This window comes from Flavobacteriales bacterium, from assembly GCA_016699575.1.
GTDB lineage: Bacteria > Bacteroidota > Bacteroidia > Flavobacteriales_F > PHOS-HE28 > PHOS-HE28.
The window spans coordinates 691,061-748,731 of record CP064979.1; the positions used below are offsets into that span (position 1 = coordinate 691,061).

39 protein-coding genes are annotated in these 57,671 nt (G+C 60.5%); 18 read left to right on the forward strand and 21 right to left on the reverse strand.

Going from position 1 to position 57,671, the window contains the following annotated elements:
* Positions 1-1,105: 1,105 nt before the first annotated feature.
* The 17 genes from IPJ76_03045 to IPJ76_03125 form a co-directional block, all read right to left on the reverse strand.
* Entirely contained in the window at positions 1,106-2,293 is a 1,188-nt protein-coding gene (locus IPJ76_03045) for a DUF2062 domain-containing protein (protein ID QQR87214.1), read from the reverse strand.
* Positions 2,290-2,679 (reverse strand): hypothetical protein, encoded by a 390-nt coding sequence (locus tag IPJ76_03050; protein ID QQR87215.1) that lies wholly within the window; start codon positions 2,677-2,679, stop codon positions 2,290-2,292. The genes IPJ76_03045 and IPJ76_03050 overlap by 4 nt, the downstream gene beginning before the upstream one ends.
* A 4-nt stretch (positions 2,680-2,683) precedes the next feature.
* Positions 2,684-3,328, reverse strand: a complete 645-nt coding sequence (locus tag IPJ76_03055; protein ID QQR87216.1) for an outer membrane lipoprotein carrier protein LolA — start codon at positions 3,326-3,328, stop codon at positions 2,684-2,686.
* Positions 3,325-4,083 carry a polysaccharide deacetylase family protein gene (locus IPJ76_03060; protein ID QQR87217.1) on the reverse strand — a complete coding sequence of 253 codons (759 nt, stop codon included), beginning with the start codon at positions 4,081-4,083 and terminating at the stop codon, positions 3,325-3,327. The genes IPJ76_03055 and IPJ76_03060 overlap by 4 nt, the downstream gene beginning before the upstream one ends.
* Positions 4,080-4,973, reverse strand: coding sequence for a beta-ketoacyl synthase chain length factor (locus tag IPJ76_03065; protein ID QQR87218.1), 894 nt, complete (start codon positions 4,971-4,973; stop codon positions 4,080-4,082). Before IPJ76_03065 ends, IPJ76_03060 begins: the two co-directional genes overlap by 4 nt.
* Positions 4,973-6,160 (reverse strand): beta-ketoacyl-[acyl-carrier-protein] synthase family protein, encoded by a 1,188-nt coding sequence (locus IPJ76_03070; GenBank protein ID QQR87219.1) that lies wholly within the window; start codon positions 6,158-6,160, stop codon positions 4,973-4,975. Before IPJ76_03070 ends, IPJ76_03065 begins: the two co-directional genes overlap by 1 nt.
* 14 nt (positions 6,161-6,174) lie before the next feature.
* Positions 6,175-6,444: an acyl carrier protein gene (locus tag IPJ76_03075; GenBank protein QQR87220.1), complete on the reverse strand. Its 270-nt coding sequence runs from the start codon at positions 6,442-6,444 to the stop codon at positions 6,175-6,177.
* The gene (locus IPJ76_03080; GenBank protein QQR87221.1) at positions 6,426-7,046 is read right to left on the reverse strand and encodes a hypothetical protein; all 621 of its coding nucleotides are present in this window, start codon (positions 7,044-7,046) and stop codon (positions 6,426-6,428) included. The genes IPJ76_03075 and IPJ76_03080 overlap by 19 nt, the downstream gene beginning before the upstream one ends.
* A complete protein-coding gene (locus tag IPJ76_03085; GenBank protein ID QQR87222.1) occupies positions 7,040-8,122 on the reverse strand; it encodes a beta-ketoacyl synthase in 1,083 nt (360 codons plus the stop codon). Before IPJ76_03085 ends, IPJ76_03080 begins: the two co-directional genes overlap by 7 nt.
* The gene (locus tag IPJ76_03090; GenBank protein QQR87223.1) at positions 8,122-8,544 is read right to left on the reverse strand and encodes an acyl-CoA thioesterase; all 423 of its coding nucleotides are present in this window, start codon (positions 8,542-8,544) and stop codon (positions 8,122-8,124) included. The genes IPJ76_03085 and IPJ76_03090 overlap by 1 nt, the downstream gene beginning before the upstream one ends.
* Complete coding sequence (locus tag IPJ76_03095; GenBank protein QQR87224.1) at positions 8,534-8,968, reverse strand: 3-hydroxyacyl-ACP dehydratase; 435 nt, start codon at positions 8,966-8,968, stop codon at positions 8,534-8,536. Before IPJ76_03095 ends, IPJ76_03090 begins: the two co-directional genes overlap by 11 nt.
* Positions 8,874-9,872 carry a hypothetical protein gene (locus IPJ76_03100; GenBank protein QQR87225.1) on the reverse strand — a complete coding sequence of 333 codons (999 nt, stop codon included), beginning with the start codon at positions 9,870-9,872 and terminating at the stop codon, positions 8,874-8,876. Before IPJ76_03100 ends, IPJ76_03095 begins: the two co-directional genes overlap by 95 nt.
* Positions 9,844-10,107: an acyl carrier protein gene (locus IPJ76_03105; protein ID QQR87226.1), complete on the reverse strand. Its 264-nt coding sequence runs from the start codon at positions 10,105-10,107 to the stop codon at positions 9,844-9,846. Before IPJ76_03105 ends, IPJ76_03100 begins: the two co-directional genes overlap by 29 nt.
* Complete coding sequence (locus IPJ76_03110) at positions 10,107-11,339, reverse strand: beta-ketoacyl-[acyl-carrier-protein] synthase family protein (GenBank protein ID QQR87227.1); 1,233 nt, start codon at positions 11,337-11,339, stop codon at positions 10,107-10,109. Before IPJ76_03110 ends, IPJ76_03105 begins: the two co-directional genes overlap by 1 nt.
* Positions 11,336-12,079, reverse strand: coding sequence for a 3-oxoacyl-ACP reductase FabG (gene fabG / locus IPJ76_03115; GenBank protein QQR87228.1), 744 nt, complete (start codon positions 12,077-12,079; stop codon positions 11,336-11,338). The genes IPJ76_03110 and fabG overlap by 4 nt, the downstream gene beginning before the upstream one ends.
* On the reverse strand, positions 12,076-13,590 hold the full coding sequence (locus IPJ76_03120; protein ID QQR87229.1) for an aromatic amino acid lyase: 1,515 nt from the start codon (positions 13,588-13,590) through the stop codon (positions 12,076-12,078). Before IPJ76_03120 ends, fabG begins: the two co-directional genes overlap by 4 nt.
* A gap of 100 nt (positions 13,591-13,690) precedes the next feature.
* A complete protein-coding gene (locus IPJ76_03125) occupies positions 13,691-16,753 on the reverse strand; it encodes a gliding motility-associated C-terminal domain-containing protein (GenBank protein QQR87230.1) in 3,063 nt (1,020 codons plus the stop codon).
* A 178-nt stretch (positions 16,754-16,931) separates the two neighbouring features.
* Between IPJ76_03125 and pbpC the strand changes: the two genes are divergently transcribed.
* From pbpC to IPJ76_03145, 4 genes are all read left to right on the forward strand, one after another.
* Positions 16,932-19,250 (forward strand): penicillin-binding protein 1C, encoded by a 2,319-nt coding sequence (gene pbpC, locus IPJ76_03130; GenBank protein QQR87231.1) that lies wholly within the window; start codon positions 16,932-16,934, stop codon positions 19,248-19,250.
* Positions 19,247-19,768 (forward strand): hypothetical protein, encoded by a 522-nt coding sequence (locus IPJ76_03135; GenBank protein ID QQR87232.1) that lies wholly within the window; start codon positions 19,247-19,249, stop codon positions 19,766-19,768. The genes pbpC and IPJ76_03135 overlap by 4 nt, the downstream gene beginning before the upstream one ends.
* Positions 19,769-19,827: 59 nt before the next feature.
* A complete protein-coding gene (locus tag IPJ76_03140) occupies positions 19,828-21,432 on the forward strand; it encodes a PDZ domain-containing protein (GenBank protein QQR87233.1) in 1,605 nt (534 codons plus the stop codon).
* A 162-nt stretch (positions 21,433-21,594) separates the two neighbouring features.
* Complete coding sequence (locus IPJ76_03145) at positions 21,595-22,068, forward strand: DUF1573 domain-containing protein (protein ID QQR88385.1); 474 nt, start codon at positions 21,595-21,597, stop codon at positions 22,066-22,068.
* A gap of 55 nt (positions 22,069-22,123) precedes the next feature.
* Here IPJ76_03145 and IPJ76_03150 read toward each other — a convergent pair whose 3' ends face one another.
* Both IPJ76_03150 and IPJ76_03155 read right to left on the reverse strand, forming a co-directional pair.
* Entirely contained in the window at positions 22,124-22,357 is a 234-nt protein-coding gene (locus IPJ76_03150) for a 4a-hydroxytetrahydrobiopterin dehydratase (protein QQR87234.1), read from the reverse strand.
* 3 nt (positions 22,358-22,360) lie between these two features.
* On the reverse strand, positions 22,361-24,571 hold the full coding sequence (locus tag IPJ76_03155) for a S46 family peptidase (protein ID QQR87235.1): 2,211 nt from the start codon (positions 24,569-24,571) through the stop codon (positions 22,361-22,363).
* Between the two features lie 115 nt (positions 24,572-24,686).
* On the opposite strand from IPJ76_03155, the gene IPJ76_03160 reads away from it, so the two are divergent.
* Together IPJ76_03160 and IPJ76_03165 are read left to right on the forward strand one after the other, a co-directional pair.
* Positions 24,687-26,255, forward strand: a complete 1,569-nt coding sequence (locus tag IPJ76_03160; protein QQR87236.1) for a T9SS type A sorting domain-containing protein — start codon at positions 24,687-24,689, stop codon at positions 26,253-26,255.
* Between the two features lie 116 nt (positions 26,256-26,371).
* A complete protein-coding gene (locus tag IPJ76_03165) occupies positions 26,372-29,650 on the forward strand; it encodes a hypothetical protein (GenBank protein ID QQR87237.1) in 3,279 nt (1,092 codons plus the stop codon).
* Between the two features lies 1 nt (position 29,651).
* Here the strand turns inward: IPJ76_03165 and IPJ76_03170 are convergent, their stop codons facing one another.
* Together IPJ76_03170 and IPJ76_03175 are read right to left on the reverse strand one after the other, a co-directional pair.
* On the reverse strand, positions 29,652-29,909 hold the full coding sequence (locus IPJ76_03170) for a hypothetical protein (GenBank protein ID QQR87238.1): 258 nt from the start codon (positions 29,907-29,909) through the stop codon (positions 29,652-29,654).
* Between the two features lie 5 nt (positions 29,910-29,914).
* A complete protein-coding gene (locus IPJ76_03175) occupies positions 29,915-30,613 on the reverse strand; it encodes a sigma-70 family RNA polymerase sigma factor (GenBank protein ID QQR87239.1) in 699 nt (232 codons plus the stop codon).
* 17 nt (positions 30,614-30,630) lie between these two features.
* Here IPJ76_03175 and IPJ76_03180 point away from each other — a divergent pair, with 17 nt between their 5' ends.
* From IPJ76_03180 to IPJ76_03235, 12 genes are all read left to right on the forward strand, one after another.
* Positions 30,631-41,130, forward strand: a complete 10,500-nt coding sequence (locus IPJ76_03180) for a gliding motility-associated C-terminal domain-containing protein (GenBank protein ID QQR87240.1) — start codon at positions 30,631-30,633, stop codon at positions 41,128-41,130.
* A gap of 3 nt (positions 41,131-41,133) precedes the next feature.
* Complete coding sequence (locus tag IPJ76_03185; protein QQR87241.1) at positions 41,134-42,051, forward strand: type IX secretion system membrane protein PorP/SprF; 918 nt, start codon at positions 41,134-41,136, stop codon at positions 42,049-42,051.
* Positions 42,052-42,058: 7 nt separating this feature from the next.
* The gene (locus tag IPJ76_03190; GenBank protein QQR87242.1) at positions 42,059-44,242 is read left to right on the forward strand and encodes a PKD domain-containing protein; all 2,184 of its coding nucleotides are present in this window, start codon (positions 42,059-42,061) and stop codon (positions 44,240-44,242) included.
* A 100-nt stretch (positions 44,243-44,342) separates the two neighbouring features.
* On the forward strand, positions 44,343-48,110 hold the full coding sequence (locus IPJ76_03195; GenBank protein QQR87243.1) for a gliding motility-associated C-terminal domain-containing protein: 3,768 nt from the start codon (positions 44,343-44,345) through the stop codon (positions 48,108-48,110).
* 5 nt (positions 48,111-48,115) lie between these two features.
* A complete protein-coding gene (locus tag IPJ76_03200; protein ID QQR87244.1) occupies positions 48,116-49,210 on the forward strand; it encodes a PorP/SprF family type IX secretion system membrane protein in 1,095 nt (364 codons plus the stop codon).
* Positions 49,192-51,462 carry a DUF1573 domain-containing protein gene (locus tag IPJ76_03205; protein QQR87245.1) on the forward strand — a complete coding sequence of 757 codons (2,271 nt, stop codon included), beginning with the start codon at positions 49,192-49,194 and terminating at the stop codon, positions 51,460-51,462. The genes IPJ76_03200 and IPJ76_03205 overlap by 19 nt, the downstream gene beginning before the upstream one ends.
* Before the next feature lie 176 nt (positions 51,463-51,638).
* Positions 51,639-52,358 (forward strand): dipeptidase PepE, encoded by a 720-nt coding sequence (gene pepE / locus IPJ76_03210; protein ID QQR87246.1) that lies wholly within the window; start codon positions 51,639-51,641, stop codon positions 52,356-52,358.
* 49 nt (positions 52,359-52,407) lie between these two features.
* The gene (locus IPJ76_03215) at positions 52,408-53,289 is read left to right on the forward strand and encodes a mechanosensitive ion channel family protein (GenBank protein QQR87247.1); all 882 of its coding nucleotides are present in this window, start codon (positions 52,408-52,410) and stop codon (positions 53,287-53,289) included.
* On the forward strand, positions 53,286-54,347 hold the full coding sequence (corA, locus tag IPJ76_03220) for a magnesium/cobalt transporter CorA (GenBank protein ID QQR87248.1): 1,062 nt from the start codon (positions 53,286-53,288) through the stop codon (positions 54,345-54,347). The genes IPJ76_03215 and corA overlap by 4 nt, the downstream gene beginning before the upstream one ends.
* Before the next feature lie 334 nt (positions 54,348-54,681).
* On the forward strand, positions 54,682-56,097 hold the full coding sequence (locus tag IPJ76_03225; protein QQR87249.1) for an arginine decarboxylase: 1,416 nt from the start codon (positions 54,682-54,684) through the stop codon (positions 56,095-56,097).
* A 91-nt stretch (positions 56,098-56,188) separates the two neighbouring features.
* On the forward strand, positions 56,189-57,163 hold the full coding sequence (locus IPJ76_03230) for a deoxyhypusine synthase family protein (protein QQR87250.1): 975 nt from the start codon (positions 56,189-56,191) through the stop codon (positions 57,161-57,163).
* Between the two features lie 14 nt (positions 57,164-57,177).
* Positions 57,178-57,597 carry a hypothetical protein gene (locus IPJ76_03235; GenBank protein QQR87251.1) on the forward strand — a complete coding sequence of 140 codons (420 nt, stop codon included), beginning with the start codon at positions 57,178-57,180 and terminating at the stop codon, positions 57,595-57,597.
* The last annotated feature ends 74 nt before the right edge of the window (positions 57,598-57,671 follow it).

Genomic DNA, 57,671 nt, shown 5'->3' on the forward strand with positions numbered 1-57,671 from the left:
TGACACGCGGAGGTCTTCTTGGACGCCCCGAAGAGCTTTTTGGCGAGGGCGTGGTGCTTGTGGGATGAGGCAGTGACCTTCTTGGACCGCCCTGCGTACCTCTTTTATCAGGCGCAGTGCTTCTTAAACCACTCGACGTGCAAATAGTGGCGTTGGCGGTGCGCTACCGAGGGCCTTGTTCGAGAGCCCATCGCGCATTGCAGCGCTGACCAGGTGGTTGCCGTGACATTCCGAGGCGGGCGGCACGCCCTGGACCGAACCGAACTCGGCACCCGCAAGCTCACCCCTCGCACGGGCTAGAGCCGAGCGCGAGCCCACGCGCCACACCCGAGATCGTGCTGGGAACTGAAGAGCGGCCGCCTCAAGAGCCTGTCAACCACACAACCACGGGATCACACCACTCCCCCACACCAGCGCTAAGCTCTTTTGCTACGTGTAAGTGCGATGAAGTACGCGGCGCCCTCAACGTTGGCTTTGCGTGTTTCGCTCATGTGGTCAAGGTAACCCTTGGAAACCGTTGGGGCGGGCCACAGGCCCTAGACCGAAACGCACTCGGCACCCGCGAACTCAGCCCTCACACGGGCTAGAGCCGAGCGCGTGCCCATGCGAGCTACTGCTGGGCGCGTGCATCGCGTTACACCCGAGCCACTGCTGGGCTATTGCTGGGAAGACCATCCCTTCCACGGCGAGGAAGTCTCTTTCCACGCTTCCAGGGCGACACCAAACTGATTCAGGGCATAATCCTTGGCTTCCTCTAATGATGTCAGGAAGTAGTCACGTACAGATTTTCCATTCTCAATTTGGTGCAACTCACAGCTCGAATCCTTCACATACAAGAGTATCATGTATATCTCATTGTCACAATAGGCATGATATGCGACGATGTCATGATTGTTCATTCTAATACTAATTTGGTCTAGGATAAATTCGATGCGGTGCTCCGGGGGCGTCTACAAGCCTCCCATTTACGTACTCGGCTGTGCCGAGTGTCCTTCGGTCGTGGGCCTGTGGCCCCAAGTATGGCCCGCATGCCAGTTGCATCTCCTTCAAACATAGCCCATCTCTTGCTCCTCCCCACTTCAACCGGGAGAGGGTCGTGTCCCGCTTAGGACATCCGTTGCTCGGCACCGGGTGTTCTGCGCACCGCCACCAGCACACCCCACGCCAGCAGCCCACCGACAACAGCCATTGCAGCCGCCAGCACCACCGCCCCTACCACGTACTGCGCCAAGCTCTGCTTCACGGCTTCCAGGGAAATGTCCAACAGGTCGATGGGCACGCCGCCGGGCAGCAACTGTGCGCCCAGCGCATGGCTGGCCCACAGGATGAGCGGCACCATGGGCGGTATGCTGATGTGCGCCGCCGTGAGGAAGAGCACGCGGTTCAACTTGAAGAGGAAGGCGAGCGGGATGCCCAGCGCCAACTGGAAGCCCCAGATGGGTACGGTTCCCATGAAGAAGCCGAAGCCGATGCTGGCAGCCTTGCGCGCGTTGCTCTCGCCCGGGCGCACCAGTTCTGAGCGCAGCATCTTCCGCAGTTCGCCCTTCACGAAGAGCTTGCGCGGCCAGAACCACAGGCCGGCGATGATGACCAGCACCGTGTTGAGCACGCTGATGCGCGCGAAGTCGATGACGGGCCGGAAGTGGCTCACGCGCTCCGGGAAGTCGTAGCGCACGCTCACGGGCACGGTGGCGAAGGGGACATCGCGCCAGGCAAGCCGTACGATGCTCTCGATCTCGAACTCGAAGCGGTGCGTGAACGTGCGGATGCGCGTAACCTGGGCCAGGGGATAGCAGCGGTAACCGGTCTGGGTGTCGGGCAGGGTGATGCCGGTTTCCACCTTGAACCAGAAGCTGCTGAACTTGTTGCCGAAAGAACTGCGGCCGGGGATGCCGGCCTGCGCCATGTTGCGGTCGCCCATGACCATCGTGCCCGGTTGGCGCTCCATGACTTCCACGAACCGCACGATGTCTTCCGGCGCATGCTGGCCGTCGCTGTCCAAGGTGATGGCGTGCTTGTAGCCTTTGGCCAGCAGATGCGCAAAGCCGCGCCGCAGCGAGTAGCCTTTGCCTTGGTTGAGTTCGTTGCGCAACACTTCCAAGCCCGGAATACCGGCGAGCACCTGCGCAGTGCTATCGGTACTACCGTCGTCAATGACCAACAAGTGCGGACCGGTGATGGCGAGAATGCGTTGGATCACATCGGCCAGGGTGCCGCTGTTGTTGTAGGTGGGCAGCAGCACGCAGGTGCCCGTGCGCTCCAAACGCTCCTGCAGGCTGCTGGTCGCGGTCATCGCGCGAAAGTGCCCTTCATCTTCAGCAGCACCACGGGGTTGCCGTCGTAGGCATCGGTGGTGGCCTCGGCGTCGAATCCGATGTCGTCAGCCGCCTCGGTCAGGGCAATGCGCAGGTCGAAGTGCGTGCACTTCACGGGGTCGACAGGCGTGAGGAACTTGATGTGGCGCGCGGTCTTCAGGCGCAAGGTGCCGCCCTTCACTTCGCTGGAGAGGTGCTGCACCAACTGCACGAGCGCAGCACCGGGCGTTACAGGTCGCGCAGGGAAGTGCCCACCGTGCACGGGATGCGCGGCGATGGGCTCCACGCGCCAGGTCCAGGTGCCTTCCACTTCGCCGGAACGCGCCGCACCGGTGTTGAACAAGCCGCGGATGGTCGCTGTCATGGGATCAGAGCTTCGTGAAGACGTCCGTAGGAACGGGCTTGTCGAGGACGGGCGCATCGAACTTCACCACGGTACGGTCGCCGTCGCCTTCCAATGTCACCATTTCGTACAGGTGCAAATTGCTCTTGCGGAAGCGCAGTTCCATCTGCTTGAAGCGCTTGCCCACGCGCGCGCTGCTCGGCGCGATGATCACCAGCAGGTCGCCGTCCGCAATGAAGTAGCTCGGTTTCGCGCCTTTGTCCAGCGTGTGTTCGCCGTCCATGATCTTCATCACCATGTCGTTGATGCCGGCGTAGATCTTCCGGTCCACCTCGCCCAGCACCTTTTCCTTGCCGTTCTCCTTCACGCGCACATTGCCGTCCACGGTGAGGATCGTCGTGGGTTGTGCACCGTTCAGTTCCCAGCGGAACTTGCCGGGGCGCTCGTAGGCGAAGGTGCCCGGACTGATGACGGGCTCCTTGAGGTAGTGCACATGCTTCTCCTGGGTGAGCGTGCATTGGATGGTGCGAGCGCTCTTGGCCGCGGCCTTCATACGCAGCACAAGTTCGTGGTCCGCCTTGATGGGCGTGGGCTCCGTGGGGGGACTTGTCCATGCTGCCAACGCTGCGATGGTCGCGATACCAAGGACGGAGAGGAAGAACTGCTTCATGCGTTGGGGCGAAGATGGGCGTCGCACCTGACAAGTTCGATGCCGTGCTGGCGGCAATGGGCGATGATGCCCTTGACCAGTTCCAAGGTGCCCGGCTGTGTGTCGTGAAGCACGGCGATGGTGCCGGGCTTCGGCCGCGTGGAAATGCGCTTCATGACTTCCGCCGGGGAGCGGGCCGTGTCGAAGGTGCGCAGGTCCCAACCGATGGTGGTGACCCCGGTGGTCTTTACCGCAGCAGCGATGTTCGGATTAGTGACGCCGAACGGTGGGCGGAACAACGACGTGCGTTGGCCGGTGGTGCGTTGGATGGCCTCTGCACACGTGCGGATCTCCTTCTCCGCATGATCTTCTCCGATGAAACCCCAGGTCCAGTGATGATGCTGCGAGTGGATGCCGATGGCGTGGCCCTCGTCCACGATGCGCTTCGCCAGCGCGGGAAAGGCTTCCACGTATTTGCCGATGCAGAAGAAGGAAGCTTTGATGTTCTCGGCCTTGAGGTGATCCAGCAACGCGGGGGTGATCTGTGGATGCGGGCCATCGTCGAAGGTGAGCGCCATCGTTCCCTTCGGACCAGAGCAAACGGCATCCACATAGATGCGCGCGGGCAAGGTGAGTGAAGCATATGCGGTGAAGCCGAGCCATAACGCCACGAAAAGGACCAACGGCCATAACGGCCACGACCACCATGCCCAGCCTATGTACAACGAACCGGCCAACAGGATGGCCAGCCCTGATGCGATGTTCCACTTCTTCATGGCTCCATCAGCACCGCGCACGTCTCCATGCCGTGCCGGTCAACGACCAGTACACGCCCAACGGCGGCAGCGGTTCCATCCGGCAAACGGCCGTTGCGCATACAATGCAGAGCCAGGCACAGCGCCTGTGCCGGTGCGCTTCCGTGCAAGCCGGTGAAAGGACGATGATCCACGGCCGCCGAATGCGCTGGCAGCACAGGAGCTTCGCCCGTGAACGGATCGTTGCTGTACAACACCATGTCGATGGCGGAACTTGCGAAGTCGTCCTTGCCCCACCACTCCCCTTCCTCCCTTCGAACCGCAGGCCAAACACCTGTAACACGACCGATCGAACCAGGACCTTTCGTTGGAGAAGCGACCACGAAGCCGGTTCCTGCACCCGGCTTATCGCCAAGCATGGCCGCTTGTGCAAGTTCGTCCAGCAGTGGGGCGTGCTCATCCGCGGCACCAACGAGGATGTGGGCAGCGCCGTTCTCTTCCGCTTGCAACGCTGCGCTTTGCAATGCCCAAGCGAACGACGACATGCCTTGGCTGAAGGTGAGGTTCGGTCCGTCGGCACCGAGCAACAAGGCGATCGTACCACCCACAGTGTTGTGCGTGCTGCGCATGAACCCTGTTGGTGATAGGATCCCACCGGCGTTCGCCTCGATCTCGTTGAGGAAACCGATGGTGTCCTCCACCTGACCGAGACCGGTACCGAAGTGGATGCCATCCGGCTTCGCAACACCTGCATCGGCGAGGGCTTGCAACGCACAGCACACCGCACGCCGCATCGGCACCGTCATGCGCCGCGCCGCGCCTTTGTTCAGGAGTTCAGCGCCCGGTACCCCAGGGCTCTCCCGATCCCACGGCAGTGGATAGCAGGCGGCGGCGTTGATCCACAGGTCCATCACGCAGCGCGGAAAATGACGGAGGTGCCATTGCCACCGAAGCCGAACGAATTGCTGAGCACGGTGCGCACGGGCATTTCCAAGGTGGCCTTGACCGGTTCGGTGCGGCAGCCATCCACCACGGCCCCGGCGCGCGCCGTTGCGGGCACAAAACCATGCTTCATGCACAACACGCTGAACACGGCTTCCAATGCACCTGCAGCCGCCAACGTATGACCGGTCAACGATTTGGTGCTGGTGAACGGCGGCATGTTGCCGAACAAACGCTCCATGGCGATGAGCTCGGTGAGGTCGTTGTTCTCCGTTGCCGTGCCATGGGCATTGATGTGGTCGATGTCCTTCGTGGAAAGACCAGCAACCCGCAGCGCACCCTCCATGGCCTTTTGCGGGCCGATGCCTTCGGGCGAGGTAGCCGTCTGATGGTAAGCATCGTTCGCGTTGGCGCAACCAGCCACGAAGGCAAGCGGCTTGCGACCGGCCTTGTGCGCGTCGTCCTCGCGTTCCAAAAGGAGGTATGCTGCACCCTCACCGAGGTTCATGCCGGCACGCCCCGCGGTGAACGGACGGCACGGCTGCGTATCCATGGCGCTCAATGCTCGGAAGCCCGCTACAGTGAAGCCGCACAAGGCGTCGGCACCACCAACGAGCACGGCATTGGCACGACCCGTCTTCAGCAACTGCGCACCGAGCATGATGGCGCTGGCACTGCTGCTGCACGCCGTGCTGATCGTAGTGGCGCTGCCCGCTTTGAAGCGTGCGGCCAGGTAGCGGGCATGGTCGCCGACCTCGTGCCCCGTGGCCGCGTTCAGCAGCGGCTTTAGGTCTTGTTGTCGCGCGGCGTACGCGCGCTCGGTACGGTCCATACCGCCAACCGTGCTCGCACTGATGATGGTGAGTTCACCCGCAGCGAATGATGCTACGGCCATCGCTTCCTGCGCAGCGCAGAGGGCGAGCAGCACAGTGCGGGCCACGCCGGTGGGCAGTTCCGCGCTGTTCAATTGGGCAAGCAATTGCGCGTCGGACATCGGCACTTCACCGAACACGAGTTCGGGGAAAGGCAGATCATGCACGCGCAACGGGCCAATGGCTGAGCGCCCGGCTTTCAATGCATCGAGCTGTGCAGCAACACCAGCGCCGAGCGCGCTGATCGCACCCATACCGGTGATGGCGATGGCGGGCGCGGCCATACGACAGGAACTGTTCAGCCAGCGATGGCCTTCTGCGCGAGGATGTGGTCGGCCATGGTGTTCACCGAAGTGAAGATGGTGCGGCCGTCCTTGGGGTCGGTGATCTTGATGCCGTAGTGGCGGTCGAGGAGCACGATGAGTTCCAGCGCGTCGATGGAGTCGAGACCGAGACCATCACCGAACAGCGGTGCATCATCCTGGATGCTGACGGGATCCACCTCTTCCAGGTTCAGTTGTTTGACGATCTGCTGCTTCAGGTTCTTCTTCAGTTCTTCTCTGTCCATGGTGCGGTGGTGAGGATGGCACGAAGGCCGTCGGGGGTAAGTGGTGTTCCGGCTCCGGTGCCGAGCAATGCAAAGCCCGCAGAATACGGGGCGGCGAAGATATCCGCACGGCCCACGATCACGTGGTGCATTCCTTCCTTGCGCAGCATGCCTTCGGCGATGGTCAGCAGCAGCTCGGCGTCCAGTGGGTCCGCCGCGAAGCAGATGCTGGGCCCGAAGACCTTGTGGCGGATGGTGATCTCCCCGGTGCTGGTGTTGGGCAGCGTGTACACGAACACCGCCGGGCTGGCGGGCTCCTTACGCGATACCGGTTCCCAGTGCTCAATGTCCGTGGCCAGGCTTGCGCTGCGGTTCACGGTGATGATGCCTAAGGTGTTCTGCACGTCGGCGCCCTCGTCCTTCAGCTTTGCGAACAGTGGTTCGACGGCCAGCAGGGCAAGCTTCCCGTAGTGGTCCATCTTGTGGAACTTCGGATAGTCGAGACCTAAGGCGTTGTAGATCCCACGGAGGTCGTCATCTCCCCCGCTGGCACGCGCCACCTCAACCCCGTTGAGCAGCAGCAGCCCATCGCTCAGCCGGGTATGTGCTTGCAGGCTCAACATGCTTCGATGAGGATGGCCGCGTTGCAGCCGCCGAAACCGGAAGAGGTCTTCAGCAGGATGTTGGATGCGGGTGCGCCGCTGCGTTGCAGCACGTTGAGCGGAGGCAGCTCGTTCAGGTCATGCGCGCCCAAGGATGCGGGAAGCTCCTTGCGCCGGACGGCTTCCAAAGCCAAGGCGGTTTCCAGCACGCCAGCGGCTCCGAGCGTGTGGCCGAAATAGCCTTTGTGGCTGTTGGTCGGCACGCCTTCGATGCCTACGCGGCCGAAGGCTACGGCTTCCATGCGATCGTTGTAGTCGCTGCCCGTGCCGTGCGCATTGATGTGCCCGATGGCAGAACGATCAATGCCGCTCTGACGCAACGCGGCTTCCACGGCGCGCACCAACCCTTCACCGGTACGACTGGGTCCGCTGATGTGGTTGGCATCGTTGCCCATGCCGCCGCCGAGATAGCGGCCCATCACATCATTGAGCACCGAACGATCATTCGTGAGCACCAGACCAGCAACAGCTTCGCCCAACGACACGCCATCGCGCGTGCGGTCGAACGGTCGGCAGGGGCCGGGGCTCAGTGCGTGCAATGCTGCGAAACCGCTCAAGGTGAACTCCGAAACGAGATCCCCCCCCAGCACAAGCACATGATCATAGCGTCCTGCACTGATGAGATCCGCAGCCAGTTTGATGGCGAGCGTTCCGCTGGCGCAAGCGTTGCTCACAACGATCGGTAGCGCAAGACCTGTTCGCTCAGCGAACCGCTTGGCGAGCAGTGGCAGTAGTGCTTCTTCGGGCCGGCCCTTCTCCAGCATGCCGATCTCTCCTTTTGTCGTGCTGAGGATGACACCGGTGCGCGCGACGTCGATGTTTGCGTTGGCCACGCACAGCTCCGCGCACTTCACCAGTTCATTCTCCAGCGATCGCTCCGCCGATCCGGTGAACGCGCGGCCTGCGAAAGCGCTTCCACCACCGGGCAGGACCACGGGCACCAAGCCGCTTTCCCCCTTCATCATGCTCTGCAGGACGGGCGCCACGCCTTTGCCAAGCGCACACGCCACATGAGCCGCACCAAGGAAGATATCCATCACGCGAAGCCCTGCCGCTTGCGCCACGCCTTGTACACCTCGGGCGGGTCCAGCAGCAGTTGTTTGCCCTTGTCCAGGAACACCTGCACGGTTTCGCCCGTGGCGGCAACGGCGTTCTTCAGCTTGCTGCTGATGGTGTAGCGAAGGACGATCTTGGCAGCAGGCGTGTACACGTATTCGGTGCGGATCAATGCCGTGTCTCCATAGCTGAGCATGGCCTTGTGCTCGATGGTGCTCTTGACGATCGGCGTGAAGACACCGTTCTCGTACATGAACATTGCATCGAGGTCATGCTTGTGGCCCCACGCTTCGCGGCCCGCTTCGAAGAACGCGAAGTAGTTGCCGTGCCAAACGATGCCCATCGGATCGAGGTCGCCGAACGTGATGGGATAGCTGCTTTCGCAGAACAGATCAGGCTGCATCGGGCACAAGGAACACCTTCATTTCCATTTCGGCCAGTTGCTCGTCGCCCACGCGCACGGTGCCGAGCAGCACTTGTACCTGGTCGAGGCGGTGCGTTACGCGCACGGTGGTGTGCAGTGTTTCCCCGATGCGCGGCAGGCGCTGCAAGCTGAGCTTGCTCACCGCACCGATGAAACCGACAGGCGGTGGGGCGCCGCTCCGGGCTGCACTGAAGCCCATGCCAAGCGCGGCCGTTTGGGCCACGTTCTCGATCACGCCGCCTTCCAACAGCACGCCATCCTCAGCGAACACGTCGGTGGGCAGCACGTCGAAGCGGCTGAGCAATTCGTCAGGGGTTGCGCTCACCAGTTCGTGCACCATCACCATGGGCGGGTGCTGCGGCAGGTAGCGTTGCACGGCGTCGCGCGCCAGCAGTGGGGTCATCGGCATCGGCCCAAAAATCGAAAAAGTTGAACCACTGATCGGGGTATGCACGTGTTGCCTCCTCCAAAGCCGTCACATAGGCGTCGATGAGCTCGTTGGGTGAGCGCCCCTGCGCCGGCACCGTAGCGGTGAAATGGTAGCCCACGTTCTGCCGTCTGACCACGAAGCAGAAGCTCACGGGTGCTCCGCTTGCGGAAGCAAGGGCGAAGGGTCCCAACGGGATGAGGGCAGGTGAGCCGAGAAAGGTGACGCGGCGCGCACGGGTGTGGGGCAAGCGGCGATCGCCGTGCAGGCAGATGAGCCGGCCCTCCGCCAACGCAGCATTGATGGCCAGCGTGGTACCCACGCCCTCATCGCTGGGGATCACATCGAAGTGCGGCTTCTCCGCGCCCCGTTCAACGGCTTTCTTGATGGCTTCGCGTTCGGCGTTCATCATCACCACGCTCACCTTGGCATTGTGGCGTTTGAGCATGTGGCCCGCGAATTCCCAGTTGCCGAGGTGTGCGCTAATGAGGATACCACCCTTACCCTCGGCAACCATTCGTTTGATGTGCTCACTCCCGTTCTGTGTGAGCTCGAATTTGGGCAGCATGCCGCTGCGCACTGCCACCCGATCGATGAGTGCCTTCCCGAACACACGGAAGATCGCGTAGGCCCGGACCCGCCAGCCCTTGTCGGTCCCGCGCAGGTGCCGCAGGTAGATGCGTACCGCCTGTCCGGCCTTCGGAGCGAAGAACACGTACCACAGCGCTACCGGCCACAGGAGTGCGTAAGCCGCTTCCAGTCCGAAGTTGCGGAGCAGGAAAATGAAAATGCGGTGCCCCAGCGGTGTGCCGAGGCTCTTGCCTTGCCATTGAGAGGACGGGGTGCCGTTCTCAGGCCTTGGGCCCGATGCGCTGCTCAATGTGGTCGTAGAAATCCTGGAAGGTGACGATCTTCTGGAAGTCCTCCGCGCCGAGCTTGATGCCGAAGTTCTCCTCGATGACCACCACGAGGTCAACGTAGTCGAGGCTGTCCAGGCCGAGCGTTTCTTTCAGGGGTGCGTCGTCCTTGATGGTACTGCCATCAACCTCGAACTCTTCCACCAGGAAGGTGCGGGTTTTGGTAACGATCTCTTCGCGAAGGGTGGTGGTGCTCATTACTGGCCGGAGTACCGTTTGATGATGAGGGCCGAGTTGGTACCGCCGAAACCGAAGGAGTTGCTCAGGAACACATCGAACTTGTGGTCGATGGCGCTGGCAACGATGTTCAGCTTGGCGGAGTCCTCGTCCGGGGTGGCGAAATTTATGTTGGGAGCAATGAAGCCGCCGTGCATCATGATCATGGAGTACACCACTTCGCTCGCCCCTGCCATCCAGCACTCGTGACCTGTCATGCTCTTGGTACTGCTCACGTAGGGCCGCGACGCACCGAAGACGGCGTGGATGGCTTGTGCCTCGATGCTGTCACCCACGGGTGTGGCCGTGGCGTGAGCGTTCACGTATTGCACGGCATCGGCGTTCATACTGGCCATGTTGAGCGCCATGTGCAACGCGCGCAATTGACCGTCCAGGTCGGGATCACTGATGTGGGCACCGTTACTGCTGAAGCCGTAGCCCACCACCTCAGCGAGGATGGTAGCCCCGCGTTCGAGGGCGCTCTCCAACGATTCCAGGACCAAGGCCGCTGCTCCCCCGCTCGGCACCAGGCCATCGCGCCCCTTGTCGAAGGGCTTGCTCGCCTTAGCGGGATCCGCCTCCTGCACACTGAAGGCCCCGATGCCATCGAAACTGCCGAAGGCATATTCGTTCACTTCCTGTGCGCCGCCGCAAAGCACCATCTTCTGCAAGCCCTGTTTGATGAGCAGGTAGCCCATGCCGATGCTATGGCTACCACTGGCGCACGCCCCGCTGATGGTGAAGTTGACGCCCCGCAACTTGAAGATGGTGCTGAGGTTCATGGTCACCGTGCAGTTCATGCTCTGGAAGATGGCACCGCTGCCGAGCAGGGTGGTATCGTTCTTCCGACGAACGGTGTCGATGCTCTCCATCACCGCCTTCGCACTGCTGTCGTTCCCGAAGAGGATGCCCACTTCGTTCTTCTCCAGGAAAGCCATGTCGATGCCCGCTTGCGCGAAGGCTTGCTCGGCCGCTGCATAGGCGTAGAAGCACTCCTCCGCCATCATCACGCGCTGCCGCCGGCTCAGCTTTTCCTTCAGCTCGGGCATGTCCACTGCACCGGTGAGGGCGCTACGGTAACCCATCTTCTTGCGCGCTTCATCGAACACGATGCCGCTCTTCCCTTCGCGCAAGGAGGTCTCCACCTCCGCAAGGTCCTTGCCCAGGCAGCTCCAGATGCCCATGCCGGTGATCACTACGCGCCCGCTGCTCATGAGTGGATGCCGCCGTTGATGTTGATGATCTCGCCCGTGATGTAGCTGGCCTTGGGCGACGCAAGGAAAGCCACCACGTCGGCCACCTCCTCCGCATGGCCGAAGCGCTCCATCGGGATCAGCTTCTTCAGCTCGTCCTCCGGAAGTGCTGCCGTCATCTCGGTCTTGATGAAGCCCGGTGCAACGGCGTTCACGGTGATCTTCCGCTTGGCCACTTCAACGGCCAGCGACCGCGTGGCACCGATCATGGCCGCTTTCGCCGCGCTGTAATTCGTCTGTCCGGGCACGCCCTTCAGGCCGCTCACGCTCACCACGTTCACGATGCGGCCGCTGCGGTTGCGCACCATCTTCTGGATGATGAAGCTCGTGACGTTGAAGAAACCGTTGAGGCTGGTGTCCAGCACGTCGCGCCATTCTTCCTGCTTCAGGAACACGAAGAGATTGTCGCGCGTGATGCCGCTATTGTTCACGAGCACTTCGATGCGATCACCAGGATGGGCGGCGTACCAAGCCGTCAGCGCAGAATCAACAGCCTCTTTGTCACGCACGTCGAATTGAACGGTCTCGCACTCAACTCCATTGGCTTTCACCAAGGCCATCGTTTCGGCCGCTGCATCAGCGCCGCGCACGTAGTTCACCAGGATGCTCCAGCCGTCCTTGGCCAAGGCGACGCACACCGCGCGACCAATGCCCCGTGAACCGCCAGTGACCAAGGCATAACGCTTCGATCCGGTGCTCATAACGCAGTGGGAAAGAAAAGACCGGACTTCACGTTCGCCAACGCATCGGCGTGCACCGTGCTGCTCACGATAGGCCCGCTTATGTTGCGGACTTCAGCATGGAACGCCTTGCCGGCCGGGGAGTAAGTCGAGGTTCCACCTGTGAGGTCCACTGCTTGGGCAAGCGCCAAGGCATGCACGGACATCACCTGTGCTGTATTGTCGATGACCCTTGCGCAGAGCAGCGCAGCATTGGTGCCCATGCTCACGATGTCCTGGTTGTCATTGTTGTTGGGGATGCTGTGCGCGTACATCGACGTGCTGAGGCCCTGGCACTCGGCCGTGGTGCTCACTGCAGTGAACTGCATGCCTTGCAATCCGTGGTCGATACCTGCGCGTCCCATGCGCAGGAACGCCGGGAAGCGACCGTTCACCTTCTCATTGAGCAGGAAGTTCAGCTGGCGTTCGGTGAGCATGCAGAGCTTCACGATGGCCAGCTTCAGCTTGTCCATCTCGATGCTGATCTGATCGCCGTGGAAATTGCCGCCGTGGTGAACGCTGCCATCGCTCATATCGATGACCGGGTTGTCGTCCACCGACCCGAGCTCGCTCTCGAGCACCATTGCACAATGGGTCAGTGTATCGAGGATGGGCCCCAGCACCTGCGGGATGCAGCGGATGCTATAGTTCTCTTGGATGCGTTCGTTGTATACATCGCCCTGCCCTGCGCCTGTGATGAAACGCTCGTGCTGGCTGCGCGTTTGGCTGCTGCCCGCCAGAGCTTGGCGCATGCGGGCTGCCACCTCGTTCTGTCCCAAATGGCGCTTGGCCCCATTGAGCGAAGCGCTCAGGTGGTCCTCGAACGGCCCAACGATCTCATTGAGCAAAGCACCCATCGTAATGGCCCGTTCCACGAGTTGCTGAGCACGATGGAGGTTGATGATACCGATGCCCGTCATACAGGCAGTACCGTTCAACATGCCCAGGCCATCACGGAGCTGAAGCTGAAGTGGTGCGCGGCCCAATTCGCGGAGGATATCCCCGGTTGCGCGGCGTTGGCCCTTATGGCTAGCTGTGCCCTCACCAATGAGCCCGAGGGCCATATGGGCCTGTTGGACCAGATCGCCGCTGGCACCCACGCCCCCGTGCTCGGGGATGGTGGGGCAGATCCCATTGTCCAAGTAGAAGATGATCTGATCGATCACGGCCGGGCTCACCCCGCTGCGACCGATGAGGAACGTGTGCAAGCGCGCCAGCATGGTGGCCCGCACAGCAGCATCCGGCAGCGGCGCCCCCATACCGCTGGCATGGCTGCGAACCAGGTTGTACTGGGCCTCCCGCGTATCCTCTTGTGCGATGCGTTGCTGCGCCAAGGGGCCGAAGCCGGTCGTGATCCCGTAGATCACTTTGTCCTTGGCAAAGTCCTGCAGGAAGGCAAAAGCTTGAAGAGCAGCGCTCCGGTCAGGTGACAAGTCCGCCACCCGGGCTCCGTCCAGGACGATCCGGATGAATTTGCTGAGGTCAGTACCCATGAGGGACGAAGGGGGCTTCCGAAAAGGGCGGCGAAGATAGCCGGGCTGTAAAACAAGCGGGGCCCCTGATCAGGAGCCCCGCAACTTGTCAAGGTCGGGTCTACTTGCCTCGCAACAGGGTCAGGTGACCGGTCCTAACAATCTGATCACCGTTCTTGCCGTTGCCCACGAACTCATAATAGTAGGTACCATCGCTGACCCCGCTCTCTGGACGCCAAACAACGTAGTTGCTCTGGGCAGTACTGGTGGTATGGATCTCCATGCCCCAGCGGTTGAAGATCTTCATGGTGAAGTTGGCGAAGCCGCGGAAGTCGATGAAAGCGAACGCATCGTTCTGGCCATCACCGTCAGGGCTGAACACGTTCGGTATCTCCACAATGGGCTTGTCAAGCACGAGGATGCTATCGATGTATTGACCGTAGCAACCGAACTCACTGTAGCCGGTGAGCGTAACGTAGTAAACACCGGGGGTCTCGTACAGCGTAGTGGGGTTGACGTCGGTGGAGGTACCGCCGTTGCCGAAAACCCAGTTGTACCCGTTGCTACCGTTGGCCGAGGTGTTCTCGAAGTTCACGGTCAGCGGTTGTACACCTTCATCCGGGTTGGGAATGAAGCTGATCTGCGCTGGAGGATACCAGCCGACCGTCACCTGCGCCTCGGCCGTGCAGCCACTGCCAAGTTCGCCAACCGTTACGGTGTAGACCGCAGGTGATGAAACCGGGGTAACGGTCGGGTTAGCAGAGTTCGGATCGCTCAGACCCGTCGACGGGTTCCACGTGTAAGTAATGCTGCCGGCATCCACACCACCGCAGTAAACGAAGCGGGTGTTGGGGCGATTCTCGCTCACATTGGAGAATGCGCCGTCCGTGGTGCAGATCAAGGGGTTGGCATCCTGGTTGATCCAGTGCACGGCATCGAAACCGACCTGGCTGTAGAACGTCGGTGAGTTGTTCGTCCATGTGGGCAGGTGCGGGTCGTTGTTGAAGCAGACTTCGACCACCACGTTGCTCACACCGTCCCAATTGAAGGCGCTCGGGAACACGAACATGTTCCAACCGGTGGTGATGTTGAGCGTATCGTCATAAAACACATCCGTAAGACCCGTGATCCAATTGGTGGTGGTGAGGACGTCCTGGGTGGTGCAGCCCATCTTCACGCTCCACTCGAAATACTGGGTGGTTCCATTGACCTGCTGCACGTTGAACCCCAGTTCATTGATCTTGCCCCCACTGAAGCCCATGGCCTGTAATTCGCTCGCACGGTAGAGTATCTGGTGTCGCGCACCTTCATAGAAGTGGCCGAACGGCGCAGGGTAGGTGGTGGTGGTACCGAAGAGCGAATCGGATTGCATATCACCGATGCTGAGCGGACCACAGCAAGGACCATCGTAGAGACCGCAGAAGCTCGGGAAGGAGCAATCCAACGACACGTTGAATGCGGTGCTCTCGCCCTCACAGATGAGTGAGTCGGCCTGGGTAACGGTGAATTGCGGCACATAACCGGGGGTTACCACAACGGTAAGGTTGGTGTCCAATTTCACGCAACCATCCGGGCTGGTTACCTCCAAGAGGTACGAGTAGGTGCCAGGGTTGCCATAAATGCCGCTGGGGTTCGGGATCGAGGTGCCGGTCAAGCCGGTTCCAGGCGTCCACTCATATACGTACCCGGGCACGTTGGGATTCACGGTGGTGTTGAAGAACACCTGTTCGCCCAAACAGATGAGCGTGTCGCTAACCGTAGCTTGGAAACTGAAATCAGGCACCACGAAGACCGTCACCGTGTCGCTGGTGATGCAAGAGCCTTGCAGGTCGCTCTGAACGATGTACGTGGTCGTTACGGAAGGATCGGCGATCGGATTGTCGCACGGGTTGCAGCTGAAGTTCACGCCAAGCACAATGGGGTCACCTCCGGGAAGCACGCTCCAATTGAACACGGCTCCACCCTCGGCTTGCAACTGCGCAGTTTGGTTGCCGCAGATGATCTGATCGGGGCCTGCGCTGGTGCGGGTCAAGACCTGCACCGTGTACACATAGGTCTGGAAGGCGTTCACCGGGCAGGCATCGTCGGCCGCGTTGATGATGAATGAGTGGAAGCCTCCGCTACCCGGAGGGGCTGTCCAACAGATCGTGCCGGTTGCGGGGTTCGCACCTGACCAGGTGAACGTTGCGCCCTGCAGGACGATCGACACGTTGGAAACCAAGGAAAGGGTATCGATCAGGTCGGGATCGTTGATCTCGAAGTCGAAACAGAACTGGTCGGTTTCGCACATCTCGATCGCCATGGGGCCAACTTGAGTTGCAGAACCCGTGAAGTTGCTGATGACGCCATCGAACGGGTTCGGTGCCTGGTTAGTGCATGGGATCACCACGAACTGGATATCCCTCATCACGGTACCGATCACGTTCCCTTGGTCGTCATACTCGGTAACCTGCACCGTAACGATGAAGTTGCCGGTTTGGGTGGGCGTGAAAGAGATGAGCCCGCTGTTCGGGTCGATGGTGATGCCAGGGATCGGGTTGTCGAAGCTGAAACCGCCCTGATAGAGAACCGGAACGCCGCCGGTCTCCATGGCAGCAATGAACTCATAGTACAGCGAGTCCCCATCCTGGTCGCTCACACCGTAGCTGTACAACACCGGTTGGTTCTGGCAGACATAAGGAATGGGCTGGTTGTTGAAAACGGGTGAGTTATCACACGGGAAATCGGCGCTGTTCAACGTGCCTTCCAAATAGGTGTCGGCAAGGTCGGGGTCCACGATGTTCAGCACGGCTGCGTTGCGGCAGCAACTGCTCCAGCCCATGGTCCAACTGTCGCAAGGGGGCAGTGTGATGATCCCCGTGTAGGTCCACTGTTCGATGCCGGGAAGCGTACCACCATTACAAGTACTGTTGGTGATCTCTTCCGGGCACAACTGCGAAACCTCGGTTATGCTCTGGTTGGTGACCGTAAGGGTTTGCTGCCCACAGGGTGAATCAAACGTGATGGTCTCCTGGGTACCAGGGGTAATACCAAAACAATCACGGAACAGGTTCATCGTGATCTGGTACTGGTTGTTGCCCAAACACTCCCAAAGGATCTCGCCGCCCACGATGTGGGATGCTTTCACTTGGGTTGCGCCGAGCAGCCCGGCGGCGAACAGGGTCGTCAGGGTACGCTTCATCATGGGTTTTTCAAATGGCGGTCGAAGTTAGGTTTCTACCGGACAACAGACCCGGGCATGGATGCGTTCATTACCGACCTCCGCATCTTAGCTCCCGTTCCGGTTGCTGCAGGGCATGACGCCGTCTTCTCCACGCAGGTTGTCCGGCCGACGCAAACCGTTCTGGTGGAGCTTGGCCTGTATGGCCGTCGCCTTCGGGTGGGCCCGCTTTTGTCCGCTCCCGGACCTGTTCGATGCGCCCACGAGCACGGTCCTGCTGGACAAGGACGGGCGTCTGCTCTGTGCGAACGTGGCTTCCGACGGCCAGTGGCGTTTTGCCCCAACCGATCCCCTGCCGACGAGGTTCGTCACATGCCTTGTGCAGTTCGAGGACCGCAACTTCCGCCACCACCGGGGCATCTATTTGCCAGCCTTGTTCAGGGCGGTGCGCCAGAACCTGACCTCGGGCAGGGTAGTGAGCGGTGGCAGCACCCTCACCATGCAACTGGCCCGGCTCAGCTATCGTGATCCCGACCGTTCAGTCGGGCAGAAGTTGAAGGAGATGATATTGGCGGTTCGGATCGAGTTGCAGCACCCCAAGGACGATATCCTACGAATGTACGCAGCCAAGGCCCCTTTCGGCGGCAATGTGGTTGGGGTTGAAGCTGCGGCATGGCGCTGGTTCGGTAAGCCCCTCAACGAACTAGGGTGGGCTGAATCGGCCACGCTTGCGGTTCTGCCCAACGCACCTTCGCAGGTGTACCCTGGCAAAGGGCATGAAGCACTGCGCCGGAAGCGGAACGGGCTGCTGGATCGCTTGATGGACATCGGGGTCCTGGACAGCTTGTCGTGCCGTTTGGCCAAGGAAGAACCGTTGCCTGGGAAGGCGCTTCCACTGCCGATGCTAGCCCCACACCTCATGGGCACCCTGGCCGCTAACGGGAGCGGTGGCAAAACGACGCGCACCACGTTGGATGCACACTTGCAACAACGTGCCACGGAGGCCATCGCCCAATTCTCCCCTGCCCTGGAGGCGAACGAAGTGCACAACGCGGCAATGATCGTACTGGAGGTCCGCACCGGGAACGTCGTCGCCTATGTGGGCAACTCACCCGCGGCCGGGAATGCACATGCCGGCGCCGTCGATATCATACGCAGCCGACGGAGCACCGGCAGCCTACTTAAGCCGTTCCTGTACGCTGACATGTTGCAACACGGCGAATTGTTGCCCGACATGCTGGTGGCCGACGTACCCACCCACTACGCGGGTTTTGCCCCCCGTAACACCGATGGACAGTTCCGTGGAGCGGTGAAGGCGTCCAAGGCATTGTCCCGCTCCCTCAACGTCCCGGCAGTGAGAGCCTTGAAGAAGCACGGCGTGGCCCGCACGTTGAAAACACTGCAGGCAATGGGACTGACCTCATTGAACAAGGGCGCCGATCACTATGGTCTTTCGTTGGTGGTAGGTGGTGGTGAAGCATCGCTCTGGGAACTCGCCGGCGCCTATGCAAGCATGGCCCGTGTACTTGACCAGTATGGTCGGGACACCGGGAATGGCACAATTACCCCGGTTCACCCGCCCTTGGTTCACCAAGCCAGCACACCCGAGCGTATTGCAGAATACCCGACCGCCCCTCCCCTAACTGCCGGCAGCATCCATTTCACACTGGAGGCATTGCGCCAAACCGACCGGCCGGAATTGCAGAGCGGCTGGCGCAACTTCAGCGGTGCGCAGCCGATAGCCTGGAAGACCGGTACAAGTTCGGGGCATCGCGATGCGTGGGCCATTGGTGTGACGAGCAAGTGGTGTGTTGCAGTATGGACCGGCAACGCCAGTGGCGAGGGCCGACCGGGGAACACAGGAACCCTGGCGGCGGCCCCGCTCATGTTCGGGATGTTCGGCATGTTGCCGCCCGGACCCGCCTTGGACCCTCCGTTCGACGACATGGCCCGCGTGCCTGTTTGCAACCGGAGCGGCCACAGGGCGAGTATCGATTGCGATGCCGTGGACTCCCTTTGGATCCCTTCCCAAGGAATGCGGTCCCCGGTCTGCCCTTACCACCGATCGGTGATGGTGGATGGCAGTGGCCTATACCTGAGCAACGGCGGTGAAGGGGCCCAAAGACGGAGTTGGTTCGTACTACCACCGGCGATGGAACACTACGCCGCTGCGCTGGACCCGACCTACCTGCCCATGCCCTCTTGGCCCGATGGCGCGGGTCCGGGCCTGGGAGAAGCACCGTTCGCCATGATCTACCCCGAACCGGGCACGCGTTTGCTGATCCCGCTGGAACTGGACGGTAGTGCGGGCAATGCCGTGTTCGAGGCGACCCATAGAACGCTCAATGGCCGTTTGTTCTGGCACTTGGACGGCACCTACTTGGGAACAACCACGGGAGATCACAGGATGGCGTTGCACCCGGGGCCTGGAGAACACAGGTTTACCTTGGCCGACGCTTCCGGAGCTGCATTGAACATCCCTTTCAGCGTGGTGACCGGGGTGCGCCCCTCGCAAGAATGAGACTCCCACTGGTCCTGGCCGTTTGCTGTGCCACCCCACTGTTCGGGCAGCCCGACACGCTTTTCATCACCTCCGGGGACAGTGTATATGCCCTCGGTGTCAACTACGAGCCCGAACGATCCGACGGCCTTTACACCCGTGTAGGTCGGTTCGCGAACGACACCGGGACCGTGGCCGTGGAGCTGCGTTACCAAAAAGGCAAGCCCTGTGGCGTCTACAAAGCCTATTACCCCGACGGCAAGCCTTTGATCTTCGCGGTTTACGGCTGGGGCTACCTGCATGGCGACTGGAGCGAGTACGACGAACTCGGGCGCATCGCCATCAAAGGGCAGTACAAGAACGGTTTGCGCGAAGGGATCTGGGCCTTTCGTAGCGAGGGGATCGTAGGACGGTACAAGGAGGGCAAGAAACACGGCAAGTGGAAGTACTACCGCAACGGTCGGGTTTACCGGACCGAGAAGTACCACGAGGACCGATTGCTTCCGGGCAGTACCTACATCTTCGGCCCACGGCCCTGATCGCCAAGACTTGCCAAAAGGCAACCCTGCGGCCCAGGCTGCCGTTACTTTCGGCACACATGAAGATCAGCACAGTCCGCCTTCTGCCCATAGCGTTCATTGGTCTACCGATCCTCGCTGCGGCGCAGGGCAATGTTCCCGGCGGAGCGGGAAAGTTGGACGCCCTCCTCTACCACATCTCCACGCGCTATGTGGATTCTGTGGACCAGGACGCCCTCGTCGAGAAGGCGATCGTGGCCATGCTGGAGGACCTCGACCCGCATTCGGTGTACATCCCGAAAGAGGAACTTGAGCAGACCAACGAGCCGCTGAAGGGCAACTTCGAGGGGGTCGGTATCCAGTTCAACATCGTTCGGGACACCATCTACGTGGTGGATGCCATTGCAGGTGGCCCGAGCGAACGGTTGGGCATACGCGCTGGAGACCGCATCGTGAAGATCGACCAGGAGAACGTGGCCGGGATCGGAATGAAGAACGATGGTGTGATGCAGCGCCTGCGCGGAAAAAAAGGAACCAAGGTGAACGTGGAGATCCTGCGCAGCGGAGAACGGTCGCCGCTGGAATTCTCCATCACCCGCGACAAGATCCCCATCTACAGCATTGAGGCCGGTTACATGGCCTCCCCTTCCGTGGGCTACATCAAGGTGAGCCGCTTCAGTGCCACCACCATGAAGGAGTTCAGGGAAAAGCTGAGCGAACTGAAAGCCAAGGGCATGGTGGACCTGGTCCTTGACCTGCAAGGCAACGGCGGGGGCTACCTCCGCACAGCCACTGACATGGCGGACGAGTTCCTTGGCGACCGGAAGCTCATCGTTTACCAAGAAGGCCGGTCAACCCCAAGGGAGGACAATTACGCCACGAACGAAGGTGGTTTTGAGAAAGGGCGACTGGTGCTACTGGTGGATGAAAGCTCTGCCAGTGCAAGCGAGATCGTGGCGGGCGCCATGCAGGACTGGGACCGTGGCTTGGTGGTGGGGCGGCGAACGTTCGGCAAGGGCTTGGTGCAGCGCCCCGTGATGCTCCCCGATGGCAGTGCGGTGCGCCTGACGGTGAGCCGCTATTACACCCCGAGCGGTCGTTGCATCCAAAAACCCTACGAGGACGGCGTGGAAGCATACAGAGCGGAGCGCGCTGAACGCTTGGAGCGTGGTGAACTCACCTCAGCGGACAGCATCCATGCTTCCGACACCTTGCGCTTCTTCACCATGAACAAGAGGGTCGTGTACGGTGGTGGTGGTATCACCCCGGATGTCTTCGTGGCGCTGGACACGACGATGAGCAGCGCGTTGCTCGGCCAACTGGTGCGCAAAGGCATCCTCAACACCGTGGCATTGGATCATGTGGACCGCCATCGCTCCAAGCTGCTGCAACAGTTCCCTGACGTGCCAGCGTTCGATCGGGGCTTCGCGGTTGACGAAGCGTTGCGCAACGCGCTCCGAGCAGCAGCCACCAAAGAAGGCATCGAGCATGATCCGGAGGAGTACTCGCGCAGCGCGGGGCTCATCGAGCTCCGGCTCAAAGCTCTCATTGCCCGTGATCTTTGGAACACCGGTGCCTACTGGGAGATCATCAACGCCAGCAATCCCGTGGACCGCAGCTATCAGCGGGCCTTGGAAGTGCTTGCCGACGACACGTTCCATCGGCTGGGCCTGGCAGCGCACTGAGCTGTTAAGCACCCGTTAAGCCCGGCAACCCGGCATTCGGCCCGTCTATATTCGCCGCACAAAAGCAAACCAACCAAAGCGAACGCACCGATGAAAGACACCATCAAGATCGCGCTCTTGGCCGTCATAGCCGTTTCATCCATCGTAACGATGGTGAACACCATGGGCAAAGGCAGCTTCAAGGCCGACAGCAGCACAGCCGATAACCTCAGCAGCGCAGCAGCCGCCACGCCCGCGAACCCCAACGTGGTGAAAGCCGACGAGAAGAGCACCTTCGATCCGATCAACAGCACCGAACAGGTGGACAACGGCCCGAAGACCACCGTCCAGTTCGCGAATTACGACCACGACTTCGGCACCATCAACCAAGACTCGGAGAACACCCACGTGTTCAAGTTCACCAACACCGGCACCGAACCGTTGATCATCCAGAGCGCCAACGGCAGCTGCGGTTGCACCGTGCCCGACTACCCGAAGGAGCCGATCGCCCCGGGTTCCACCGGCGAGATCAAAGTGGTGTACAAGCCCGGCAAGCAGAAGGACGCACAGAACAAGACCGTTACCGTGATCGCGAACACGGAGCCCAAGCAGACCACATTGCGCATCAGCGCGAACGTGAAGGAAGTGGCGGGCTAGTCCCTTTAGAGAAACCATGATGAAGGCCTTCCCTGCGGGGAGGGCCTTCTTGTTTTCAGGGCACCAGCTTGTCGATGGCGGCCGCCAACTTGCGATCCATGTCAGTGACCGTGCCCCCAGCGCTGTGCGTGTTCAGCTTGATGTGCACGCGGTTGTACACATTGGTCCAGTCGGGGTGGTGACCCGTGCGCTCGGCCAACAGTGCCACACGCGCCATGAAAGCGAACGCCTCGCTGAAGTCGGCGAAGACGAACGTCCGGTAGAGCCCATCGGGCTTTTCGGTCCACATTGCTCAGCGGTGAATGGGAAGTTGGATGGTCTTGGGCACCTCGCGCTTCACAAGGTTCATCTCTTTCACCAGGTGTCCGGCCCCACATACCTTGTCGATGACGAAAAGTACATAGCGGATATCGGCGCTGATGTTGCGGCACTTGTTCGGATCGAACTGGATGTCGCTCATGGTGCTTTCCCAACTACGGTCGAAGTTGATGCCGATGAGCTCCCCTCTCCCGTTCAGTACAGGACTACCACTGTTGCCACCCGTAGTATGCAAGGACGATGTGAAACACACGGGCATGCTTGCCGTGGTGCTGTATGGTGCGAAGTCCTTGGTGGCGTGGAGATCCAGCAGCCGCTGGGGAAGGTCGAACTCGGGATCGTCCTTCCGGTACTTCTCCAGTACACCATCAAGATCGGTGAAGGGCTCGTAAACCACGCCGTCCCTCGGTGAGCTTCCTTCAACCTGACCGAAACTGAGGCGCAAAGTGCTGTTCGCATCGGGCCAGAAGGTGCGTTCGGGGAACAGTTCCATCTGCGCCTTCACAAAGGCACGCATGTGCGCTGCGATACGCTCGTTCGCTGCGTCGAAGCCGGGCTTCACCTTCCCGTTGTAGCCGGCCATCAACCGTGCCGAGAAGACCAGCGCCGGATCTTTGGCGAGCTTCTTCATCATGCTCTTCGGAGCGGATGCGAGCACTGCATCGAGCTTCGCTGGATCGGCGAACAGCGAGGTGGCGTACACTGCATCGGCCCAAGCGTTGGCGTTGCCCTTGTACTTGCCATCGATCTGCGACAAGTCGGGCGCCAATGACGGATCCAGCGCGCCACGATAGATGGGGAACTGCGCTTTGAAGATGCGCTTGTCCACCGCAGCATCGAAGTCCTTGTGGAACGCCGCTGCAGCGGCCCGTAGCCGCGCCAGCTCGGTTTCGAGTTTGCCTTCGGCTTTCAGTTTCTCCTGACCGGCGGTGGTTGACAAGGCCAAGAACGAGGAAGCGAACCGGAACAGTTCCGGCCCGACGAAGTATAACTCCACGTGCAGGTCGCGCGCTTGGGCCAACGCGGGGAACGTGCTGTAGATGGCTTGCAACGAATCGAGAGCGGCCGTGCCACGCGTATTGCTCGCCTGCGCCGCGCGTTTGCGGAACTCAGCTTCGTGCTCGCGTTTGGTGTCCAAAGCACGGAGTTCCGTTAGCCCACGCAGTTCACCTATCCATTTCTTGTACGCGTTGGCGATCCCCTTTTGCTTATCGGCGTATTGGATGCGCGTGCGATCGCTGGCCAGCATGGCATCATCGATCACCGCGAGGCTTGCCCTACGCATCCTGATCTTCAGCGGATCACCGGTGTTCATCACGTAGTCCACGCCATAGCTGCTCAGGTAACGCTGCGTCTGGCCGGGGAAGCCGTAGATCATCGCGAAGTCGCCCTCCTGCACACCGTCCATGCAGATGGGCAGTACATGGCGGGGCTTCAGGGGCACGTTGTCGGCTGAGGGGTCGGCCGGCTTCCCGTCCTTGTCCGAATAGATCCTGAAAACGCTGAAATCCCCTGTGTGCCGGGGCCACATCCAGTTGTCGGTGTCGCCGCCGAAGTTGCCGATGCTGCTGGGCGGGGCCCCCACCAAGCGGACATCGCGGAACGTTTCCGTGACGATGAGGATGAACTGGTTGCCGTAGTTGAACGGACGGACCACGGCTTGGTAGCGCCCTGCCTCCGTTGCGTTGGAGGCCAGGCTTGCACTGATCTTGCTGATCCCCTCCTTGCGCTGTGCCTCGCTCGCACCGGTCTGAAGTGCATCAAGCACGGCCGCCGTCACATCTTCCATTCGCACGATGAAGGTGGCGGTCGTACCGGGGTTCATCAGTTCATCCTTCTGCTCCTTTGCCCAAAAACCATCTTTCAAGTAGTCATGGTCCAGCGAACTGTGTTCCTGGATGGCGCTGAAGCCGCAATGGTGGTTGGTGAGGATCAGCCCACGGTCGCTGATCACTTCGGCCGTGCACCCGCCACCGAACAGCACTATCGCGTCCTTCAAACTACTGTGGTTCGCACTGTAGATATCGTCCGCACTGAGCTTGAGACCCTCAGCGGCCATGCGGTCGTGCACGCTGGCGAGCACGGTTGGCAGCCACATGCCTTCGTGGGCGAGCGCGCGGGAAGAGGAAACAACGACCACGGCGGCAGCAACCAACCAATGTGGTTTCAACGGTACGTTCAGCATGGCGCAAAGATGAACCCGCCACCCGCTCGATGTTCCATCCCCGGCAGGAGGCCGGTCGCGGGCAATCGGCACCATAAAAACGAACCCCGAGCCGACCAAAGTCGTATCACGGCACATGAAAAACCGTTTTAGCCTGGTGGCATTCGGACTAGTGACCGCTGCCACGGGGAGTGCCCAACTCGGACCGCTCGATCCCACCTTCGGCGTTGATGGGGTATTCTTGGACGATTGCGGGTTGAACGCCCCGGTGGTGAACGACCTTGCTTTGGATGCCAACGGCGATCTGATCATCGCCGGGACTGCCTTCGTCAACGGAACAGGTGACTGGAGCGTTAGCAGACTGACCCCTGCCGGCGAACTCGACAGCACGTTCGGGGTCAACGGGACCGTGACCAGCAACCTTCCGGACCACAACGAAGAGGGACTGCGCATTTGGGTGCAATCGGATGGCAAGATCCTCTTGGGAGCACGGGATTTCTTCAACCCCCTTCACTTCGGTTGTCTCGTTCGCCTGATGCCCGATGGATCACCGGACCCCGACTTCGGTGTTGATGGAACGCTCAGGTTCACACATCCGAACGGATCACAGGTCCGATTGGACGACATGATCCTTTTGCCCACCGGGCACATCATCGTCGCCTATGGCTGGGCGACCGCGGGCCTCCCGAGCCTCCACCTCATCAAGTTCGATCCGGATGGTGACCTGGACACAACGTTCGCCGATGGAGGGGCATTGCTCATAAACCTGCCGGGCAGCGGAGGTGGAGCACCCCGGTTGACCAGCGCTCCCAATGGGGATCTGATCGTGATCAGCTTGAACTCATGGTCCGGGTGGCAAGGGACGCTTGCGCATCGGGTGGATCAGAATGGCGATCTGCTCCAACAATTCGGGAACGCCGGCGTGGTGGTTTGTGACGGTGCTCCCAGCGGTTATGCCCATAGTGGGCATGATATCAAGATGGACCAGCAAGGACGTTTTCTCGTTGTGGGCGAGGCCCATGGCGCAGCACTTCCGGTCTTGCAGTGGGCAGCTCGATTCAATGATGACGGCAGCGACGACACCACATTCGGGATGAACGGTGCTTTCGTTCTCGACCTTGCTTCCTCGATCGCTGGATCGGTCCGTCGGGTTTTGCCAATGGCCGACGGAAGCATCTACTTGGTCTGCGGCGACGATGACGTGAACACACTCTTCACTGACGCAGTGATGCTGAAGCTCGATGCCAATGGCGGACTTGATCCCGGCTTCGGCAGCGGAGGTGTTCTTTGGTTCCCAGCGTCGGCCACCACGTTCTTGAGATCCGCCGTCGAACAAAACAACGGGCAGGTCGTGGTAGCGGGCCATTCCGGCAGCGGCAACAGGCAGGTCCTCGCTTCCCGCTTGTCGGGGGATCTCATCACCGCCGTTGATGCTCCGGTCCCACCCTCCATGCAAGTCGCAATAGCACCGAACCCGACCAACGGGCGTGTGAACATCCAGTTCCATCTGGAGCAGGGTTCTGATGTCGATCTGCGACTGGTGGACGCAACCGGACGTACAGTACATGCACCTGCAATACCGAATAAATTCCCGGCCGGGTTCCACAACATAAGTGCAGACCTCACGCTTTTGGGTGCCGGGGGCTATTGGGTGATGCTCCGCACAGGGGCCGGATCAGCGGTAGAACCCGTTATCGTGGAGTAGGCCGAATCCGGCCAAAGAGCGTTCCAGATCGGGGCGTGGTTTCCCTGCCGTTGGGTCCGTATTGCCGGTACCCGGCGATCTTCTAGTTTCACGGACCTGTCCAATATGCCAAGGCCATGAAACAAAGAACGATCCTCCTGTGTCTGTCATTGGTGTGCGCATCGACCAAGGCCATTGGCCAAACAGCTACGCTCGATGAGAACTGGTGGGTTACCGATGGAGCCGTATTCGACATCGTATTGGATCCGATCAACGACCGGGCATACCTCGGCGGCAGCTTTTCAACGGTCGGCCCAGCGCTGTCCTTCGGGGCCAAGATCACCTATCCGGGCACCGCACCGGATCTGGCGTACGACAAACCGAACGGCCGGGTGCTCACCGTCATTTCCGACGGGGGCGGTGGTTGGTACATCGGAGGCACGTTCAGCGAAGTAGGCGGGTTGCCCCGGAACAAGATCGCCAAGCTGCTTCCGACCGGCGGGGTCGACCCCGATTGGGACCCAGCGATATCCTCTTCGATCACGGGTGTTTACGCCCTAGCGCTCGATGCAGGAGGGAACCTGTTCGTCGGTGGTGAGTTCAATTCGCTCGGGGGTTCGAATCGAAGGGACCTGGTCAAGATCCCATCCGGGAGCAGTGCCGCTGACGCGACGTTCCCGGAGAATGGAAGTGGGACCGGCGATGTACGAGCTCTATTGGTCGTTGGCTCAACGCTGTACGTGGGGGGCTCGTTCAACAACATCGGCGTCAGGCAGCACTTGGCGAGGATCGATCTGGCAAATGGCACGGTCGATCCTTGGGATCCTCAACCAAGCGGGGTGGTGCGTGCTTTGGCTTGGTCCGGGACAACCTTGTACGCTGGCGGTTCCTTCAGCACGGTGGGGTCCCCGGCTGTTGCTCGACAAGGGGCGGCCGCATTCGATGCTGCTGGGGATCCGACAGCGTGGGATCCGAGCGCATGGGGTTCTGTTCACGCCGTTCTGCCCAGCCCTCAAGGGATATTCATTGGAGGCGACTTTCCCTTTGTGAATTCCTCCGGAACCAATGTCCCCAGGAGCATGGTTGCGTGCGTTGACCCGCTTACAGGTGTGGCTACTACTTGGGCTCCAGCAGATGCCAACGAAGGCGAGGTACGTGGGCTGTCGATGTTCAATGGATCCCTTTTGGTTTCGGGTGAGTTCAACGGTTCCTTCGGGGGCCGGGCGAGCGTTGTCGCACTTGACCCAGTGACCGCAGCGCTTGGTTCTTGGGACCCGGTCATAGGTGGGCCGGTTGATGCGTTGTCGACTTTCAACAACGACCTCTACGTGGCAGGCAATTTCTCAACGGTCGGTGGTGTTCGTAGGCACGGTCTTGCTGCCATCGACCTGACGACGGGCCAGGCAACGGCTTTTGGCGCAGCCGGCGTATCAACGCCCAATGGTGCCCCGGCCGGGGGGGTTACAGCGCTCCACCTTGAAGGTCCGGATCTGTTCATCGGCGGTCAATTCACGCATGTGGCGGGAGCACCAAGGGCCTCGCTGGCCGCTTTGGACGTGACCAGCGGCAACCTGTTGCCATGGGCACCCACCACCACCGGTCCCTTCGGGGGCGGCGATGTGCGGGCGTTCTGCAAGCATGGCAGCGTGCTTTACGTGGCCGGTTGGTTCGACTCCTTGGGAGGATCGCCCCGCAGCAATCTTGGCGCTTTCGATCTTCAGGCATTGTCCAACACACCTACGGCCTGGGCACCTGATCCGGACGGACCTGTTCTCGCGCTCATCGCCGACGGCACTCATCTTTACGCTGGCGGAGGGTTCAGCTCCGTTGGTGGGGCGGCCATGCAGAACTTGGCGAAGCTCGATCCGAACCTCAGTCCACAGAACGTCTGGGGCAGTGGGTGCAACGGCGTTGTGAGGACATTGGCCTTCGGTGATGGTACGTTGTACGTGGGCGGCGATTTCACGACCCTTGGGGGTGCCGGGCGGGCGAACATTGGCCGGGTGGACCCGGAAACCGGGATCGCTGACAGTTGGTTCGCGAGCGTCTCAGGCTCCGTCGGTCGGCTCTCGCTGCATTCCACCGGAGTGTTGGCCTGTGGCAGTTTCGAGTTCGCCAACGGAGCCTACACCCCCGGGCTTGTGTTCCTCGGGCGAACGTCGGCCGCTGCCGCTGGTGTCGATTTCCATCTTTCGACCGGCACGGTCATCAACTCTGCAGCGGTCCTGCCTGACGACCGCGTAGCATTCGGCGGCGCGTGGTCCGCCGACGGGCGGAACAACTTGGGCTTCCTGACCTTGTCCTGCACTCCTGTTCCATCCTTCGCTGACCTTGACGGAGATGGTTTCGGGGATGGCTCCGGTCATTTCCAGGATGGCGCGTTCGGTTGCACCGTACCGCCGGGATACGTACCGACCAACTCCGATTGCGACGACACCAACGCGGACATCAACCCGGGATCACTTTGGTACGAAGACTTGGACGGCGATGGCTACGGAAGCTGGACGACCGAGGTGATGCAGTGCGAGGCACCTCCGGGCTACATCGACACTCCGACGGATTGCGACGACACGGACCCGCTCATCTTCAATGGTCACGCTTGCGATGATGGCGACGTTTTCAACGGGCAGAACGACTTCATACACGCGATCACTTGCCTCTGCCACGGTGACGCCACGGTGATCGATCTGCGCACCAACCTTCAAGGACCCTACGATGGGAATTCCGGGCTCATGCGCGATGATCTGCGGAGCGCGGGTCTTGTGCCGACCATGGAACCTTACACTGCCGCCGGGTACAACTTCACCTTGGGTGCAGGTGCCTTCGTATTGCCTTCCGTGCTGGCGGTTGCCGGATCCTCAGCGGTGGTCGATTGGGTGGTCGTGGAAGTGAGACAGGGCGAACCACCTCACGCCATCCAGCATTCGCGACCAGCGTTGCTCCTGCGCGATGGACGTGTGGTGGAACTGGATGGAACATCCATGGTGAAAGTGCCGTTGGTACCCGGAAATTGGGAAGTCGCTGTTCGGCACCGGAACCACCTCCCTGTCATGTCCGCCGGGACTTACAGCAGCACTTTCCCGAATGCGACGGTGGACCTGACCCTTGCGTCGACCGCTACCTATGGTACAGAAGCACGCTGTGCTCTGCCTAATGGCGTCTTCGGCCAGTGGCAGGGCAATGTGCTCCCGGACAATTCGCTGAAGTACACTGGTTCCTTGAACGACCGTGACCCCATCCTGATCGCCGTGGGCGGCACGATCCCTACCGCTACCATTAGCGGCGTCTACTCGAACAGTGACAGCAACATGGACGCCACCATCAAGTACACTGGCGCTGGGAACGACAGGGACCCCATCCTGATCAACATCGGAGGAACCGTGCCTACCGCGCAACGCCAAGCACAGACGCCCTGAATCACGGGGCCTCCTCAGGGATCGGCCGGTCGCCGGAACCGGGCTGCTCGTCGTTCACGGTCCGTGAGATGAGCACGGCCAACAGCACAACAAGCAGGATAACGAGAAATACTTTGGGGTCCTTGTAAAGCGGCCGCTTGTACAGAGGCTTGGTCATGCGCTGGTAGTTGTACACCAACTTGCCGAAGTCGGCATAGCGTGCCACGTCCGCGTCCGAGGGAACCGCTGCGTTGTCCACTATGCGATATTCCTTGCTCATGGCGCTCAGCTCGATCGTGTGCGTTTCGTCATGTATTCGCGCAATGTCTTCAGTACACGGTGCGTGCGCATTTTGGCCGCCGCCTCCGCAACGCCCAGCACTTGGCTCATTTCCAGGAAACTGAGCCCATCGAAGAACCTCAATTCGATCAGCATGGCTTGTCCGGGGGCCAATCTCGACAATGCCGACGACAGCACGCTCATCACCTCGGGGTCCAGCGACCTGTCCACCTCTTGGTCTTCGGAGCCGCTCAATAGCAAGGCCGATGCCTGCGGGGTGGTCACTTCCATGTACTGCTTGCCCTTGTGCTTGCGGAAGTGCATGAGCACCTCGTTGAGCGCAATGCGGTACAACCACGCCTTGAAAGGCAGTCCCCTGCCCTCATAGCGACCTATGGCACCCATGGCCTTCAAGAACACTTGGGAGGCCAGGTCGCTGCACAGATCACGGTCGTGCACCCGCTTGAGGATGAAGAGGAAAATAGGCTTGTGATAGCGGTGATAGAGCGGTGAGAACGCGGCAGGATCCGTACGGGCAGCGGCGATCCACCCCTCTTCCTCAAGCCTTTGCGGATCGTTCTCCACCGTACGGTCAATGCGCTGTTCGCTACGAAGTAACGGGGAGGCCCCATCCAAGTCCGGAACCCGGACGTACGACTTGCCGTTGAAGCACACGCTGAAGTGGCCCGGACACCCGCCCAGCATCCGAAAAACTTCGATAAATGCCCATTGCTCTAAGGCATTTCAGGACCCTGTTGCGTCATTCGGCGCTCCTTCTGCTCCTTGGCCCGCCCTTGAGCGGAGGTGCCCAGACCTATCCGTGGAACTGGGCCAAAACGCTTGGTGGCACACCTTCGAGCGGTGATGATGCAGCGAATGACGTCGCTTTCGACCCGAACGACCAATCCCTTTATGCGGTCGGGGCGGTGGATGGAACCAACCCCCTGAACACCGGCATGGCCCTAACGGCCCAGGATCAAGCCTTCCTGTGCAAATACAATGACGCAGGCTCGCTTCAGTGGCAGGTGCAGATCGGTGACGGTGGGGAGGACAAGGCCACCGGTGTGGCCGTCAGCGATGACGGGACGGTTTACGTGGTGGGCACGTTCACCGGCAGCGCCCAGTTCTTCACCTCGGGCAGCGTTACAGCGATCCTCTCCTCGCTTTCGAGCGGGGGTACGGACATATTCTTAGCGGCGTACGATCCAACCGGTGGATTCTTGTGGGCCTACACCATTTCCGGGCCTGACGATCAGGACATGCCCTCCGTGGCTGTCGACGCCACGGGCATTGTTGTGGCCGGGCGAACGAAAGGATATGCAACCGCCAACGGGGCTTTGTTGAGCAGCCGGAACACGCCCGGGACGCTTCAACTGTGGTTCAGCAACGATGAAAACGTCTTCTTGGCGCGCTATGCACCGAACGGGACGATCCAGTGGATGAACACGGCCAGGAGCACCGGCAACGGGGATGACCTGGTCGCCAACGTGGCCAGCAACGGTTCGTTCATCGTCACCGGCCTTCGTGCAGCAGGGCCCACCGTTGAATGGTGGCAACCGTTGTCCATGGTGCACAGTTCGTCAAGCGGTACGGAAAACGACACCTACATCACCGCCTTCGAATTGGACGGAACCCATCGCTGGACCCGGCCCTTGACCAATACATCCCCCACCGACCTCGGAACCCCTTCGGTGAACATGGCCTGCCAGGGAGTGTACGTCACTGGGCAGTGCAACGGCACCACCTCCTTCGCCCCATTGACCGGCCCTTCGGGTTCACCGACCGACAACTACTTCTATCTCGCCAAGTTGAGCGAGACGGCCGGTACACCACTGCAAGCAACGTTCGGTGCGTCGCAAACGAGCAACGAGTTCATCGGAAGGGATATCGCCGTTTCCCCGAACGGGGCCGTGCTGGTTTGTGGTTCGTTCAAGGGCAACGTGAACGTTGGTGCTTCAACATTGAGCGGCACGGGAAACGCCGACAACTTCGTTCTGACCTTCCGTCCGTCCGGCCAGCTCATCGCGCACCAAGCCGTACTGAGCACCGGTTCCGCCATTTGCGGTGCCATTGCCACAAGCCGCACCGGTGGGCTTGCCTTGGCCGGCACGTACGATTCTGACCTCGTCTTCGGGGCCGCGTCCCTGACAAGCTTGGGCGGTGATGACGGGTTCATCGCGTTCGCGAACATGGGCCTTCGGTTCGCTGGACTTCAGGACCCCTCCATCTGGAGGAACCTTCCTTCGGGGACCTGCGCAGGCAATACAGTGGACCTATCGAGCCTGCTGTACCAACCCACGGTGACCTACGCCGATGCCTTCTCTCCAAGCATGTCGGGGGTTGGCAACGCCGCTGGTGCGTTGGGCGCTTCTGACGCAGCCTACGCAACACTGACCGGCGCTACAGCCACACTGGTGCTTGACCTCACGGATACCGTGCCTGCGGGGGAACTCCTGCAAGTGCGCTTCCGACGCAATGGCATGAGCGCTGGTCCAACACCCGTGCTCAACATTTCAGTTGGCATGACCGCCGCCGGTCCATGGGTGGCTTGCGGATCGGTGAACACTTCGAATGCGTTCATGACCTGGAAGACCGTTGCGACCACCGCACAAGGACGGTTCGTGAGGCTTCAGCAGACCGCCGGCTCGACCGCGGGCGATGTCGATTGCGTGAAATCGATGTTCGGCAGCTACGATTTCGGTACTTGGACCGTCAGCAATGGAACATTGGTGGGGACACAATGGACCGCGCCGATCGCATCTGGCACGGTAAGCCTGACCTACACGGTACCGACGAACTCAGGTGGATGCACCAAGAGCACAACGAAGCCGGTCACCGTTCAAGCTCCATCGCTCGGTGGCACGCTTACGAGCAATTCCCCCGTTTGCCCGGGGGGAACGGTGGATCTCGTCCTCACGGGACATCAAGGCTCTTCTCTCGATTGGATGGCCAGCCCTGACGGGGTATCCTGGACCAACGTCGTCAACAATACCGCCACGCACTCCATCAACAACCTGACGGGCGACCTGCAGGTTGCAGTGAGGGTAACGAATGGTGCATGTCCGAGCGCAATGAGCAATACGCTCACGGTCGGAACGGCTGACACACAGGCTCCTGACCTGGTGATGCCGAACGACACAACGCTTTACGTGAGTGCCACCAACTGCACGGTGCAGTTCAACTACATGGTGTCGGCCACGGACAACTGCGGCTGCGTGGCTCCCCCGACACCTGTTGGCAGCCTGTACATCGGCACTATGAACGGTAGCAACTACTACCTGTTCACCAATCCAACGACGCGCGATGCGGCACATGTCCAGGCTCTTTCAATGGGCGGCCATTTGGCTTGTATCGGTTCAGCCACGGAGAACCAATTCCTTGCTGACGCGGGCGATGCCAACGGGTTCTCCGATTGGTGGATCGGGCTGAACGACGAAGCGACCGAAGGCACGTTCGTTTGGCCGAACGGGGAGCCGATGGTGTTCGACGCGTGGTTGGCCAGCGAACCAAGTGACACTGACGGCACAGCCGATGGAGTGGTCCAGTCGAGCAGTGGATGGAACGACAAGAACGTCGGCGAACAACTGCCCTACATGGTCGAAGTTCCCTGCGGCAACCTCACCATCAGCTGGAATGCCGGACCGTTGAGCGGAAGTTTGCTCGGTCCGGGCACATACGACATTGCTTGGAAAGCCGAGGACGGCTGGAACAATACGCTCGACACCTTCACGGTGACCGTACTGGACACCGTGCCCCCCGTCTTCTCCAATTGTCCGGGAAACGACACGTTGGTGCTCGCTGGTCACGACTGCACGCTCGGGTACGTGTTCCCCGTGATCCATTCCACGGACGGCAACGGTTGCGACCCCGACACCGAGGCGGAATACGAGACGTACGTGCTGATGCACGACAGCAGCACGTACCTCGACGTTTCCGGTTGGGCGAACATTACCCTGTCCCGTGGTACGCACCGCTTCCGCGAAGTGCATCGCGATGATCACTGGAACTCGGCCGCCTGCGAATGGCAAGTGGTTGTAGTGGACAGCATGTACCCGGAGATCACGTGCGCGCTCACCGATTCCTTCCACGTATACCTGGGCGCTGGCTGCCAGGTGGCCTTCCCTGATCTAACCACGTACGTGACCGCAACGGACTGCAACGGCGCTACCATCGACATGGAGCCTGATGCATTCACCATGTTCTATGGGGATACGCTCGTTAACATGACCATGTGGGTGAGCGACAGTTTGGGCAACGGCACGTGGAACAACCACACCATTTGGATCCACAACGACGCACCCCCAACGATCGTTTGCCCGAATGACACGGTACTGCAAGCCGACCCTTTGACCTGTAGCGCCCAACTGCTGGCCGAACCGCTGGCGGTAAACGGAATCTGCGGTGCAGTATGGACCTCGAGCATTCCCAGCGGAACATATCCTCCGGGCGAGTATACCATAACGCTTACCGCAACCGGTGGAGGGAACTCCGACGCGTGCACGTATACAGTGCTGGTGCGCGATACGCTTGTCCATTGCTCAGGCGCCATATCGTTCACTGCCACGAATGCCGGCGACTGCACCACAAGTGTTCTGCTTCCACCGCAGGACAGCACGACAGTGGACCTTTGTGGCCCATTGACCTGGGCGGGTGCAACGCACAGCGACGGGGCGTGGGCGGTTAACGACACCACGGCGGTGACCTACAAGGTCATCGACGCCGCGGGCATTCCCCACTACTGCGTGTTCGACGTTGTCACCATGGGCACCGGACTTCCGGACCTTGCCTATCCAACTACCGTCTGCACGAACGAAGGAACCGTAGCACCGACGAACAGCATGCCGTTGAACGGCGTGACCTACACCTGCATCAATTGCGCAGGGCTTGTCAGCAGCGATGGATCGTTCGATCCGGCCGTCCTTGGACCAGGCACATGGACCATAGCTGTTGACGCACCATGCTTCTCCCCCGAAGCGGACACGGCTACAGTGACCGTGGTGGCATCGCCCGATCCATCTCCTGGCAACTATGGCCCAGTATGCTCGCAGAACGGCGCTTTCACGTTGAACGGAACACCGGTCGGTGGTACTTGGATCGGCACAGGGGTGACCGGAAACACGTTCGATCCGTCCGTTGCGGGACCCGGCTCCCATACGATCGGTTATGTGAGCACGGGCGTGGGAGGATGTACGGCAACAGCCTCTACGATCATTGTCGTGAACCCCACACCGAGCGTACCCGTCATCTCAGCAAGCGGCCCAACGACCTTCTGCGACGGCGGTAGCGTGACCCTTACCAGCAGCAGCGCAACGGGCAACCTCTGGAGCAATGGGGCCACGGCACAGAGCATCAGCGCAACGGCTAGCGGCAATTACTCCGTGACCGTCACCGATGGCAATGGCTGCAGCGCGACGAGCACAGCACTGTCGACCACAGCCACACCCGTACCAACCGCATCTGTCAGCTATCCTGGTTCTGCATTCTGTACGGAAGGGACGTTGGTGACGCCAACCATCAGCGGCACGGCGAGCGGAACCTTCAGTGCCGACCCGACCATCAGCACGCTGGATGCCTGGACCGGGTCTTTTCTTCCGGGGTCAACCACGGCAACCAATTACACGATCAAGTACAAGTGGTCGGCAACCGGTGGCTGCCCCGAAGATTCCATCATGATGCCGATCGAAGTCCATGACGCTGTGTGGTCGGGCAACAACGGTGACACCTCATTGTGCATGTCCGCCACTTGGTTCGACCTGAACACGCTGATCACATCAGGCGCGAACCCAGGCGGAACCTGGAAGAAGAGCACGGGCCTGGTACTGCCCGGTGGTATCGTCGACCCCTCCGTTGCGACACCAGGCACGTACACCTATTGGTACATCACGCACGGAACGCCCCCCTGCACGGATGACACAGCGGCATTCTCGATAACCTATGTCGCTGTCCCGAACGCCGGATCGGACGGTGCATTGAACATCGTATGCTCTGATGCTCCCGTAAGTCTGTTCGATCAACTCGGCGGCACTCCTTCCCCGGGAGGAAATTGGTCCGGTCCGAGCACGGTTATCGGCAACGCGTTCGATCCAGCCACGATGCAGGACGGAACCTACACGTACAGTGTGCAGGCCGGCGCTCCGTGCTCGAGTGTTTCAGCAGAAGTCATGGTTTCGGTCGCTCAACCGACAGTGACGCTTCAGTATGCGTCGAACACGTTCTGTAAGGACGGAAGCACCGTTTTCCCGACTGTCGCCTCACCAATGGTGCTAGGGGCGGAGTTCCTGGCTTCAGCGGGCGTGGCCATCGACGCGAGCACAGGAGCGATCGACCTTGGCTCAAGTGATGTGGGCGGCCCTTACCCCATTGGGTATGTGATCGGTGATGGCTGTGTGAACAGCGGCTGGTTCTGGCTGACGATCACAGCGCCGGGCGTATGCGGATGTGGTGTTCCTGGAACGGACACCGACACGGACGGCACTGCCGACTGCGTTGACGGATGCCCTGCCGACCCGAACAAGATCGCCCCTGGTACCTGTGGTTGCGGGGTGGCTGATACCGATACCGATGGCGATGGCAACGCGGACTGTATCGACACGTGCGACAACAGCACCGACGGTCAGGCCTGCGACGACAACGATCCGTGCACCATCAACGACGTGTTGGCCAACTGCGTATGCGCGGGTACGCCTGCCGGTGACAGCGACGGTGACACGATCTGCGACCCCATCGACACGTGCGACAACAGCACCGACGGTCAGGCCTGCGACGACAACGATCCGTGCACCGTCAACGACGTTCTGACCAACTGCGTGTGCGCGGGTACGCCTGCCGGTGACAGCGACGGTGACACGATCTGCGACCCCATCGACACGTGCGACAACAGCACCGACGGTCAGGCCTGCGACGACAACGATCCGTGCACCATCAACGATGTGTTGGCCAACTGCGTATGCGCCGGTACGCCTGCCGGTGACAGCGACGGTGACACGATCTGCGACCCCATCGACACGTGCGACAACAGCACCGACGGACAGGCCTGCAACGACAACGACCCGTGCACCATCAACGATGTGTTGGCCAACTGCGTATGCGCCGGTACGCCTGCCGGTGACAGCGACGGTGACACGATCTGCGACCCCATCGACACGTGCGACAACAGCACCGACGGTCAGGCCTGCGACGACAACGATCCGTGCACCATCAACGACGTGCTGACCAACTGCGTGTGCGCGGGTACGCCTGCCGGTGACAGCGACGGCGACATGATCTGCGACCCGATCGACACGTGCGACAACAGCACCGATGGCACCGCCTGCAACGACAACGACCCCTGCACCATCAACGATGTGCTGACCAACTGCGTGTGCGCGGGTACGACCGACAACACCGACAGCGACGGCGACGGCACCGCCAACTGCAACGACGGCTGCCCTAACGACCCGGACAAGATCGCCCCCGGCATTTGCGGTTGCGGAGTGAGCGATGTGGACACTGACAACGACGGTGTGGCCGATTGCGTTGATGCCTGTCCGAGCGGCATTTCCGGCAGCAGCACCACCGCCAGCGATTGCAGCAGCTATTTCTGGAGCATCAGCGGGCAGACCTACAACCAGAGCGGCACCTACTTCCACACCGTTGGTTGCAACACCGATACCCTGGTCTTGACCATCGCCGGAACCACCGGCAGCAGCACCACCGCCAGCGATTGCAGCAGCTATTTCTGGAGCATCAGCGGGCAGACCTACAACCAGAGCGGCACCTACTTCCACACGGTTGGTTGCAACACCGATACCCTGGTCTTGACCATCGCCGGAACCACCGGCAGCAGCACCACCGCCAGCGATTGCAACAGCTACTTCTGGAGCATCAGCGGGCAGACCTACAACCAGAGCGGCACCTACTTCCACACGGTTGGTTGCAACACCGATACCCTGGTCTTGACCATCGCCGGAACCACCGGCAGCAGCACCACCGCCAGCGATTGCAACAGCTACTTCTGGAGCATCAGCGGGCAGACCTACAACCAGAGCGGCACCTACTTCCACACGGTTGGTTGCAACACCGATACCCTGCTACTGACCATCGACGGAACGACCGGCAGCAGCACCACCGCCAGCGATTGCAACAGCTACTTCTGGAGCACGAGCGGGCAGACCTACACCGGTAGTGGCACCTTCACCCACACCGTCGGCTGCAACACCGATACCCTGGTCTTGACCATCGCCGGAACCACCGGCAGCAGCACCACCGCCAGCGATTGCAGCAGCTATTTCTGGAGCATCAGCGGGCAGACCTACAACCAGAGCGGCACCTACTTCCACACGGTTGGTTGCAACACCGATACCCTGGTCTTGACCATCGCCGGAACCACCGGCAGCAGCACCACCGCCAGCGATTGCAACAGCTACTTCTGGAGCATCAGCGGGCAGCCCTACAACCAGAGCGGCACCTACTTCCACAGCGTTGGTTGCAACACCGATACCCTGGTCTTGACCATCGCCGGAACCACCGGCAGCAGCACCACCGCCAGCGATTGCAACAGCTACTTCTGGAGCATCAGCGGGCAGACCTACAACCAGAGCGGCACCTACTTCCACAGCGTTGGTTGCAACACCGATACCCTGCTGCTGACCATCGACGGAACGACCGGCAGCAGCACCACCGCCAGCTATTGCAGCAGCTATTTCTGGAGCATCAGCGGGCAGACCTACAACCAGAGCGGCTCCTACTTCCACACCGCTGGCTGCAACACCGATACCCTGGTCTTGACCATCAACGGAGTTACGGGAACGTCGACCTCTGCCAGCGATTGCAACAACTACTTCTGGAGCATCAGTGGTCAGACTTACACCGCTAGCGGCACCTACACACACACCATCGGTTGCAACACCGACACCTTGGTGCTGACCATCAACGGAGCTACGGGAACGTCGACCTCTGCCAGCGATTGCAACAACTACTTCTGGAGCATCAGTGGTCAGACTTACACCGCTAGCGGCACCTACACACACACCATCGGTTGCAACACCGACACCTTGGTGCTGACCATCAACGGAGCTACGGGAACGTCGACTTCTGCCAGCGATTGCAACAGCTACTTCTGGAGCATCAGTGGTCAGACTTACACCGCTAGCGGCACCTACACCCACACCGTCGGCTGCAACACCGACACCCTGGTACTGACCATCAACGGAGCTACGGGAACGTCGACCTCTGCCAGCGATTGCAACAACTACTTCTGGAGCATCAGTGGTCAGACTTACACCGCTAGCGGCACCTACACACACACCATCGGTTGCAACACCGACACCTTGGTGCTGACCATCAACGGAGCTACGGGAACGTCGACTTCTGCCAGCGATTGCAACAGCTACTTCTGGAGCATCAGTGGTCAGACTTACACCGCTAGCGGCACCTACACCCACACCGTCGGCTGCAACACCGACACCCTGGTACTGACCATCAACGGAGCTACGGGAACGTCGACCTCTGCCAGCGATTGCAACAGCTACTTCTGGAGCACCAGTGGTCAGACTTACACCGCTAGCGGCACCTACACACACACCATCGGTTGCAACACCGACACCTTGGTGCTGACCATCAACGGAGCTACGGGAACGTCGACTTCTGCCAGCGATTGCAACAGCTACTTCTGGAGCATCAGTGGTCAGACTTACACCGCTAGCGGCACCTACACCCACACCGTCGGCTGCAACACCGACACCCTGGTACTGACCATCAACGGAGCTACGGGAACGTCGACCTCTGCCAGCGATTGCAACAGCTACTTCTGGAGCACCAGCGGGCAGACCTACACCGCTAGTGGGACCTACACCCACACTGTCGGCTGCAACACCGACACGCTGGTGCTGACCATCACCGGAACCACCGGCAGCAGCACCACCGACAGCGATTGCAACAGCTACTTCTGGAGCACGAGCGGGCAGACCTACAACCAGAGCGGCACCTACTTCCACACCGTTGGTTGCAACACCGATACCCTGATGCTGACCATCGGCGGGACGCCGGACGCAACCTTCTTCTACAGCAACAGCACCTTCTGCCAGAACGGTTTCGACCCCATCACGAATCCGGTCACTCCAGGCGGGGCGTTCACCAGCGCTCCCACAACACTGGTGATGGATGCCCTCGGAACGATCGATCTTGATGCATCACCACTGGGGACTTACTCGGTGCTCTACACTGTGGAGGTGGGTGGTTGCACGGGAGTGCACACCGAGAGCATCACCATAGACACGGTACCTGCCGCCGATTGGACCAGTCCGGGCAGCGTGTGCGACGGCGTTGCTCCGTTGGACCTGAACACTCTTCTGAACAACGGAAGCGCCACGGGTGGCACTTGGTCCGGCACCGGAGTGATCGGCAACATGTTCAACCCGAGCGGGATGCTGGGACTCGTCGAACTGACCTACACCGCAACGCTGGGCAATTGCTCCTCGAACGGTATCGGTTACGTCAACATCACCCCTGCGCCGGTTGCCAATGCCGGTCCCGATGCAGAAGTGTGCGGGCTTGAGCACCAGATGGCTGCCACACTGCAAACCGCAGTTGGTATATGGACCTCGCTCACGGGTGGGACGATCGCCGACACATACTCCCCGAGCACGATGGTCGGCGGCATCTCAGGTGTGCACCACTTCTTGTGGACAGTTGGCGATGGTCAGTGTTATTCAGCCGACAGCGTGCAGATCACTTTCCAAGATCCCGCTGTGGTACCGACCGTGGACGCCGGGCCCGACCAACACTTGGATGTGATCGACCACACTGTGCTGCAAGGCACCACCGATGGCACTGCATGGCTGTGGAGCTTGGCTTCCGGCAGCGGCAATATCACCGATCCAGCCATGCTCGTTTCCGAGGTATATCTGCTCGGTCTTGGCGCAAACACCTTCATTCTGAGCGCAAGCAATGGCCCGTGCCCCGCCGTTTCGGACACAGTGCTCATCACGGTGAACGAATTGAGCATACCCACCGGGTTCAGCCCCAACGGCGATGGTGTGAACGACGCTTTGGTGATACCCGGTATCACGGAATACCCCGAAAGCCGCATTGCGGTGTTCGATCGCTGGGGCCGGAAGGTCTATGAGGGCGAAGGCTACAGGAACGACTGGACCGGTCGCGAGCTACCGGACGACACCTACTTCATGGTCCTGAACATAACCGAGGGCCGCACGTACGACGGCTACCTGATCATCAAGCGCTGACCGATGGTGAAGTGGATCGCATCAACCCTGGTGTGCTTGTGCGGGCTTTCGGCCATAGCGCAACACACTCCGCTCACGAGCCAGTACCTGTTCAATGGGCTGCTCATCAACCCTGCGTACGCGGGTAGTCGCGATGCGCTGGCTGCCAACCTGACCTGGCGCAACCAATGGGTGGGCATTGAAGGCGCTCCCGAAACGCAGGTACTGAGCGTGCACGCCCCCCTCAACCGCAGGAAGATGGGCCTCGGGCTGATGATCATCAACGACCGCATCGGGGTGAGCCGCGAGACAGGCATCTTCTTCAACTATGCATACCGCATCAAGTTCAGGAAAGGCCGTCTGAGCTTCGGCCTTGGGGGTGGCCTCAGCATACTCAAGGCTGAATGGACAGAGGTGCGCACCACGGAACAAGGCGATGCACTATTCGCGCAGAACACGCCGAGCGCCCTGCAACCCAACTTCAGTGCCGGGGCCTTCTACTACAAGAAGAAGTTCTTCATGGGGGCCAGCGTACCCTTTTTCCTCAGCCACCGTTACAACGCCGATCGCAACAACTACAGCGTAAGCAACGACGTGCGCCAATACCAACCGATGCTGACCGGGGGCTACGTGTTCGACCTGAACCGTAAGTTGAAATTGAAGCCCAGTGCACTGCTGCGCTATCAATACGGCGGTGCGGTCCAAGGCGACCTGAGCGCCAATCTCATCATCCGCGAGAAAGTTTGGCTGGGCGCCAGCTACCGCAGTGGCGATTCGTTCGTAGGCATGCTGGAGGTGCTGCCAAAGCCGCAACTGCGCTTCGGCTACAGCTACGACATGGGCATCAGCAGCATCACCCCCTATCACAGCGGCACCCACGAAGTGATGGTCCAATACGAATTCGGCTACCGCATCAAGATCCGCGACCCGCGTTACTTCTGACGATCACATGTTCCGCCCCACCCTCCTCACCATCATCGTTCTTTGCGCTGCGTTCCGCGCGGCCGCACAGAACGTGGCGTATTCGGTGAGGCCGTTGGAGCTCTCTCCAGCAGGCGTGGACTTCGCGCCCATGATCGTGGACAGCAGTTTGGTCTTCGCAAGTCTCCGTGAGCGCGACCAGCTCGTGGGGTACACAAGCGAAGAGACCGGCAGCCCCCTCAGCGACCTATATCGCGTTCGTCTGCGCAACGGTGTGCCGGGCAAGCCATTCCCCTTCGGCGAGGAGATCAATACGGAAGTGAACGACGGCCCGGCCGCGCTCACGGACCGCAACAAGCTCATGTGCCTTACGCGCAACCTGAAGCGGGCGCGGGAAATGGACGGCGAAGAGGGCGACGAGAACATCGGGCTCTTCTTCAGCGAGAAGAAGGACGGCGGTTGGGGCAAAGTGAAAGCCTTCGAGCACAACGACCCGGCCTACAACGTGATGCACGCCGCATTCACGGCCGATGGCAGCCGCTTGGTCTTCGCCAGTGACATGCCGGGAGGGAAAGGCGGCACCGACCTGTTCATCACGGAACTGCACGGCGACAAGTGGAGCAAGCCTGTTGCGCTGGACGCGTTGAACAGCAAGGACAACGAGCTGTTCCCGTTCATTGATGATGATGGCAGGATCTACTTCGCGAGCAACCGCAGTGGTGGCGAAGGCGGTTTGGACATCTGGTGCGCAAAGGCCAATGGATCAGCATGGGGTACGGCCGAAGTCCTCCCCGCCCCGATCAATTCACCCCGCAACGACCTCGGCTTCACTTGCTATCCCGGTGGCATCAGCGGTTATTTCAGCAGCAACCGCGACGGCGACGACCGTATCTACCGCTTCGACCGGTTCGTGCCGCTCTTCGTGGATTGCGCAGTACAGCAGGAGAACAACTACTGCTACACCTTCGAAGAAAACGCCAGCTTCACCGAGCGTGGTTTGCCCCTTCGTTACGAGTGGAACCTCGGTGACGGCACGATCATCCCCGGGCTGAAGGCACAGCATTGCTTCAAAGGGCCTGGCGAATACACCGTTGCGCTCAACTTGGTGGATACCGCCAGTAGATCGGTCTTCTTCGAGGAGGGACGGTACAAGCTCATCATCGAAGACATACACCAGCCGTACATCACCATCATTGACTCGGCCCGAACAGGACGCGAAGTGCGCTTCGATGCCAAGGAGACCTATCTGCCTGAGCTGCGCATAGCGGATTGGAAGTGGGACTTCGGCGATGGCGCGCAAGGCGAAGGCAGCAACGTGCTCCATGCCTACGACAAGGCCGGCGATTACACCGTGAAGCTCGACGTGCTCAGCCGCCCCGATGCCGAGGGCGTGATCCGCAACCGCTGCATTGCCCGCAACATCACCGTCATCGATCGTTTCAAGGACCGTTTGGATGCACCGGTGGATGTCGAGTACCTGGCAGCGAACGGTGAAACGCGTGAGTTCACCTACAAGACGTTGGCCAACGACGAGTTCCAACTTGCCGTGAGCGAAGGCGAGGATGTCCGCTTCAGTGTTGAACTCCTGCGGAGCCGGGAGCGATTGGACCTGAACGACCCGCGCTTCGCGGAGATCCGCAAGTACTATCCGGTGATCGAGCGGTACGACCCGGTTTCGGCAACATATACCTACAGTGTTGGCGAGGCGAAGAACCTGGGCGAGCTGTACGAAGTGTTCGCCAAGGTGAAGCAGCTCAAGTACATGGACGCCATGGTGATGGCCGTGGAGATGGAGAAGGTGCTCGACATGAGCCAACTGGCCAACCTGGACGCCCAACAGTTGAACAACAGTGTGCTGCGTGTCAGCAACGTGCTGTTCGCCACCGGAGCGCACACCTTCGAGCCGGTATTCGAGGAGCAATTGCACCAAGTGCTCCGGCTGGTGAACAAACACAGTGCACTGAACCTCGTCATCGAGGCCCACACGGACGACCAAGGCAAGACAGACTTCAACATGAAGTTGTCCCAGCGCCGAGCACAGAGCGTCACCGATTGGTTCCTGACCCATGGTGTGGCCAAAGACCGTATCGTGGCGGTAGGCCATGGCGAAAACAAGCCCATTGCCGCCAACACCGACGAACTGCATCGAAGCCTGAACCGTCGCGTGGAGTTCCGACTGGCCCTGGACGAGGACCAGCAAGCCAACAAGTGATCTCGGCGGTCCGGCGGGACTTCCGCACCGTGTGCTGCTTGGGGTAAGCAACGCGGGGCACATATCACCACGTCCGGACCTTGGATAAATTCACCGGCCCATGGTCTTGCGACGGTTCGCCCCATTGTTCTTGCTGCTGCTGAGCCTTGCACCGGCAACCGGCGTGGCGCAGGAAGCAACCATCCTGCGTTACAACGAGAACAAGGGCCAGTGGCCTGCTACAGTGGCTTTCCGAGCCGATGCACCAGGAGCCACCGTATGGGTGGAACGCGACGGCATACTCATCGACCTCTACGATGCAGAAGCTGTGCACCGGTTGCATGGCGCACACGCTGGCCACCAGGACGACGATGCCAGTCCTGCGATCCGCCACCATGCCCTGAAGTTGAGGTTCCTTGGCACCGATGGGGCCCTGAAGGTGGAAGGCAAAGGCCTACGCAGCGGCCACACGAACTACATCATGGGTAGGGACAAGTCGAAATGGGCCGGCAACGTCCGCGGCTTCACCTCTGTGATGATGGACGATGTGTGGCCAGGCATCGACGTGGAGGTGAAGAGCGATGCGAACGGGTTGAAGTACGATTTCATCGTTGCGCCCGGGGCTGATGCAAGCGACATCCTTTTCACGTACGAAGGTGCTGATGGAACATTCCTTGAGGGGGAGGAACTCAGGATAGTTACATCACTCGGCAGGTTGACCGAGGCGATACCGATGGTGCAATGGAAGCCTGCAAAGGGCATGTCCATTTTCATCGATGCGACCTATGTGTTGAACGAGGAAGGCATAGTGGGGCTGAGTGTTCCTTACTTGGCGAACGACGGTACGCTGATCATCGACCCCACCCTCTCCTTCTCCACCTACAGCGGCAGCTTCAGTGACAACTTCGGCTACACCGCGACCTACGATGATGACGGCTTCCTGTACAGCGGGAGTTCCTCCTTCGGCAATGGTTATCCCACCACTGTTGGTGCCTATCAAACTTTCTGGGCCGGGGGCGATGGACAAGGCGGGATCGTAGGTACCGACATTGCCATAACCAAATACGACACCACCGGCACCTTCATCGTTTGGAGCACCATGATCGGTGGTCAAGGCGATGATCTGCCGCATAGCCTCATCGTCAACGACAATGACGAGGTGTTCATCCTGGGCACCACGGGCTCGCCCGACTTTCCTACCACTGCGGGATGCTTTGATTCAGCGTTCAGTGGTGGGGTATCCTTCTCGCCACAGGGGATCGGTGTCAGCTATCCATCAGGCAGCGATATGATCGTGGCGCGGTTGAGCAACAACGGCGGTGCCTTGCTGGCCAGCACCCATCTGGGCGGCACCGGTAACGATGGCCACAACACCAGTACTGCACTGAAAATGAACTACGCCGATGAGATGCGCGGCGAGGTGCTACTGGATGCGAACGATAACGTGTACATCATCAGCTGTACGGAGAGCACTGACTTCCCCACCACCAACAATGCGTTCCAACAGGGTTTTGCCGGAGGCAGTCACGATGGTGTGGTGGTGAAGATGGATGCCTCGCTGACCACGCTGCTCTTCAGCACCTACTTCGGCGGGAGCAATGCCGATGCGTGTTTCGGTGGCGAATTGGACGACAACGGCGACCTCTTCATCTGCGGCGGCAGTGCGAGCGGTGATCTGCCCACGACCAATTCAGCATACCAACAGGGCAACCAAGGCGGGCAGGCCGATGCGTTCGTTGCGCACCTCACCAACAACGGCACCACCATGGATGCCGGCAGCTACTACGGTAGCACGGCCTACGACCAAGCGTACTTCGTTGACCTGGACCAACAAGGCAACGTGTTCCTCTATGGGCAGACCCTGGCCCCGGCGAACCAGCTCATCTTCAACGCGCCGTACAACGTGCCCAACGCTGGGCAGTTCATCGCCAAGCTGGACAACGACCTCACCACGTTGTTGATAGGCTCGCGCTTCGGTGTCGGTGATGGCACACTGGATATCAGCCCCACGGCCTTCCTGGTGGACTATTGCGACAAGCTCTACGTGAGCGGCTGGGGCAGCAACATCGGCATTGGCCTGCCGCTCGGGGTCACTGGCATGGCCGTTACACCGAACGGATACCAGACCACCACGACAGGCAATGACTTCTACCTGGCCGTGTTCGAAGTGGACATGAGCAACCTGTTCTACGGCACCTTTTTCGGGGGGAACACGAGCGCGGAGCACGTGGACGGCGGAACCAGCCGCTTCGATCGCCGCGGGCGTGTGTACCAAAGCGTATGCGCTGGATGCGGCGGCAACAGCGACTTCCCCATCGAGCCGAACCCCGGTGCGGTGAGCGCCACCAACAACAGCACCAACTGCAACAACGGTGTCTTCAAGTTCGACTTCGACTTCCCCATCGTCGTCGCCGACTTCGATGTGGAACTGGCCTGCCTGCCGACACCGATCGTGTTCGAGAACAACAGCTACGGCGCCAGCGGCTACCTGTGGCTGTTCGGCGACAACACCAGCAGTTCGCTGGGTTCACCAACGCATGTCTATCCGGCTCCAGGGGTATATGAGGTCACGCTTATTGCGTTCAATCCCAATGCCTGCAACGAAGCCGATACCATGACACAACAGGTGGTGGTGCTGGGCAACGAGAGCTATTCACTGCCGGACACCAGCGTGTGCCAAGGTGGGCAGGTGCAGATCGGTCTGTTGCCCATTGCCGACCCGACCATCACCTACCAATGGAGCCCTTCCACGTGGCTGAGCAGCACCACCGTCGCCAATCCGATCAGCAGCCCACAAAGCACGATCACCTACACCTTGCTCATCGGCAATGGTATTTGCACGGATACGGTGACGCAAATGGTGATCGTGGACAATGCCTTGGTGGATGCTGGACCGGATACAACGATCTGCGGCCCCAACAGCAGCCTTGTGCTCACCGCTTCCGCAAGCGGCGCCATTGATGAATACCATTGGAGCACCAACCCGGACTTCACCGACCAGTTGAACATCGACCCCCTGGACCCATCGGTGTCGGTGAGCGTCACCCAGACCACGACCTTCTGGGTGATGGCGACCGCAGGCAATTGCGTCGGCGTCGATTCCGTGACGATCACGGTTGAAATGGCCGACCCGTCGCTCACCGGTGATAGTCTGATCTGTGCTGATGAAACAGCGACGTTGCAATTGCTCGGTGCACCGGCTGGATCGCAGATCGTATGGGGGCCTGCGAATGATGTTGATACGGGTCAAGGGACCACGACCGCCCAGGTCAGTCCTTCAGAAACGACGCTCTTCACCTGCAACGTGACCACACCCGCGGGTTGCACTTGGACCGGGACTACGACGGTGAACGTGAGCGAGGTGAGCGGCGGTGCGGTGAACGCCACAGTGGACCAGAGCATTGTTGTGGCGGGCACTACCGTCCAGTTGGGTGCCACACCTACCAATGGGGTCACCTATAGTTGGCAGCCAGCCGGGCAGGTCAGCAACCCGGGCATCGGCAACCCGACCGCCGTTGTTGACCAGACCACAACGTTCGTCGTGACCGTGAGCGATGGCATCTGCACGAAGAACGACAGCGTGACCGTGACGGTGTTCGAGTTCAACTGTGGCCTACCCGACATCTACGTGCCCAACGCATTCACCCCGAACGGCGATGGCAACAACGATGTGCTCTTCGTGCGCGGCAGGTACATCACCAGCCTCGAGTTCAAGATCTTCGACCGTTGGGGCGAACTCGTCTTCAGCACCACCGACCAAGGCAAGGGCTGGGACGCCACCTACAAGGAAAAGCCGGTTGATGCGGCGGTCTTCGTGTATTGGTTGAAGGTGCGCTGTGCGGATGGACAGGAACACTTCGAGAAAGGAAATACCACGGTGATACGATGAGGGGGATGCGCTCCTGGCTCCTGGCCGTTGGCCGTTGGCCCGTCGGTGCTTCGAACACCCGACGAGGCCACCCAAGGAGCGGACCGCACCAACGGGCCAAAGGCCATTGGCTGATGGCCCTGGGCATCCTCATCATCACTACCTCTCACGCCCAGGACATCCACTTCAGCCAGTTCTTCCGGACACCCATGGCCACCGCCCCGGCCAACATCGGGCAATTCGATGGCGCGTACCGTTTCAGCGGCGTGTTCCGCCAGCAATGGCGCAGCGTGACAAAGCCCTATCGCACGTTCGGTCTTGGCGGCGATGCCAAAGATGTGAAGGGCGTGGAAGGATTGGGCCTCGGCGCATGGCTGTTCAACGATCGCGCAGGCGATTCACGCCTGAACACGTTCCGACTGAACGTGGGCGGCAGCTACTCGAAGCACATCGACGCCGCCAAGCAGCATTCGCTTACCGCTGGCCTGCAGACGGGCTTCACCGCGATCAGCATCAACTACAGCGACCTGTACTTCGACGCGCAGTACAATGGCTTCTACTACGACCCATCGCTCAGCAACAACGAATCCTTCGCACGCGATGGACTCACGCATTTCGACCTTCACGCTGGGCTGGGCTACCACTACGTGATGGCCAAGCGCAAACGTGTTGATGCCGGTCTCTCCTTCTACAACCTGACCACACCCACCATCGGTTTCATGGGCGGTCCTGGCAGCCCATTGGATGTACGCACCGCTCTCAATTTCGTGGGACAGGTCCCTGTTGCGAACAAGATCGATGTGTTGCCGATGCTGCAGTGGATGGGCCAGGGCAAGTTCCGCGAGTTCATCCTCGGCGGCTCCGTGCGTTTCATCCAAAGCGAGATGATGGGCCTTCGCCGCGCAGTGCACGTGGGCGGTTATTGGCGTTGGGCCGATGCAGGCTACCTGTTCGCCGGTGTTGAGTACGATGATTGGGACATCGGCATCAGCTACGACTTCAACGTGAGCGAACTGGTGCCTGCGAGCCGCAATCGTGGCGGTATCGAACTCACGGCCATCTACATCATGGGGCGCACGTTCACCTTACCGCGATACAAGGCATGCCCCGAGCAGATCTGATCCTGTTGCGTGCGTTGGTGCTCATGGCTTTCGTCGTGCTGCACCGCTCGGCGGACGCACAAAGCGCTGGACAATGGATCCAGTGGGGCGACGATGCCATGGCACGCGGCGACCACTACGGCGCATCGCGCTTCTATGGGAACGCCTTGGAAGCGGACGGCGGCAAGATGGAGGCGCAATGGAAGATGGCCGAGGCGTGCCGCTTGTGCCACCGCTACCCGGAAGCGGAAGCGAACTACGCCAAGGTGGTGCAGAAGGACCGCACGCGCATCCACCCGGAGGCACAGCTGCACTTGGCCGAAATGCTCATGTGCAACGGCAAATACAAGGAGGCCGAAGAGGCATGGAAGAAGCTGAAGCAGCGCGAGAAGGACAAGAAGAGCTTCGCGTACCTGCGCGCCGAACAGGGCATTGCGGGCTGTGCCTTGGCGAAGGCCATGAAAGACAGCACCAGCACGTTCGTGGTGGTGAACCTGGGCGAACCGGTGAACAGCTACGACAGCGATTTCGGAGCGCGCTTCGGGCCGGACAGCACGCTTTGGTTCAGCAGCCTGCGTGGCGATGTGAACAACGACGGCGAGGTGCAGGACACAGCAGCCTACCACGTTGGGGTGTATTCGGCCGCGAAGCACGGTGCAGCGTGGAACCCGCCGATGATGGAACAAGGACCGCCGGATGCCATGGGCAGCGAACACGCGAACCTCTTCTGGGCCGATGCCACGCGCCAGTTTTTCACCATGGTGGATCCCGACGGCCGTCGCTCGATCGCACATCGCTTGATCAAATCGCCTGGACAACCCGTCAACGGATTGAGCACCGATGCCAACACCACGCAACCCTGGGTGGCCCGCATCAACGATCGCGAAGTGTTGTTCTTCACCAGCGACCGAACCGATGGCCGTGGCGGCATGGACATCTGGCTGGCCGATCTCACCGGCTCGGAAGCCAGCAACGTCCGCAACGCGGGCCCGTTGGTGAATTCGCCCGGCAACGAGACTTGTCCGGCCTTCGATGAAAATACGGGCACACTGTGGTTCAGCAGTGACTTCCACGCTGGTCTCGGTGGATATGATGTCTTCCGCAGTGAATGGAAGAACGAGATCTTCAACGCACCGGATAACGCAGGGCAGCCGATCAATTCACCGGCCAACGACCTCTACCCCGTCTTCAACGACGAGACCGGCGAGGGCTGGCTCACCAGCAACCGCATCGGTTCATTGGCCAAGAAAGGCGAGACCTGCTGCAACGACCTCTACCGTTGGAAGCTGCCGCGCGTGCTGCCTCCCCCGCCGGACACCACGGCCATGCTCGACAGTGTGGCGCTCGTTCCGGTGCGGAAGCTCATTGAATACCTGCCGCTGAAGCTCTACTTCCACAACGACGAGCCCGACCCGCGCAGCTGGAGCACCACCACTGAGCACCAGTACGACAGCACTTGGTACCGCTACAAGGCCATGCTGCCGCAATACGAGCGGGAGTTCGCCGGGATGCTGGACGGGGATGCGCGCGACGAAGCCATCACGAGCGTAGGGAACTTCTTCGGCAACGAAGCGCAAGCCGGTTACGACAAGGTGCAGCAGTTCATGAGCGAACTGCAAGGCACACTTGACCAGGGCCGCCAAGTGAACCTTCTGGTGCGCGGCTTCGCGAGCCCCCTGGCCAAGAGCGACTACAATGTGAACCTCTCGCTGCGCCGTATCCAAAGCCTGGTGAACCTGATGCGGGCATGGAACGGCGGTGCGCTTGCAGCCTATCTTGACGGAGTTGCTGCGAACGGTGGACGCCTTACCATCGAACGTGCTCCATTCGGTGAAGAGAAAGCCAAGACGGGCGTAAGCGACAACCTGCGCGACCAGCGCAAAAGCGTGTACGACCCCGATGCTGCGCGCGAACGGCGCATTGAGATCGAACGAGCGGAGATCTCCGGCGCAAGCGGTGAGACACTGCTGATGGAACAACAAGTGAAACGCGTGGGCAAACTGAAGGAAGGCGAACCCGTTGAGTTCGTCTTCGACATCAAGAACAGCAGCGACCAACCCCTCCGCATCCTGAGCGTAAAGGCCGATTGTGGTTGCACTACGGCGGTCGCTCCTGAGGAAGCTATTGCGCCGGGGGCCACGATCAAGCTCCCTGTGCAGTTCAGCGGCCGTGCGCCGCAGGGCGACTTCCGGCGAACCGTCCGCCTGCTCACCGATGGCGAACCTGCCGAGATCGAATTGATCCTGAGCGGGACGATCGTGGCGGCGGAGTGACCGTCCTCCGTCACCTCACCCTGCCCTCTCCCAAGGAGAGGGTCAGAGTACAAGCGATCGGCATGGTGGGCACCTTCCAAATCGCGCAAGCAAGTCGGTCGCGGTGCCGTAGCTACTTGCAGGCATTCAACCCTCTCCTTGGGAGAGGGCAGGGTGAGGTCAACTATGTTCGTCCCATGCGACTTCTTCTGCTCAGCAATTCCACCATGCCGGGTGAAGTCTTCTTCACCTGGCCCCGCACGTTGACATCCACCTTCCTCGGCGAAGGCCGCAAGCGTGTGGCCTTCGTGCCTTTCGCAGCGGTGTCGTTCAGCATGGAAGAGTACGCCGACACCGTGGCCAAAGTCTTCGACGAAATGGGCCATGACCTTTTCAGCCTTCACCGGGAAAAGGACCCGGTGGCCGCATTGGCTGCGTGCGACGCCGTAGCCGTAGGTGGCGGCAACTCTTTCCATCTTCTCAAACTACTGTACAAACACGACCTGGTCCGTGCCATCCGCAGGCGGGTGCAGGAGGGGCTTCCTTACATCGGTTGGAGCGCGGGGAGCAATGTGGCCTGCCCAACCATCATGACCACCAATGACATGCCCATCTGCGAACCGCCGAGCCTGCGGGCCATGGGACTGGTGCCTTGGCAGGTCAACCCGCACTACACGGAGCTCCGCATCCAAGGCCATGGGGGCGAGAGCCGTGACCAGCGCATCGCAGAGTACCTCGAGGTGAACCGCGAAATGAACGTGATCGGCCTGCGCGAGGGCTCAGCCTTGGAGGTCACGGACCGAAGCGTAGCACTTCATGGCGTCGGCATGCGACTATTCCGCAGGACCCGTATGCCCATCGACCTGGCCGGTGGCGCCCGGTTCGCGATCGACCTGAAGGATGTGGACAATGCCTGAGCACAACTGCTGAACGACCCCACTGACAGGATATGTTTGACCTGTCACGATGGAACTCTCGGCGGAGAAATTCGACATGCTGCTCGACAAGCTGGGCTTCAACCTGGTGCTGTTGGCCAAGGTGGTGGTCATTGTGCTGGCTGCGTTCGTACTGGAACGGTTCATCCGTCTGCTGCTCAAGCGCGCATACATGCGCAGCGAGCGCGCCCATGAGGACGCCACACGGTACCGCTTCCTGAAGAACGCCACACGGTTCATTGTTGGGCTGGTGGCCACTGCCGCGATCATTTACAGCATCCCGTCGTTCAAGCACATCGCCGTTACGCTCTTCGCTGGTGCCGGCATCCTGGTGGCCATCATTGGCCTGGCTGCGCAGGGCGCCTTCAGCAACATCATCAGTGGTGTGTTCATCGTCGCCTTCAAACCGTTCCGTGTCGGCGACCAGATCCGCGTGGGCGAGTTCAGCGGCGTTGTGGAGGATATCACGCTCAGGCATACCGTCATCCGTACATTCGAGAACAGGCGCGTGATCATGCCCAACAGCAAGATCAGCGACGAGACGATCGTCAACAGCACCATCGGAGATGCCGCCACTTGCGAGTTCGTGAGCGTTACGGTGAGCTACGAGTGCGATCTGGACAGGGCCATCGCCGTGCTGCAGGACGAAGCCATGCAGCACCCCTCCTATCGCGACCGGCGCACGGCCGAAGAAGTGGAGAACGGCTTGCCGCCGGTGCGTGTGCAAGTGACCGCATTGGCCGACAGCGGTGTTACGCTGCGCGCGGCGGTGTGGGCCGATGATGCGGGAGCCGCGCGCCTCATGCACTTCGACCTGCTGAGGAACATCAAGCTGCGCTTCGACCGCGAAGGCATCGAGATCCCCTATCCGCACCGTGTTGTGGTGCACAAAGGCCAACCCGCCAAGGCATGAAGAAAGTCAAGACCCGAGGCGGCAAAGCGGGACTTCCACCGGGCTCGCTCGTGGCCGTGGGCACCGGCACCAGCGGCGTTTCGCGCATCATCCTGTTCACGTACAATGCCGATGGTTACGAGGAAAAACAACTGGCCACGGTTGGCGACCTCCAGCTGCCCGATCCGAAAGAGAAAGTCAGTTGGTTGGACATTGATGGGCTCGACGACGACAGGGTGGTGGCGCAGACCGGCGAACGGTTCTGCCTGCACCCTCTCCTGCTGGAGGACGTATTGAACACCGATCACCGCCCCAAGGTGGAAGAGTATGACGGCAACTTGTTCGTGGTGGTGAAGATGCTGAGCCTCGACGAGGAGACCGGCGGGATCGAACGCGAGCAAGTGAGCTTCGTGCTGGGCAAAGGCTACGTTGTGAGCTTTCAGGAGAAGCCGGGCGACATCCTGGACCCGATACGTGATCGCATCCGGCACAAGCTGGGCAGGGTGCGCAAGAGCGGCGCCGACTATTTGCTCTACACCCTGTTGGACGTGATCGTGGACAACTACTTCCTCATCGTTGAGGACCTTGGCAGCCGGATCGAGGAACTGGAGCGGAAGGTGACCGTGCGGCCCGGGCGCGAGGACCTGCACAGCATGCAGGAACTGCGGAGCTTGCTGATCACCGTGAGCCGCTATGTGACCCCGATGCGTGAATTGGCCGGTCGGCTCAACACCATCCAGAGCGAACTCTTCGAGAAGAACACGCGCCGCTACATCAACGATCTACAGGACCATACCGTGTACATCGCCGACAGCATCGCCACCTTCAACGCCATGCTGAGCAACCTGGAGAACACCTGGCACGCCACCCTCAACATGAAGGGCAACGAAGTGATCCGGGTGCTCACGATCATTAGCTCCATCTTCATCCCGCTCACCTTCATCGTGGGCGTTTACGGTATGAACTTCGACCACATGCCCGAGCTTCGTTGGCACTTCGGCTACTACGCCATCTGGGGCCTGATGCTGGCCGTAGCGGTCGGCATGCTGATCTGGTTCCGGCGGAAGCGGTGGCTGTGATATCACAGCGCCTGCCGGGAGAATTTCACCCGCATCCGGCCATGGATCCACGACGCCTCTACTTTTGGTCCGTCTGACCACGGAATGACGAAACGAAGCACCGGCCTTTGCGATCTTACTTGGACCGCCCTGCTTCCGTGCGTCCCCTACCGCGGCTTCCGCTGATGCAAGCGACCGTGGACATCGGAACCCCAGTGGGCAGCCGCCCTCGCCGTTCCCCGGCCACGTCCCTCAGCCCCGTACCATCGTCCTCGACCTCCACAGCCCCACAGGGTCCGCTCTGTGCTGACGGGTCATGGGCCCACACCGACCATAGCTCACTTCCGTAAGGGGAATGAAGACCCGCTACATCGACCTGATCGAACAAACCTTCGACTTCCCGAAGGACGAATTCAACTTCCGTGACGGCAACCTCACGTGGAACGATCTTCCACTGACTGAGATCATCGAGAAGTACGGCACGCCGCTGCGGATCAGCTACCTGCCCAAGATCGGCGAGAAGATCGATGAGGCACGGGCGCACTTCGCCAAGGCCTTCAAGGAGCACAAGTACGTGGGCACCTACACGTACTTCTACTGCACCAAGAGCAATCATTTCCAGTATGTGATCGACAAGGTGCTCGACAAAGGCGTGAGCCTGGAGACGAGCAGCGCCTACGACATCGAGATCGTGGAGCTGATGATCGAGCGCGGCAAGCTGCCCAAGGACGCCACCATCCTCTGCAACGGCTTCAAGGACGAGCGCTACATACGGAACATCGCACGGTTGGCCAATAGCGGTTTCAAGGTGGTGCCCATCATCGACAACATGGGCGAACTCCACCGCCTCGATGAAGCCATCAACGTGCAGTGCGACATCGGGATCCGCATCGCCGCGGAAGAAGCACCGAAGTTCGAGTTCTATACCAGCCGTCTCGGTATCGGGTACAAGGACATCATCCCCTTCTACATGCGCAACGTGAGCAAGCAGCGCAAATTCAAGCTGAAGCTCATGCACTTCTTCATCAACACCGGCATCACGGACACGGCCTACTACTGGAACGAGCTGGGCAAGTGCGTGAACGTCTACTGCGACCTGAAGAAGCTCTGCCCCACGCTCGATACGCTGGACATCGGCGGTGGCATGCCCATCAAGAACAGCCTCAACTTCAGCTTCGATGCCGATTACATGATCGGCGAGATCGTGGGGCGCGTGAAGGACATCTGCGACGAGAACAAGGTGCAGGAACCGAACATCTACAGCGAATTCGGCAGCTTCACCGTGAGCGATTGCGGCGCCACCTTTTTCAGCATCGTGGACCAGAAAAAGCAGAACGACAAGGAGCGGTGGAACATGATCGACGGCAGCTTCATGACCACGCTGCCGGACACGTGGGCCATCAACAAGCGCTTCATCATGCTGCCCATCAACAACTGGGAGGACGAGTACGAGCGCGTTTTCCTCGGTGGCATGACCTGCGACAGCGACGACTACTACAACAGCGAGCAGCACGTCAACGCCATCTACCTGCCCAAGTACCGTGCGGGCCGCAAACAGCACATCGGCTTTTTCAACACCGGCGCCTACCAGGATTCGCTCGGCGGCTTCGGCGGCATCCAGCACTGCCTCATCCCGAAACCCAAGCACGTGCTGCTGGACCGGGCGGCCGATGGAAGCCTCGTCGATTGGCTCTTCGCTCCCGAACAAAGCAGCGAGCGCATGCTGGAACTGCTCGGTTATCTGCCGCAAGCCGAACTGGCGCGTCGCTGATCCGTGACTTCCGTACGTCTCTCGACCCAGCATCCGATGCACCGATGCGCGTGATATCGCGCGTCTATATTTCGCCCCGTTTTCAGCGACCATGAGCAATCGTCCGATCAGCAGCTTCATCGAGAAGCACTTCCTGCACTTCAACGCGGCCGCCCTGGTGGACGCCGCCAAAGGCTACAAGGCGCACAAAGCCGGCGGCAAGAAGATGATGATCACGTTGGCCGGTGCCATGAGCACGGGCGAACTCGGGAAGATCCTGGCCGAGATGATACGCAAGGGCCAGGTGGACATCATCAGCTGCACCGGCGCCAACTTGGAGGAGGACGTGATGAACCTGGTGGCCCACGACCATTATGAGCGGATCCCCCACTACCGGGATCTCACGCCGCAACAGGAGCGCGACCTGCTGGACCGCGGCATGAACCGCGTGACCGACACGTGCATCCCCGAGCACGAGGCCTTCCGGCGGCTGGAGAAACACGTGGTGGACCTCTGGACCGCCGACGACAAGAGCGGCAACCGCCGTTTCCCGCACCAGTACTTCTACGAGATGATCAACTCGGGCGTGCTGAAGCAGTACTACCAGATCGATCCGAAGGACAGTTGGATGGTGGCCGCCGCTGAGCGCAACCTGCCCATCATCTGCCCCGGCTGGGAGGACAGCACCCTTGGGAACATCTTCGCCGGGCATTGCATCGTGGGCGACTGCAAGCCGACCATGATGAAGAGCGGCATCGAGTACATGATGTGGCTGGCCGAGTGGTACACCGCCAACTGTGGCGAAGACGGCATCGGCTTCTTCCAGATCGGCGGAGGCATCGCGGGCGACTTCCCCATCTGCGTGGTGCCCATGTTGCACCAGGACCTGCAGCGCGACAACATCCCGTTCTGGAGCTACTTCTGCCAGATCAGCGACAGCACCACCAGCTACGGCAGCTACAGCGGTGCCGTCCCCAACGAGAAGATCACTTGGGGAAAATTGGACATCGGCACGCCGAAGTACATCATCGAAAGCGATGCTACTATTGTCGCGCCGCTCATCTTCGCATACATACTTGATATGTAACAGCCCGCGCTCCCATGCAACGACTGATACGCTCCTTCAACACCCTTACCGACGAACTGAAGGAAACCCTTCAGGAACAGTACCCCGACGGGATCGACTCGTCGCACATCAAGTCCATCCCAACGGCCAAGGGCGACCTGCTGCGCGTCATCGAGCTCAAGACCCCCGAGGCCCTCTACCTCATCAAGATCAATCCCGAAAGCCGCGAGGAGATCGAGCAGTTTCTCGACCAGGAGGACAGTGGTCCTAGCGGCGGTGGCGACGATGACGAGGCACCGGAAGGACTGGAGGGCGCAGAAGGCGGCGAAGAAGAAGCCGGAGGTGGCGACGACGAGGGCGCCGGGGGCGATGATGATGGCGATGACGACGACGGTGATGATGACGATGATGATGACGCCGGCGGCGACGACGAGGAAGATGACGATGAGGATTGACCACCTCACCTGAACTTGGACAGGACGCCACCCGCAACGGTGGCGTTCTTCATTGGGGCCGGTGGAAAAGCCCA

What these genes read in the sequence shown, in the direction of transcription:
- IPJ76_03045 (QQR87214.1), bottom strand. Translation starts at nt 2,293, where the DNA reads ATGACCGCGACCAGCAGCCTGCAGGAGCGTTTGGAGCGCACGGGCACC.
- IPJ76_03050 (QQR87215.1), bottom strand. Translation starts at nt 2,679, where the DNA reads ATGACAGCGACCATCCGCGGCTTGTTCAACACCGGTGCGGCGCGTTCC.
- IPJ76_03055 (QQR87216.1), bottom strand. Translation starts at nt 3,328, where the DNA reads ATGAAGCAGTTCTTCCTCTCCGTCCTTGGTATCGCGACCATCGCAGCG.
- IPJ76_03060 (QQR87217.1), bottom strand. Translation starts at nt 4,083, where the DNA reads ATGAAGAAGTGGAACATCGCATCAGGGCTGGCCATCCTGTTGGCCGGT.
- IPJ76_03065 (QQR87218.1), bottom strand. Translation starts at nt 4,973, where the DNA reads ATGGACCTGTGGATCAACGCCGCCGCCTGCTATCCACTGCCGTGGGAT.
- IPJ76_03070 (QQR87219.1), bottom strand. Translation starts at nt 6,160, where the DNA reads ATGGCCGCGCCCGCCATCGCCATCACCGGTATGGGTGCGATCAGCGCG.
- IPJ76_03075 (QQR87220.1), bottom strand. Translation starts at nt 6,444, where the DNA reads ATGGACAGAGAAGAACTGAAGAAGAACCTGAAGCAGCAGATCGTCAAA.
- IPJ76_03080 (QQR87221.1), bottom strand. Translation starts at nt 7,046, where the DNA reads ATGTTGAGCCTGCAAGCACATACCCGGCTGAGCGATGGGCTGCTGCTG.
- IPJ76_03085 (QQR87222.1), bottom strand. Translation starts at nt 8,122, where the DNA reads ATGGATATCTTCCTTGGTGCGGCTCATGTGGCGTGTGCGCTTGGCAAA.
- IPJ76_03090 (QQR87223.1), bottom strand. Translation starts at nt 8,544, where the DNA reads ATGCAGCCTGATCTGTTCTGCGAAAGCAGCTATCCCATCACGTTCGGC.
- IPJ76_03095 (QQR87224.1), bottom strand. Translation starts at nt 8,968, where the DNA reads ATGACCCCACTGCTGGCGCGCGACGCCGTGCAACGCTACCTGCCGCAG.
- IPJ76_03105 (QQR87226.1), bottom strand. Translation starts at nt 10,107, where the DNA reads ATGAGCACCACCACCCTTCGCGAAGAGATCGTTACCAAAACCCGCACC.
- IPJ76_03110 (QQR87227.1), bottom strand. Translation starts at nt 11,339, where the DNA reads ATGAGCAGCGGGCGCGTAGTGATCACCGGCATGGGCATCTGGAGCTGC.
- fabG (QQR87228.1), bottom strand. Translation starts at nt 12,079, where the DNA reads ATGAGCACCGGATCGAAGCGTTATGCCTTGGTCACTGGCGGTTCACGG.
- IPJ76_03120 (QQR87229.1), bottom strand. Translation starts at nt 13,590, where the DNA reads ATGGGTACTGACCTCAGCAAATTCATCCGGATCGTCCTGGACGGAGCC.
- IPJ76_03125 (QQR87230.1), bottom strand. Translation starts at nt 16,753, where the DNA reads ATGATGAAGCGTACCCTGACGACCCTGTTCGCCGCCGGGCTGCTCGGC.
- pbpC (QQR87231.1), top strand. Translation starts at nt 16,932, where the DNA reads ATGGCCGTCGCCTTCGGGTGGGCCCGCTTTTGTCCGCTCCCGGACCTG.
- IPJ76_03135 (QQR87232.1), top strand. Translation starts at nt 19,247, where the DNA reads ATGAGACTCCCACTGGTCCTGGCCGTTTGCTGTGCCACCCCACTGTTC.
- IPJ76_03140 (QQR87233.1), top strand. Translation starts at nt 19,828, where the DNA reads ATGAAGATCAGCACAGTCCGCCTTCTGCCCATAGCGTTCATTGGTCTA.
- IPJ76_03145 (QQR88385.1), top strand. Translation starts at nt 21,595, where the DNA reads ATGGGCAAAGGCAGCTTCAAGGCCGACAGCAGCACAGCCGATAACCTC.
- IPJ76_03150 (QQR87234.1), bottom strand. Translation starts at nt 22,357, where the DNA reads ATGTGGACCGAAAAGCCCGATGGGCTCTACCGGACGTTCGTCTTCGCC.
- IPJ76_03155 (QQR87235.1), bottom strand. Translation starts at nt 24,571, where the DNA reads ATGCTGAACGTACCGTTGAAACCACATTGGTTGGTTGCTGCCGCCGTG.
- IPJ76_03160 (QQR87236.1), top strand. Translation starts at nt 24,687, where the DNA reads ATGAAAAACCGTTTTAGCCTGGTGGCATTCGGACTAGTGACCGCTGCC.
- IPJ76_03165 (QQR87237.1), top strand. Translation starts at nt 26,372, where the DNA reads ATGAAACAAAGAACGATCCTCCTGTGTCTGTCATTGGTGTGCGCATCG.
- IPJ76_03170 (QQR87238.1), bottom strand. Translation starts at nt 29,909, where the DNA reads ATGAGCAAGGAATATCGCATAGTGGACAACGCAGCGGTTCCCTCGGAC.
- IPJ76_03175 (QQR87239.1), bottom strand. Translation starts at nt 30,613, where the DNA reads ATGCTGGGCGGGTGTCCGGGCCACTTCAGCGTGTGCTTCAACGGCAAG.
- IPJ76_03180 (QQR87240.1), top strand. Translation starts at nt 30,631, where the DNA reads ATGCCCATTGCTCTAAGGCATTTCAGGACCCTGTTGCGTCATTCGGCG.
- IPJ76_03185 (QQR87241.1), top strand. Translation starts at nt 41,134, where the DNA reads ATGGTGAAGTGGATCGCATCAACCCTGGTGTGCTTGTGCGGGCTTTCG.
- IPJ76_03190 (QQR87242.1), top strand. Translation starts at nt 42,059, where the DNA reads ATGTTCCGCCCCACCCTCCTCACCATCATCGTTCTTTGCGCTGCGTTC.
- IPJ76_03195 (QQR87243.1), top strand. Translation starts at nt 44,343, where the DNA reads ATGGTCTTGCGACGGTTCGCCCCATTGTTCTTGCTGCTGCTGAGCCTT.
- IPJ76_03200 (QQR87244.1), top strand. Translation starts at nt 48,116, where the DNA reads ATGCGCTCCTGGCTCCTGGCCGTTGGCCGTTGGCCCGTCGGTGCTTCG.
- IPJ76_03205 (QQR87245.1), top strand. Translation starts at nt 49,192, where the DNA reads ATGCCCCGAGCAGATCTGATCCTGTTGCGTGCGTTGGTGCTCATGGCT.
- pepE (QQR87246.1), top strand. Translation starts at nt 51,639, where the DNA reads ATGCGACTTCTTCTGCTCAGCAATTCCACCATGCCGGGTGAAGTCTTC.
- IPJ76_03215 (QQR87247.1), top strand. Translation starts at nt 52,408, where the DNA reads ATGGAACTCTCGGCGGAGAAATTCGACATGCTGCTCGACAAGCTGGGC.
- corA (QQR87248.1), top strand. Translation starts at nt 53,286, where the DNA reads ATGAAGAAAGTCAAGACCCGAGGCGGCAAAGCGGGACTTCCACCGGGC.
- IPJ76_03225 (QQR87249.1), top strand. Translation starts at nt 54,682, where the DNA reads ATGAAGACCCGCTACATCGACCTGATCGAACAAACCTTCGACTTCCCG.
- IPJ76_03230 (QQR87250.1), top strand. Translation starts at nt 56,189, where the DNA reads ATGAGCAATCGTCCGATCAGCAGCTTCATCGAGAAGCACTTCCTGCAC.
- IPJ76_03235 (QQR87251.1), top strand. Translation starts at nt 57,178, where the DNA reads ATGCAACGACTGATACGCTCCTTCAACACCCTTACCGACGAACTGAAG.